Raw genomic sequence first — 55,726 nt, forward strand, 5'->3', positions numbered from 1 at the left:
TCGCATCGAGAAACGCAGCGCGGACCTCTTGCGAGTCGTGAGGCGGCAACCTATTGTCTGAGCACGCGTTTTTATCAGCCCCGGCCTCCCCGCCGGGGTTTTGCATTTTGTCCATGATGCGGTGCACTCACGCGGCTTCGGAGGTGTTCATGCGAGCGCGCTTCGCCACCCAGGCATCGAGGTCTGCGATATCGTAGACCACTCGCCGCGCGAGCTTCGCGTAGCGAGGGCCGCCGCCGTACACACGCAATTTGCAGATCAGGCTGTAGCTCAATCCGAGGTAAGCGGCAGCGTCTCTCGCGTTCAGGCGCTTCGGTTGCAGTTGCATTTTGCAGCATCTCCGTGAGATCGGGAACAACTCGCAAAATTTCGCTGCACTTCGGGGAAACTGCTATTGCCGAAACAAGACTACGAGTCGACATTGAGACCAGCCGAAGACTACGACGGTTTCATTCGACTCGAGCGAGCCGACAACCCGAAAGTTCTAATCAGCCTGAGCGCTATAATGCACGGGAAAGCTACGACGCTCATGGTTTCGCCAAGTAGCGCATTCTGGACCTGTCGCCTTGGAGTGCTGCCATGAGCCGTTCGGATGACTTCGCCCTCTTCATGCTTCTTCTCTTCGGCGGTGTTCTGCTGTTCGCCTACATCATCAGTCGCGTGCATGAGCCAAAGCCGACGCCGCCAACGAAGGGCCTCGAAGACCTCATCGAACTGGAGCCGGGTGTTTGGGTTCATCCCAACTCGCCCGAGATGGAAGAAGCGGGGCGCCCGATCATGGGGCCTTACTGGTGGCTGAAGCTGATGATCTTCGCCGCTATGGTGGTTTCGTTCTACCACCTGAATTCGGGCGCCCGCACCTTTCTGGAAGGCGTTTTCGGCAGTCACCGATAGGACGGAAGCCGCCGCTCAACATCGGCGCCCAGCACCCCGATCTGCCGCATCCTGGGCGACGAGGATCTGATCTCCCGAATCGCGGCAAGATATTCCTGTCGCTCCGCCCGCGTGCGTGCCGATGCCGACATCTGAAGCAGGTTGCGCAGCACCGTCCCGGGATCGGTTTCCGTCAGCATGCGTAGACGTTCACGGGCCTGCGCGCCGCCGATCTGACGGCTGATACGCTCCGCAAGGTTGTCGAGGATTGCCCGCACATTGCCCGTTGCCATGCCCGCCGCAGCTTTCGCCCCGGTCAGCGCCTCACCGACATCGAATGTCGTCTGTGCCGTGTTCGAGTTGCCGAACACCGTCTGTGTAGTTCGCGTCGTCGCCCTCTCGCGGCTCATGTTGCGGATGATGCGCGCGGCGTCGCCAGCCGGGTAAATCTCGCGAATGAAATCGCGCCACGCTGGCGTCATGAACTGGTTCGCCGCGCCCGTGTCATCAATCACGCTGCGGATTTGCCCGACCAGGTTGCGTTCGAAGGCCAACCGGAAAAGTTCCTGCTGGGGCGCGTTCATGTTCTGGAACTCCGCCAGCGCCTCGCGGATCTGGTTCGTCGTGCGCTTCGGATTCGCCATGTTGGCGGCGAGTTCGCCCGCCCCTTGCGTGGTCATCGCGTCCGCGTATTGCCGCCGGATCTGCGGCCACGTGTTCGGATAGGTGCGATCCATCTCGTCGAGAAACACGCTGCGCAAATTCTGCGCATGCCGCGCTTCGAGCGGGTTTGTCCGACTTTCGGCTGCCGCTCGCAGAGCACGCTGCGTGTAGTCGATCACCTGCGGTGTCAACTCCATGCGGTTCGATGGAACAGGCATTGGGTTGCCAGGGTTGCGAGCATTGTGCGCCCGCGCTTCCATGACGGCCTGCTGGCGAGCGTTCTCAACGGCACGACGGAAGAAGCGGTCGCCGTTCAGTGTAGCGAGCACCTGGCTTGCGTTCTGTCCAAGATCAAGCGGCTGCTGCGCATAGAAGGCGTCGTAAGCCGTTCGCATGTCACTTCTGAGCTGCTGCTGTGCCGCCGCCTCCGCTGCGTCGTAATCGCCGCCACGAAACATGCGCGTCATGCGCTCGGGTTGCTCCGCCTGGCGCTGAAAAAGCCGGTTCGCACCCACTTCGTCGCGTGACAGAATGAAATCAGCGCGGGCGTCTCGCGCCAGCGATTGACCCGCCGCGCGCCCGGCGATCTCGTCCGCAAATTCGATGAGATTCAGCGGCGTCGGGTTGGCTTCCTGGTAAACACCCCAGTACCGCGCCACCGTGTCCGGGTGCAGGTTGTTCGCCTGCGCAATCTGCGCATTCGTCTGCCCCTGTAGCCGCCCCATGATTATATTGGTCATCTGATCTGGGTCGAACCCACGCGCCACAAGCTGTGGCGAGAGACGCGGGATAATCGCATCGCGCACTCTGTCGGCCGTGATGCCGTGCTGGTTGAGTCGATCCGCCAGCGTGTCGACCGTGGTCGTGAACACAATCTCATCGGAGCCTTCATCGGCCCAGGCTCGCGCCTTGACCACGCGAGCCGCCATGGCATCGCCAAGGGGATCGAGCAGCGCGACTGCGGACGAGTGCAAATCGACGGTGTGCTCCTTGCCGTTCTTGCAACGCTCCTTCGCGATGGTCCATGACGCGGCATCGAGGTCGAGTTCGGCCCAGCGCATGGCGGCCACTTCTTCGCGGCGCTGTGCCGTCAGCAGCAAGAGCTTGAAGATGTTCTCGAAGGGCCAGTCTTCATCGCTGGCGGCCTTCCAGAAGGCCCGCAACTCCTCATCGCTCAGCACGCGGTCGCGGGCTTCGGACGTGGCAGGGCCGCGCATGCCTTCCATGGGGTTCGCTTCGATCATGGCGCGGTCGAGCGCCCAGGCGAAGATGGGCGAATGTCGGAGAACAACGCGCGCGCGGCTGAAACTGATCGCTTCTCCACCTCGTCGATGGCGGCCGCGATATGCCCCCGCGTGATGAGCGCGATCGGTCGCGTGCGAAACGCCTTCGTGTCGGATGAGCCGAGTCTTGTCGCCTTCTGCCGCCAGTATCGCGTCGGCCTTGCGTGAAGCGAAAGGTAGCGGTCAACCGCTTCCGCGAAGGTGAGGCCAGTCAGCTTCGCTCTTTCATCCTTCTTGGCCTGGGCGACATCGGTTCCCCGCGCGACCTTGCCGAGTTCCTCCTTTGCGATGCCGCGCGCTTGCTCCGGTGTGAGCACGCCATGCTTGCCGAGCGTGACACGCTTCTGCGTCGTGCCGCGTCCGCCAAGGCGGTACTCCACGAAGTAAGAGCATGCGCCGGTCTTTGTGGCGACGGCCCCGAAACCGGTTGTCTCCGTGTCTCTGAGATACAGCGTCCTCGCGCGGACTTGCGCATCGCTTCGCAAAGCATCAATCGAGCGCTTGGTTATGCGCTCCTTGCGCCCGGTGTCTTTCCCCTTGGAATCCGTCATTGCTTGATCCCCCGTCGTGACGATTCTTGGCGTTGAGTCGTCACCAAATCGTCACCGTGGAGAATATGTAAGGAAATCAGGTGCAACTCAAGGGTACACATGATGCTGTTTTATCGAACTTATTGCCATCAAGGGAAACATCATGAAACTGGAGATTATCGTTACCCGCATACTCTTAATCAGCGGGTCCAAGGTTCGAATCCTTGTGCGCCCACCATTAAAATCAAGGGGTTAGACCCTTGATGTCGGGCAATCTAAAGTATCTGGGTAACAGCGAGGGTAACAATCGCCTCGTTTATTCGGTAACTCTTGCGACACCCTCCATCGCCCTTTTGTCGGTTACACCCAAAAATCGGCAATGTCTAAACCGATGTCCAGCCCCGTCTCTACGTAAAGCATCGAGATTACATCCCCATATTCGCCATTTGATGAGGGTGAGGATCGCCCGCAAAGCTACTCCCCCTCTTTTCTCGTCTCTACGACAGGGGAAACGAGCCGACGCTGCCCCGCGCCCTAAACCGTCACCCGCGCCAGCCGATAAGCTGTAGCGCGACAATTTGGGTGAGAACGGCGCGTCAATCAGGATGAGACGAGACGAGGCAGCCGAGCGATATGATGATTGTCGCTCGGCGCGTTCCTGGCAAGGCCTTTGATTGACGGGGAGCGTCAATCAGCCTTCGGATGTTCCGGTTTTCTTGATTGTCGCGTTGGCGGCCGGGCGTCCGCGTCCGCGCTTTCGCTCGAGGGCTTCGCGCCGCCGGTAGCTTTCGACGTTCATTTCCAGGATCGTTGCATGATGGACGAGGCGGTCGATGGCCGCGAGCGTCATGGCCTGATCGGGGAAGATCTTGCCCCACTCGCCGAACGGCTGGTTGGCCGTGATCAGCAGGGATCGCCGCTCATAGCGTGCAGCGATCAACTCGAACAGGACGCTGGTCTCGGCCTGATCCTTGGTGACGTAGGCGATGTCGTCGAGGATAAGGAGGTCGTAGCGGTCGAGTTTGGCGATCGCGCTTTCAAGAGCCAGTTCGCGGCGGGCGACCTGAAGGCGTTGCACAAGATCGGTGGTGCGCGTGAACAGCACCCGCCAGCCGTTTTCGACCAGCGCCAGGCCGAGCGCTGCCGCCAGATGGCTTTTGCCCACGCCCGGAGGGCCGAACAACAAGATGTTGGCGCCTTTGCCGAGCCATGCGTCGCCAGAGGCCAGCGCCATCACCTGGGCCTTTGAGACCATCGGCACGGTTTCGAAGTCGAAGGCGGCAAGCGTCTTTCCTGCCGGCAGACGCGCCTCGGCCATATGGCGTTCGATGCGCCGGCGACCTCGGTCGGCGAGTTCGTGCTCGGCAAGGGCTGCCAGGAAGCGGGCCGCCGGCCAGCCCTCCTTGTCGGATTGCTCGGCAAGCCTGTCCCATATCGGCTTGATGCCCGGCAGGCGGAGTTCGGTCAGCAAAAGCTCGAGGCGAGCGGCGTCGATAGTCGCGGTTGTCATGCTGCTGCCTCCAGGCTGAAGGCCGGCCCGACAGGGTGAACGGCGGCAAGCTCATCGTAAGCATGGAGCGGCGCGAGGTTCACCTCGACAACGGGCGCCGAGGCCTGGGGCGCTCCGAAGCGTTCGCGCAATCTGGCAAGGTCCAGCGTCTGGCCGGAATGAAGCGCGGCGTCGATAGCCTGGTGGAGTGAATTTTACATTTGTTTCACACCCGCTGGTGGCACCCTCATCAAATGTAAAATTCGAAACTGCACTAGAATCAATTGGTTGCTAGTGCTCTTTGAGGCGCATACGTTTGCTGGGGAGCGAGCAGCAACGTGGACCAAACGTATGCGCCAGAGCACTGGGCCAGTTCAGCCTCGCAGCCGCGATCGTGCGCCAGCGCCAGCAGTTCGACCGTCACCTTGCACGCTCGCTTTTCGCCGCCGCGCAACGCCTCGAAGGCTTTTCGATAAGCCGCATGCGGGAACAGCTGGTCGCGATAGGCAAGATTATTGAGCGCCATCGGCTTCTTGCGGAGCGCGTGAATGACATGGCGGTAATCGACCACGTGCCCGCCCTTCTTGTCCGAGACCGGCTGCCCGCGTTTGAGTGTCATCACAAGCGTCGAGCCGAGAAAGCATTCAAGGCGGCCGTCGTAGATCCGAACGCGCAGGCGATGACCGATCAGCCGCGACGGCGTGGTGTAGAACACCCGGCGCAGAAGCCGCCGCTCGACGTGACCGTGACGGGCTTCTCCTCGTAATCGGCGGTGCGCCGCTTCGGCAGCGGGGTAAGGGTTGCCCGCTCCAGTTCGATGCGCTTGCGGTTATGAGCATTGCGCCGGCCGACGATCTCGTCGACGAAGCCGCGGTAGCTGTCGAGGTCTTCGAAGTCGCTGCTGCCGCGGAGCAGAAGCGCGTCCTTGAGCGCCCTCTTCAGATGACCATGGGCGCTTTCAATAGACCCGTTCTCATGCGCGATGCCGCGATTGTTGCGCGTCGGCGCCATCCCGTAGTGACGCATGAGGCTCTCGTAACGCTGGGTCAGGTCGTCCTTTGCTGTCTTGTCCAGATTGCGGTACGCCGCCGACAGGCTGTCGCTGCGATGTTCCTTCGGCACGCCGCCGAGCGCCCAGAGCGCGTTCTGCAGACCCTCGGCCAGCGTGTGCGAAGCCCGAGAACGCCAGCCGGAAGTGATAGAGCCGATGATCGAGCGCGACGCCCGCAATCGTAATGCAAAGCTCGCTCGTGTCCGTGAAGTCCCTGGCGGAAGATGACATCGCGCTCTGGCCCTTCGACGGCGCGCCAGGTTCGCATCCGTCGTTCCAGCGTGCGCCGTATATTGGGATTAAGGCCGGGATGCCGCCGCCGGATCTCGTCGAACACGGCGATCGACCAGATGCCCGGCGCCGCTTTCAGGATCGGAACGACCTCGGCGTCCCATATCTCAGCGAGCGGATCGGGCCGCCGGCGTCCGCGCGGCGCCTTCTTTTGGGAGGGCAGACGCGGATCGTTCTCGATCCGGTAGCCGCTCGCGGGTGCTGAAGCTAACCTTGGCGGCGGCAACAGCGGTGTCGTGGGTCTGTCGGAAACTCATATACAGCCTGATGGTCGGTGATGTGGAGGCCGGGCAAGCGATGATCCCTCGAGATTGAGACGAATCAGTAGCTTGACGCCGTCCCGCTCGACCGCCAGACGGGTTCGAAAAAACGCCGCCGCGGATAACCGCCGTCAGTCGGGCTGCGCCCTCCTTCCGTCAGTTAACCCCGGCAGTCTCATCCTGATTGACGCTGCCCTCTCATCTTGTTTGTCGCGGCGCAGATAAGCGATGGAGCGCTCATAATACCTATGAATAGGTTTATTTCTGGCTATATGGAAGTGGTTTTAAATCAGGCGGATTAGTCCACCACATTGCATCCCTTCCATATCATTGTATTTAGATGCTATGGCATCGGAAAGATTATCGATCGCAACTTTTGCGTCGGGTGCTTTTTTGTCGACTTCGTCGAACAGATCGTCGCTACTATCTATTGATCGCTTTTAAGTTTTTTTGTAAAATTTCTATTGCTTTCGGGGTATGCCACGATGTTTGCTGGAAAAATATCTCCATTGGTTCGCCGTTGAGCAAGCCTTGGGGATTTTTAAGCATCGGCCCGAAACGATACCGTATTGGTGCATTCTTCCGCCACTTCTGTTAAGTCGAAAGAAACGAGCCAAAGACGATGGCGTTTTCGTTCCCATGTCCAGTGTTTTAAATATTCTAATTCAGCTTTTGAAACGATATACTCTAACACTACGCCAGAATTATCATCCCCTGCTCGTGCCGCCACCTTGGCTGCTCGTTCAAGTGATTGCGCACTGTCAATCGTTGTATAATAGCCATTTGCAAAATCAGTGTTTATGCGAGACTCAGATAGATTTATACATTTTTTTATTATGGAATCGGCTCCGGCTTCGGTAGTTGCATGATAGAAAGTAACGCTGTCGGCTGCCTGTTTCAGCTTTGCTTCCAGTGTCAGTACAGGTGACGGCAAAGCGAGGAACTCGCCGGGCTTCGCCTCAGTGGGAACGGGATAGGAGATGCCATCTGGCGTGACCAGCTTGTAGCCGTTCTCGACTGCGGTGACGACGCTGCCTTTGGCCATTTGCGTGCCGTCGGTGAGCGCCACATCATCGGTCAGCTGCACCGTGGTGCCGAAGACGGGCTTCGGGCTTTGGGCAAAGCTCGGCTCGCCGACCGACCTTGCGAGATCGTCGGCGATGGTGCCACCGCCGTTGATCGCCTTCGCCGCGGTCTTGGCCGGCCGCAGCGCAGCGCCTCGGATCGAAGGACTGCCCGCCGACATTGTCATGGCCGACACGGTTTACGACAGCGATCGTCTGCGCGACGCCATCGCCGAAAAAGGCGCCGTGGCGGTCATCCCCAACAATCCCTCGCGCGCAAGCTGGACAAACATCTCTATGCCCAGCTGAATGGCTGCTGAGCAGAGCGACACGTCTTGTATGAACCCGATCCTTAGGTGAATCTCAAGCTTTTGCACTTGTAACCGCCGTGTAACCACGGCGCGCGTCGCCCTTCGACGCACCGCCTCGACACCGTTCGCCGTTTACTCCCGATTGCACCGGAGTGCGCTCGGGAACGGCGTTTTGCAATTCGGAATTGGCAGGGAAGTGGTGCCGCTTGCGTGACTCGAACACGCGACCCCCTCATTACGAATGAGGTGCTCTACCGGCTGAGCTAAAGCGGCGATGCGGGGAATCCCGCGTGACATGCATAGCAACGGACTTCTCGCGGTGCAAGCCCGCTTTGAACAAATTTTGGCGGACCATCGGATGGAATGCTTCGCATGCACGGCGCTTGCTCGGAGGGGTCGCGGTCACCGGTTTACGCAAAGCCCTGTCTAGCGTCGTCTCTTAATTCAGGCGCGGCACCACGCTGCAAGGTCTGGTGGTCGACGCAACAGCACGGTGAGCACGCGAGCGCCCGTCCGACCTTCTCGCAAAGGCCATCGGTGCCTCTGCTCCCTGCGGAGAGATCACGACCGCACGATCCAGAAGTCCGTGTCACCGACGCGACGTGCGCGCCAGCAACGATCACTCACCTGTTAGCGACGACGGAACCGGTCGACCGACGTCGTAACCTCTTCGGCTTCCACGGTCGTTTCTGGAGTTGTAACCAGAGCATTCGATGTCGCCGTGTCATTAGCGGGCGTGGGCGGCGTCTTCGCGTCGGAACCGTCCTTGCCGACCGGAGATGCGACCACGTCGACCGGCTCGTTCGAACGGCCGGACAAGCCCTTGGCCTTTGTATAGGTGTCGGGCAACGATTCGCCTTCTAGCGACACCACGTCGAGGGCAGAGATCTCGGCGGCGAAGTCGTCGGGGCTCGCTGTGGCGTTGGCAGGTGGCGTCTTCCACTCGAAACTGCCAAGCGCGCCGGTGGTCGGGGAAATCGGCTGCCATTCGGCCGAAACGGTTCCGTCCGGCGCAACCCAGACCGGGTCCGGAGCGCCACGCGCCGCCTTCGCGAGCCATTCGCGCGCACGACCCGAATCGCGATTCTGCCCGGCCTCAATGCGCGCCATCAGGCGGCAAACGCGCGCAGGCGGATTGTTGGCGAGATAGGGTTCGAGCGCAAGCCGCGCCGTCTTCCATTCCTGCGCGTCGATGGCGGATACCGCAACCGCAACCGCGCCTTCGAGCGTCTGCGACCCAGCCGCGACGAGCGACTTCACGCGGGCGAGGCGATCACGAGGCGAGTCGCCGCGCCGTGCGTGGGCAAAGGTCAGCGCGATTTCCGGATGCTGCGTCGAGCGCCATGCCTGCGTGAGTATTTTCGTCGCGCGCGATGTCTGGCCCTGCGTGGTCAGGATGCGCCCTGCAACCACAGCGGCGGGGATCAGAGTCGGCGACAGGTCGAAAGCTTCCGTCGCGTAGGCGAGCGCCTTGCTTGGCTGCGAGTCTTCCAACTCGATGGCGAGCTGCGTCAGAAGCAGCGAACGGCGCCGGTCGGCTTCGGGCTTGGCGAGATGACGATGTTCCTTCGCGATCTGAAGGGTTTTCAGCGCGGCCCGCCAGTCACCCTCGCGGGACTGGATCTCGAACAGCGCACTCGAAGACCACGCCAGCGCGGGATTCGCGGCCAGCGCGCGTTCCGCAAACTGCTTGGCGGCCTCGTTCTGGTTCGCCTTCTTCGCTTCCATGTAAAGTCCGCGAAGGCCAAGCTCTGCCATTTCCGGCTTTTCGAGCATGCGCTCGAACGCCTGCCGCGATGCAATCGAATCCTCGTTCAACTGCGCCGACTGCGCCTGGAGCAGAAGGGCGAGCGGCTCGTTTGGAACGGTGCGCCTCGCGATCGCGTCCGCCTTGAGCGCGGCGGACTTATCGCCCGCGCCTGCTGCGAAAATGCCGCGACGCACGGCTTCCTGACCGACGCGCTGGCGGCGGCGCTGGACCCTGCCGCGAAACTTCTTCGGGCCCGTCCATGTGAGGAGGCCGAGCCATCCCAAAAGGAACACGATGACAAAGGCCAGCAGCAGAGCTACCGAACCGATGAAGACGCTCGTCTGGATGTCATAGCCGAGCCACTGGATGGTGACGTTACCCGGCCGGTCCGCGATCCAGGCAAACCCGACGGCGACAAGGACGATGATCACGAAATAGCCGATGAGGCGGGTCATGACTTAGATTCCAAAGTTAGCGAGTTCGCGCTTGGTTGCCGGTTGTTCAGTTCTGGGCGGCCTGGGGCTTCGTCAGGGACGCGATAATCTGCTGATCGGTGTTCTTTACGGCTTCGTCGGCAGCGACGCGGGCTTTCACCTGCTCAAGCCACGCGCCGATTTCGTCCTTCGCCGTAGCGGGAAGCGTTTCCGCCGCCGCAAGGGCACCTGCGGCATTTCCGGCCTTCAGCGCGGACGAAACTCGCCCGAGGATGGCCTCGACCGTATCGCCGCCATCGCCGGACGGCTTGACCTGCACTGCGGAGCGTGCGCGCGCCATCACCTGGCCCACAACGCTGTCGGGCGACTGCTTCTGATAATGCCGCTGGATCGCCACGCGCGCCGCATCCTCGAAACTCGTCCGCAGCGCGGCGATGGAGGGCACGCCCTTGTCCTTGTAGGCGGCGAGTTCAGACACCGGAAGCTTTTCCGGCGACAGGTTTTCGATGGCCGTCAGTTCTTCTGCGAAGGGCCGCCCATCGGCGACCGCGCGCTTGAAATTGGCAAGTGCGAGCGAAAGCGCGGCGTTGCGGGCGTCGGCGCGCCGTTCGCCAAGGCCGCGTTCAAGGCCCGTGATACGGTCCCCGATGGGCGCGATCTGCTCCGCGACAGCCGCCGCCACGACTTCCTTGCTCGGCTCGATGCCGGGCTTCTGCTCGACGGCTTCGATGCGCTGCGTTACCGATTGCAGCGAGGCGGCCGTATCTTTGCCGGTCTTCTCAAGCGCGTCGAGACGATTGTTGACCTCGGTCAGATCGACGGCTGGAGCTGCCGGAGCCGGGCTCGCTTCTGCCGCTGCGACGGGCCGCGCGCGCACGGCTTCACCGAGTTGCGCCGCCGCTTGTGTCGGTGGGCACCGTGAAATACACCACGCCAGCGCCGACAAGGCCGCCAATGACGCCCGCCGTCAGCGCCTTCAGAACGCCGCCTCCGCTAGAGGGCTGCGGCGCCGGCTCGATGATCTGCGGTTTCGGCCGGGGCGAGGTGTCTGCGCCCGCCGCCGCTGGCTGAGCCTTTTCGCCATCGATGATAGTCGGTCTCGGTTTCTTGTCTTCGGGCATTGTCGGACCAGCCTATTTATCTTTTTTGCAAGCGCCATCTTCCACAGGATCGTGGTCGCGGAAGGGCAGGGTTGCGCCTAACGTACAAGGTCAAGAAGAGCCTTGCGATTCGGCCTTTCGGATATGTAAACGCCACGCGGTTCGAGCGTTCGAAGTTGCTGCGCTACTGTTTCCGATATGCAAAAATATGACAGTTTTTTAGCGCATTCAGCCAATCGATGCCTGTGACATAATGAAACGTATATTTCGGCCGTGCGTGGCGAGAGCAACGTCACCCCGTCGAGCGTGCCCTGTTCGATCATGTCGGCGATATCGGGTCTGAACGCCTCGGCGGCTTGCATGACGTAAACCGCGAGCGACCGCGACGGCATGCCGTGGCTGGTCAATTCTCCGACGATGTCGAACGAAAGATGTTCGCCCGCAACGTGGACGAAGCGTGTGCCGGGCGCGGCCATGGCAATGATCGCGGCGGCGAGTTGTTCGCCTGTGTCAGCGACCGCGAGCGGCTTTTGAAGACCGCAATGTCGGGCGCGCCGCGCTGTAGCGTCACCCACGCAATAGATAGGGAAACGCGCCAGGCCACCGATTGCGCCCGCCTGTTCCAGCGCGCGCAACGTGTTGCCGCTCGTGACGATGAGCGCGTCCGTATCCTCAAGCTCCGCCGCATCGAAATCGAGCGCGCGCAGTTCGATGAGCGGCTGGAGCACAGGCTCATGCCCAAGTTCCCGCAATTCGCCCGCAAACGGCGCGGCGTCCTGCTCCGCTCTCGTTACCAGCAAACGCATTCCGCCTCCGCTGTCGAAAAATTCCGGACGAGGTGCGGAAGCCGCGAGGCGGCATTCCGCTGATGCGCGATCATGTCAGGCAGCCGGGGGGAACACATCCTTGCCGCCCCGTGCGTAAAGCTCCTGCGCGGCGTCCTTGCCCATCGCGGCTGCGTCGTTCGCGCTGCCCTCGCGGGTCGTTTCGTAGATGCGTGCGCCATCGGGCGTGAGGATTGCGCCCTTGAACGACACCCTGCCGTGACCGTCGTAGCGGGCGAGCGCGGCAATCGGCGTGCGACACGAGCCGTCGAGTTCACTGAGGAAGGCGCGCTCGGCGTCGATGGCGTAGCCGGTCGCTTCGTCATGCAGCGCCATGATGAGTTCGCGCGTCACCTGATCGTTCGAACGGATCTCGATGCCGATGGCGCCCTGCGCAGGCGCGGGCAGCATCTCTTCCACAGGAATATGTTGGGTGATGCGGTCGGAAAGGCCAAGCCTGTTCAAGCCGGCGGAGGCCAGCAGCGTCGCGTCCGCCACGCCGTCTTCGAGCTTCTTGAGGCGCGACTGCACGTTGCCGCGGAAGAGCACCGTCTTCAGATCCGGGCGCTTGTTCTTGATGAAGGCTTCGCGGCGAATGGAGGCCGTGCCGATGACGGCGCCCTCCGGCATGTCTGCAAGCGATTTCGCCTTCATGGAGATGAACGCGTCGCGCACATCCTCGCGGGGGAGGTTGCAGACGATCTCAAGCCCATCCGGCAGGAAAGCCTGCACGTCCTTCATCGAATGGACGGCGATATCGATCTGGTCAGCGAACAGCGCCTCTTCAAGTTCCTTGGTGAAAAGCCCCTTGCCGCCAACCAAAGACAAGGCCTTGTCGAGGATTTTATCGCCAGTCGTCTTGATGACGACGCGCTCGAATTTGACCTCGTCGCCATAGATCGCGGCCAGGCGGTTCTGTACTTCCGTAGCTTGCGCCAAAGCCAGCGCACTGCCACGGGTACCGATGCGAATTTGCCTTGCGTCTGAGTGATTTTTCATGGTTGTGTTGACTTAGGTTGTAGGGGTGCGTCCGACTTCTTGAGGGATGCAGAGGATTGGGACACTAAGCATATCGCAGCCGCAAGGTACAGCACTAAAGCAAGACGGAATTAGACACTGATCATGCAGCAACGCGCGAGCACCGGAGCAACTAAGGAGCCGGGGGCGACAAAAGACCGCGAGTTGACAGTGCTGGGAATCGAGACGAGTTGCGATGAAACCGCTGCTGCTATAGTCCGGCGCGACCCTTTCGGCAACGGCACACTTCTCTCGTCTATCATACGGTCGCAATTCAAAGATCACGAAGCCTATGGCGGCGTCGTTCCGGAAATTGCCGCGCGCGCTCATGTCCAGGTGGTCGACAAGATCGTGGAGGCCGCGCTGAATGAGGCGCAGCTTGACTTCGGCGACCTCGACGGCGTGGCCGCGACCGCCGGGCCCGGTCTGATCGGCGGCGTCCTCGTGGGCCTCGTCACGGCGAAGGCCATCGCGCTCGTCCACGACATTCCGCTCGCGGCGGTGAACCATCTTGAAGGCCATGCGCTGACGGTCGGTCTCACGGAAGGGCTTCGGCCGCCATACCTGCTTTTGCTGGTGTCGGGTGGTCATACGGAATTTCTGAAAGTCGGCGGTGCGTTCCAGTACGAGAAGCTCGGCGGCACCATCGACGATGCGCTGGGCGAGGCGTTCGACAAGGTCGCCAAGATGCTCGGCCTCGGCTTCCCCGGCGGCCCCGCCGTGGAGCGCACGGCCGCCAGCGGCGATCCGTATCGCTTCGATCTGCCGCGCCCGCTCGCGGGACGCACCCGCCCCGACTTCTCCTTTTCCGGCCTCAAAACCGCCGTGCGGCAGGTCGCGCTTACGCATGCGCCTGTGTCGCGCCAGGTCGCGGCCGATCTCTGCGCCTCGTTCCAGAAGGCAGCGGGCGACGTGGTGCGCGACAGGCTGCGCGCCGCCATGACAATCTATGAAGCGTCCGGCTTGGCACGGCGGCTCGTCGTGGCGGGCGGCGTCGCCTCCAACCGAGCGCTGCGAACCGCGCTGCTGAAGGAGTGCGAGGCGTCCGAATACACCTTCCACGCACCGCCGTCGGGGCTTTGCACCGACAATGCGGCGATGATCGCCTGGGCCGGAGCGAACCGCATCGCGGCCGGGCTTGTGGACGGGCTCGACGTTGCGGCCCGCGCGCGCTGGCCGATTTCCGAAGTTTCGGTCCCGGTCGAGACGGTGAAGGAGCTTTCCGCGGCGGAATGACCCTGACGGGGCAAGCGGGTTGCGCGGTCTTCGCCGCCCCGCTACCACAGCCGCCGGAATCGGCATCGCCCGCAGCCGCATGTCGCGGGGTATTTATAGAGAGGCGGCTCGGCCATGGCCACGAACACCCCCGGCGAGGCAACGCGATTGCAGCACATAGGGGTCATTGGCGGCGGCGCCTGGGGAACGGCGCTTGCGCAATCCGCCTGCCGCGCTGGGCGCAAGGTCACGCTCTGGGCCTATGAGTTCGAAACGGTCGCCGAAATCAACGATCACCGCACGAACCGCGTCTATCTGCCGGGTGTCGCCCTCGATCCAGGCATTCGCGCGACCGCAAAGGCGAAGGATATCGCGGCGGCCGACGCTCTTCTTTTTGTTGCGCCCTCGCAGTTCTCGCGCGCCGTAGCCAGCGAAATCGCGCCGCATCTTCCAAGCGGCACGCCCGTTGTGATCTGCACCAAGGGCGTGGAGCAGGGCACGAACGCGTTCATGAGCGAGGTGGTGCACGAGGTGTTGCCCGGCGCGAAAATCGCCGTCCTCTCCGGCCCGAGCTTCGCGGGTGAGGTGGCTCGCAGCCTGCCCACCGCGCTGACGCTCGCCTGCCCGGACGAGGCGCTCGGCGCGGAACTGACCGCAGCCCTGGCGCATCGCACCTTCCGCGTTTACTGGACCGACGACGTTACGGCAGCACAGGTCGGCGGAGCGGTGAAGAACGTGCTGGCGATTGCGGCGGGGATCGTGGAAGGCCGGAAATTCGGCGCGAACGCTCACGCGGCTATGGTCACGCGCGGTTTCGCGGAACTGGTGCGGCTCGGGCGTGCGCTCGGCGGGCGCTTTGAAACGCTGACCGGGCTTTCCGGCCTCGGCGATCTCATCCTCACCGCATCGAGCGTTCAGTCGCGCAACATGTCGCTTGGCTTGGCGCTTGGGCAGGGCCGCTTGTTGTCCGAAATTCTCGGCCAGCGGAAATCAGTCTCCGAGGGCGTGCATTCGGCGGGCGCGGTTGTCGCGCTGGCGGCGAAGCACGGGGTGGAGATGCCGATCTGCGAGGCCGTGCACAGCGTCGTCAAGGGCGAGACGAGTGTCGATGATGCCATCGATGCGCTGCTGTCGCGCCCGTTGCGCGCCGAGGTGGATTTTCCGCCCGCGCAGTAAACCGCGCGCCGCTTCCCGAACGCGGCGTCACTTCGCCTGCAACTAATCCGAGACACGCCCAACAAAAAAGGAGGCCGAAGCCTCCTTCCTTGCAAATTGTAAACCCGCGTTACTGAACCTTCGGAGTTTCGGCAGACTTGTTCTCGTTGATCTTCTCGTTGACCTTGTCCTTCGCCTGATCGTAGGCTTGACCGGCCTTCTCCTTCGCCTGCTTCCAGCTTTCGGCCGCCTTCTGGCGCCACTCGGTTACACGCTGATTGAACGCCTGATCGTTCAGCGTCTTGTAAGCCGGAGCGGCCTTCAACTGCTCCTTCGTGGCGTCGACCGTGAAGACGTGCTTGTTGTCTTTCACTTCGGATTTGATCGCGTCGAAGGGAACGGCGACTTCCTTCTCGCCGATGCCGAGCACACCGCCGACGCCGATCACCGCAATCGCAATACGGCCGTCCTTGTCGAACACGAGGTTCGCAATCTTGCCGATCTGCTGGTTGTCCTTCGCGAGGACGGGCGAGCCGACGAAGTCGGTGCCGAGCACTTCTTCATTCGTCTGCTGCTCGATGAAGGTGACAGGAGCCGTAGCGGCCGGAGCCGTCGTCTGCGCTGCGAGGGGGCTGATAGCAATCATCAAAGCGGCGACCGCCGTGAGTGTGGTTTTCATTCGGGAAACTCCATGTTCGCCGTGCCAAGAAACACGGATGGTAAGACACACGCATATAGGAAAGGTTCCGGTTGGCGGAATGACGCGAGTTCATGAATATTTCGAAAGACTCGGGCTTCCAGGTCGACCGGAGCTAAACAAAGCTGCAAAAAACGCCGGGCCTTACTCAACCTCTGCGGGTTGATTCGTCCTTACGGTGATGAGTTGCACCGCAACAAGGCCGTTTTCGGGCCGGATCGCGTGCGATTCAGACCGTCCACCGCGCTAGTGCTCTGGCGCATACGTTTGGTCCGCCTTGCTGCACGCTCTCAAGCAAACGCATGCGCCTCAAGAGCACTAGCAACCGATTGATTATAGTGTAGTTTCGAATTTTACATTTGATGACGGTGCCACCAGCGGGCGCGAATCAAATGTAAAATTCACTGCACGAGGCGGTCGAAAACGATGTCGTGATGAGGAGAGCCGCCAAGCTCATATCCAGCGGCGCACACGCTTTCGATAATCGTAGAACTGCGGGCCGAACCGCGCGGCGAGATAGGCTTCTTCGCGTTTGACGACGCGTTCCTGCATGTAGAGGAGAAGCGCGGGCGCAAGCAGGATCAACCAGAGGTTCCCGAGCGCAAGGCCGAGCCCGACCATGAAGAAAATGAATGTCAGGTAGATCGGATTGCGCGATAGGGAGAAGATGCCGCTTTGCACGAGCGCGGCGGCCTTCTCGCCGGGGAGTATGGCGGTTCTGGCGCGGAACATCTCGCGCGCGGCGAGCACGGCGATGACGAACCCCGCCACCATGATCGCATTGCCCGCGACGATGCTCGCAACATCCGGTTCTCCTGCGAGCAGCGGAAAGAAATGCTGAAGCGCGAAGCCCGCCGCGAGGAACAGCAGAAGCACCACTGGCGGCTTCGGAAAGATTGGTGCATTGACCGGCTCACCGCCCATGTGATCTTTAGTGCTCATCGCTCGCCTCTTATAACAGTGATCCCATGCATAAAGCTGAACGGTTTCCCTCTGTCACGCCGCTTTCGCGCGACCTTGAACCCACTCTTCGCGCGGCCATCGACCAGAAGGCGAAGCCGATCGGCTCGCTCGGCCGCATCGAAACGCTCGCCATCCACGCCGGTCTTATAACGCAATCCTTAAAACCAGATCTGGGTCGCGCGGCGCTTGCGATCTTCGCAGCCGATCATGGCATCGTCGCGGAGGGCGTGACGGCGTACCCGGCCGAAATCTCGACCCTCGTCACCGGCATGGCCTGCGACGGCAAGGCGGGCGGCAATATCGCCGCGAAGGGCGCGGACGTCGAGGTTTTCGTGATCGACGCCGGGCTTCGCCAGCCGCATCCGCCACACCCGCGGCTTACGTCGCGGCGTATCGGCCCCGGCACCCGCGACTTCCTGCTTGAAGCCGCGATGACCGACGACGAACTGGGCGCGGCGCTGCGCATCGGCTTCGAGATCGCGCATGATCTGAAGGCGCAGGGCTTCGGCATGCTCGCGCTCGGCGAGATCGGCATCGGCAACACGAGTTCGGCGGCGCTCGTTGCGCATTGCGTGACGAAGCTGCCGCTCGATATCGTCGTCGGACCAGGCGCGGGCGCGCCACCAGCGGGCCTGCAACACAAGCGCGACGTGCTCGCGCGCTCCTTCACCCGCGCGCCCGTCGAAACGGGCCTCGACGCGCTGCGCGAGTTCGGCGGCTACGAGATCGCCATGATGGCGGGCGCGATGTTCGGCGCGGCGCATGCGCGGCAGGTCGTGATCGTCGACGGTTTCATCGCCACCGCCGCCGCCTGCGCCGCTGTCGCCATCGACCCGAACTTGCGCGATTATCTGCTGTTCTCGCACCAGTCGGCCGAGCCGGGCCACGTCGCGCTTATGCAATGGCTGAACGCGGAGCCGTTCTTCAGCTTCGGCATGCGGCTTGGAGAGGGCACGGGCGCGGTGCTTGTCGTGCCGATGCTACGCATGGCGCAGGCGATGCTCGACACCATGGCCGATCTGCCGGGGCCGCACCCGACGCCCTCCAGATGAGGCCGCGCACGAAATGATCGCCTTCGTCCGCACGGAGTTTTGCCTGTTCCTGAGCGCCGTGCAATTTCTCACGCGGTTGCCGGTGCCGGGGCTGTTCGCCTTCGACCACGCGTGGCTCGACCGCAGCGTGAAATATTTTCCACTGGCGGGCGTGGTGGTTGGCGGCATTTCGGCGGCGGTATTGCTGGCCGCGTCGCTCGTGTGGAGCGGGCCGCTGCCTGCGCTGCTGGCGGTCGCTGCGGGCGTCGCGGCGACGGGCGCATTCCATGAGGACGGCTTCGCCGACTTCTTCGACGCGATGGGCGGCTCGACGAAGGAAAAGCGCCTCGCGATCATGACCGACAGCCGCCTCGGCACGTTCGGCGTGGTGGCGACAGTGTTGAACCTTGGCGTTAAGGTGTTCGCGCTGGCCGCGCTGCCGGTGCCGGTGGCCGCTGCCGCGCTCGTGGCGATTCACGCGGGCGGGCGGCTCGCGGTGATTGCGGCGATGCCGGTGCTGCCCTACGCGAAGCCGGTGGAGGCGGGGAAGATGAAGCCTGCCGGGCATAGCGTCACCGCGCGCGGGCTCACCGTCGCCGCCATATTCGGGCTCGCGCCGCTAGCGCTGCTGCCGCTGCCGCTCGCGCTCGCGGGGCTGGCGGCGGGTGTCGCCGCCGTGCTGTTCATGGGCTGGCGCGCGAAGCGGCTGATCGGCGGCTACACGGGCGATGTGCTCGGCGCGTTCGAGCAGAGTTTCGAACTGGCGTTCCTGCTGGCGCTGGCCGCATGCGTCTGATCCTCGCGCGGCATCCGAAGCCCGTCGTCGAGGCAGGCGTGTGTTATGGGCGGCTCGATCTCGATTGCGATGTACGCGAGGTGGACGCTGCGTTGGCGTGCCTTATGCCGTATGCCAGCGGCGCGGTGGTCTACACAAGCCCCGCGAGGCGCTGTCGCGATCTCGCGCTACGGCTCGATCCGGCGGCGCGTATCGAGCCGCGCCTTCAGGAACTCGACTTCGGCGCATGGGAGGGCGTGCGCTGGGACGCCATCGCGCAATCCGACTTCAACGCATGGGCGAACGGCCTGCCCTATACCACCCCGCCCGGCGGCGAGGCTCTGGCTGCCATGGCCGCGCGGCTGTCGGATTGGCTCGCCGATGTGTCGCGCGATTACGCCGCCGCCGAGCGCGAAGCCTCAGACGAAAGCGGCGGACGCCCGGCGCCCGCAGTTCTGGCCATCACCCACGCTGGGCCGATCCGCGTCCTGCGCGCGCTCGCCGAAGGCATGCCGCTGCTGACGCATTTCGCGCAGCCGGTCCCTTATGGTGAGGCGATTGCGCTGGATATGGCAAAGCTTGGGTTGTAGCGGGAGGCGGCTTTCCTCAAGGCGAGCGGCCTCATAGCCGCTCGCGTCACCGCGGGCCAGCCCTAGCCCTTGATGAAGGCGAGAAGATCGGCGTTGACGGTTTCAGCCTCGGTCGTGGGCATGCCGTGCGGGAAGCCTTTATAGGTTTTCAGCGTGCCGTTCCTGAGCAGTTTCGCGGAGAGCGGACCAGCGTCGGCATAGGGCACAATCTGGTCGTCCTCGCTGTGCATCACCAGAACCGGCACCGTGATCTTTTTCAGATCCTCGGTGAAATCGGTCTGCGAAAACGCGACGACTCCGTCAGAATGCGCCTTCGAGCCGCCCATCATGCCTTGCCGCCACCAGTTCCAGATCACACCCTGCGACGGCTTTGCGCCCGGTCGATTGTAGCCATAGAACGGTCCCGCCGGGACATCATGATAAAACTGCGCGCGATTGGCGGCGATCTGCGCCTGAAAGCCGTCGAAAACCTCCTTCGGCAGGCCGCCCGGATTGGCTTCCGTCTTCACCATGAGCGGCGGCACGGCGCTGATGAGCGCGGCTTTCGACGCCCGGCTTTCGCCGTGGCGCGCGAGGTAGCGAACCACCTCGCCGCCGCCGGTGGAGTGCCCGACATGAATGGCATCCTTCAGATCGAGGTGCTCGGTCAGCGTCGCGAGATCGTCGGCGTAATGATCCATGTCGTGCCCCTCACTCGTCTGAGTGGATCGGCCGTGGCCGCGCCGGTCATGAGCGACCACGCGGAAGCCCTTGCCCAGAAAGAAGAGCAACTGCGCCTCCCAGTCGTCGGCCGAAAGCGGCCAGCCGTGGCTGAAAACGATGGGCTGACCGGAACCCTGATCCTTGTAAAAAATCTCGATGCCGTCTTTGGTTGTGATTACAGGCATGCGCTTGATCCCGATTGTGGACTGTTCACGGAACATCACGCGGACCGACATTCGGTTCCCCGCGCGGCTGAGGCGATGGGATGCGGCGCTCCGATGACCGGAATTGGCAAAACGCGGCGCACTTTCGTCGGAGATGAAGCGAAAACCAGAGCGAGATGCGGAGAAGAGCGAGTATGCGAGGCGCGCCTGCTCAGTCAACGCATGCGGGCAAAGTACAACTTTTTTCTATTCCTGGTTGACGCGACATTAATTTCGGGCTTCCCTAGGCCTTGGTTGGGAAGGCACGAGACATGGACTTCATAGAAGAGTGCAAACGGCGTCAGGCCGCGCTGCTCGACGCGCTGGCGGAAATGAATCAGAGCGAGCTATATGGCGGCGATGAGTTGCAGGCTGCGCGTTTCAGGCAAAATGCGCGCAAAACGATCTCCCTTTACGAGAAGATCATCCACTTGGCCAAAGGCGACACGGTTGGTCACGCCTGACGACTTGCTGGGCGCAGGCTTTGCGCGCCATCGTAAAGCTCACCATAGCTGGCATTAGGCCTCCTCGCCCCAGGGAAGGGCCTTGAACATCTCGATGGAATTTAACAGGCCTAGCGGAGCCCGATGTCGCGGCGATAGAACCCCTCCGGCCAGTTGATGGCCGCCGCCGCCGCATAGGCGCGCGCGCGTGCCTCCGTCGCATCGCGGCCCAGCGCGCTCACATTCAGCACGCGCCCGCCATTGGCCAGAACCGCCCCGTCCTCGCTGCGCTTCGTTCCGGCGTGGAACACGGTAACGCCCGGAAGCGCACCCGCTGCGTCCAGCCCGCGAATGACGCTGCCCTTCTCGTAATCGCCGGGATAGCCTTCCGCCGCCAGCACCACAGTGATCGCGGTTTCGTCGCTCCACTCGGGCGCCACGCCAGAAAGATCGCCTTTGGCTGCCGCGTATAGGATCGGCAGAAGGTCGGACTTCAGGCGAAGCATCAGCACCTGACATTCAGGGTCGCCGAAGCGCACATTGTATTCGATGAGTTTCGGACCATCGGCGGTAATCATCAGCCCCGCATAGAGCACGCCCTGAAACGGCGTTCCGCGCGCGGCCATGGCGTCGAGCGTCGGCGTCACGATTTCGCGCATGACGCGATCGGCAAGCGCGGGCGTCATCTGCGGCGCGGGCGAAATGACGCCCATGCCGCCGGTATTCGGGCCCTCGTCGCCATCGAACGCGCGCTTGTGGTCCTTGCCGCTGCCGAACGGCACGGCTCGCGTACCGTCGCAGATGGCAAAGAAGCTCGCTTCCTCGCCGATGAGCTTTTCCTCGATCACGACGGAGGAACCGCCCTCGCCGAACGCGCCATCGAAACAGGACGCGACGGCGGCTTCAGCCTCGGCAAGCGTCTCGCACACGGTCACGCCCTTGCCGGCCGCCAACCCGTCGGCTTTCACGACGAGCGGCGCACCCTTCTCGCGCGCGTAGGCCATCGCTTCCTCGCGGCTCACGAAATGGCCGTAGGCGGCGGTGGGAATGACGCGCTCGTCGCAGACGGCCTTCGTGAAGGACTTCGACGCCTCAAGTTGCGCGGCGGCGGCCGATGGCCCGAAAACCGCAAACCCGGCGGCGCGGAGATAATCCGCGAGGCCTGCCACGAGAGGCGCTTCCGGGCCGACAACCACGAGGTCGATTGCCGCCTCGCGGCAGAATTCGGCCACCTGCGCGAAATCGTCAGGGCTGGTCGGGCCGGGGGCCGCAATTTGCGCGATCCCTGCATTGCCGGGCGAGCAATAAAAGGTGCCAAGCGCCGGGCTCTGCGTGAGCTTCCAGGCGAGCGCATGTTCGCGGCCACCGCCGCCGATGAGAAGAACGTTCATGCACGCTTCTTAGCAAGAAATCACCGCGCGTTGACACCGAAAAACCACTTTATCAAAGGGATTGAGCGCGAATGCGTCCGAGTTCCTATGCAAATATAGATAAAAACGTCGAAAGCATAAGGCCACGCTCAAGAAGCTTAAAGCCAGCCGAAGATATAGCCAAGTATGATAAGCGGAATCGGCATCCCTATTGCCCAAAGCATAACTCCCTTCATTGTCTTTCTCCTGTTGTTGGAAACGCGAGTAGAACACAGAGCAGGAGGCCCCGTTCCTGTTTCGGACACAGGAACTTCACGGCCTCTTGAGCGTTTGTGAGGGACCATCACATCAAAACGGAGAACCCGACCATGAAGTGTATTTCCACGGCGGCGGCAGTGCTGTTGCTCGCGACGGCGGCTCAGGCTCAGCAGGCTACCCCGCAAGTGCAGCAATCTTCGCCCCCCGGCAACGCGGGGTCCAGCCTCGGAACGCGCGGTCCCGGCGATCCCGGCGCGATGCGAGCGGAGGAATCGAACCGCGCCAGCCGCGATCGAACGGCTCAGACGACGCAGGGCCAGATGGGGACACAGGGCACACAGAGCCAGATGGGCACAGAGGGCCAGATGCGAGATAGCGCTCGCATGGGCTCGTCCGAGCGCTTCCGTCAGACGCAAGGCCCCGATCAATGGCTTGTCGCCAATCTGTGGAACAAGAATGTCTATAATTCCAGTGGCGAGTCCATCGGCAACTTGAACGACCTCGTGATCGACAAGGACGGTCGCATTGCCGCCGTCGTGGTTGGCGTCGGGGGCTTCCTCGGCCTCGGCGAGAAGAACGTTGCGGTGGACTACAATCATCTCAAGCGGGACGGCGGCATCACACCCGACCGCGTCACCATCAACATGACCAAGGACGACCTCAGCAATGCGCCGAGCTTCCAGCGCCATGGCTCGGGCAGCGGAGGCATGATGGGCGGCAGCACCAACCGCTAACATCGACTTTGGGAGAGGGCCTTGCGCCCTCTCTTCTACGGCGTAGCCCACGAGCAAAAGGAAGGAAACCCGTCATGCCAACTGCAAAAAATCTCAACGAATTGTTCTATGCAACGCTCCAGGACATCTATCACGGCGAAAAGCAAATCCTGAAAGCGCTTCCCAAAATGGCAAAACACGCCACCACGCCCGAACTCAAGAAGGCTTTCCAGCTTCACGTCGATCAGACGGAAGGCCAGGTCGAGCGCCTGCAACAGGTGTTCGAAATGCTCGACAAGTCGGCCCGCGGCAGGACCTGCGAGGCCATTGAAGGGCTTGTCGAAGAAGGCAAGGAAGTCATGAGCGAAACGGAGCCGGGCGAAGTAATGGATGCCGGGCTGATTGCCGCCGCGCAGGCTGTCGAGCATTACGAGATCGCGCGATACGGCACCTTGTGTGCGTGGGCCACGCAGCTCGGCATGCCCGAGGCCGCGAAGCTTCTCCAGCAGACGCTGAAAGAGGAGAAGGAAACGGATGCTCTTCTGAACAAGATGGCGATGGGCGGGATCAACAGAAGCGCAGCCTGAAGCCAAGTTCGAGCTAAATTTTGTCGCAAGGCGGGTTCTGCCATGGACCCGCCTTACTTTTTGTGGAGGTGGCGCGTAGCGGGCGGAAGGCCCGTTCGGCGGCGGAGACGGCAGTGTACGGATTTCGGACAGACGTAGGGGCGGCGGCGTGCGCGGCGTTTGCAATCCGGGGGGCCGCATGACCGAAGCTCCGCGACAAGGCACAAACTGGCCCGATCTCTCAGGCCGCGTCGGCGAAGCCGGTCACGTTCTGCCGGTGCGCGTCTATTTCGAGGACACCGATTTCTCCGGCAGCTGCTACCACGCGACTTATCTGCGCTGGTGCGAACGTGGGCGCTCCGACTTCCTGCGCCTTCTCGGCGTGCACCATAACAAGCTGGCGGATGGATCGCTGACGGGCGAGCCCTCGGTGTTCGCCGTGCGTCGCCTCAAGGCCGAATTTCTGCGCGCCGCCCGCATCGACGAGGAGCTTGAGGTTCACACGGACTATGGCACGTTCACCAAGGCGACGATCACCCTCACGCAGCATATCCTGCGCGGCGGCGAGCGCGTGTTCGAGCTTGAGGTGCAATGCGTGCTGCTGTCGCTGTCGGGGCGCGTGCTACGGCTTCCGCCCGCGCTGGTGGCGCGGCTGACGCGTTAAATCACTTACTGAGATTGCGAAAAAAAGCCCCGCGATGCGGGGCTTTTCAGTGGCATGAGGCGGAGCGCCGTCAGGCCGCCGCGTCCGCGAATTCCGGGATCTGGTCGAAATTCATGTAGCGGTATACGTCGCCCGAGGCTTTGTTCACGGCTTCGACGTGCTCCATATATTCCGCCATGGTCGGGATGCGGCCGAGCAGCGCCCCGACTGCCGCCAGTTCGGCCGACGAGAGATAAACGCGCGTGTCGATGCCGAGCCGGTTCGGGAAGTTGCGCGTCGAGGTCGAAAGCGCCGTCGAGCCTTTGCGGATCTGCGCCTGATTGCCCATGCAGAGCGAGCAGCCGGGCATTTCCATCCGCGCGCCCGACTTGCCGAGCACCGAGTAATAGCCCTCTTCCGTCAGGATGCGCGCGTCCATCTTGGTCGGCGGCGCGATCCACAGCCGCGTCGGGATGTCGGACTTGCCCGCGAGGATCTTGCCCGCCGCGCGGAAGTGGCCGATGTTCGTCATGCAAGAGCCGATGAACACCTCGTCGATCTTGTCGCCCGCCACTTCGGACAGGGTCTTCACGTCGTCCGGGTCGTTCGGGCAGGCGAGGATCGGCTCCTTGATGTCGGCGAGGTCGATCTCGAACACGGCGGCATAGTCGGCGTCGGCGTCCGGCTCGATCAGGCTCGGCGCGGCGATCCACGCTTCCATCGCGCCGATGCGGCGAGCGAGGCTGCGCGCGTCCTCATAGCCGTTCGCGATCATCCACCGCATGAGCGCGATGTTCGAGCGCATATATTCGATGATCGGCTCCTTGCTGAGCCGCACGGTACACGCCGCCGCCGAGCGCTCAGCCGATGCGTCGGAGAGTTCGAACGCCTGCTCCACCTTGAGGTCCGGCAGCCCCTCGATTTCGAGGATGCGGCCGTTGAAGACGTTCTTCTTGCCCTTTTTCTCGACGGTGAGAGCGCCGGCTTTGATCGCCGCCAGCGGGATCGCGTTCACGAGGTCGCGCAGGGTGATGCCGGGCTGCAACTCGCCCTTGAAGCGCACGAGCACGCTTTCCGGCATGTCGAGCGGCATGACGCCGGTCGCCGCCGCAAAGGCGACGAGGCCCGAGCCCGCCGGGAACGAGATGCCGATGGGGAAGCGCGTGTGGCTATCGCCGCCAGTGCCGACCGTGTCAGGCAGCAGCAGGCGGTTCAGCCACGAATGGATGACGCCGTCGCCGGGGCGCAAGGACACGCCGCCGCGCGTGGCGATGAAGCCCGGCAGGTCGCGATGCGTCGTCACATCGACCGGCTTCGGATAGGCCGCCGTGTGGCAGAAGGACTGCATCACGAGATCGGCGGAGAAGCCGAGGCAGGCGAGATCCTTCAACTCGTCGCGCGTCATCGGGCCGGTGGTGTCCTGGCTGCCGACGGTTGTCATCTTCGGCTCGCAATAGGTGCCGGGACGAATGCCGGTGCCTTCCGGCAAACCGCAGGCGCGGCCGACGATCTTCTGCGCGAGCGTGTAGCCCTTGCCGGTGTCGTGCGGCACGGCGGGCAGGCGGAACAGCGTCGAGGCCGGAAGCCCCAGCGCTTCGCGCGCCTTCGCGGTCAGCCCGCGCCCGATGATGAGCGGGATGCGGCCGCCCGCGCGCACCTCGTCGAAGATCACCTCGGACTTCACCTTGAATTCCGCGATGACTTCGCCGTTCTTCAGTGCCTTGCCTTCATACGGGCGAAGCTCGACTACGTCGCCCATGTCCATCTTCGAGGCGTCGAGTTCGATCGGCAGCGCGCCCGCGTCTTCCATCGTGTTGTAGAAGATCGGCGCGATCTTGGAGCCGAGGCAGACGCCGCCAAAGCGCTTGTTCGGCACGTAGGGGATGTCCTCGCCCGTGAACCAGAGAACCGAGTTCGTCGCCGATTTGCGCGAGGAGCCGGTGCCGACCACATCGCCGACATACGCGACGGGGTAACCCTTCGCGACCAGCGCTTCGAGCTGCTTTACCGGGCCGCGCGCGCCGGGTTCGTCCGGCTCGATGCCGGGACGCGGGTTCTTCAGCATGGCGAGCGCATGCAGCGGGATGTCGGGGCGCGTCGATGCGTCAGGCGCGGGCGAAAGGTCGTCCGTGTTGGTTTCGCCGTTCACCTTGAACACGGTGACGGTGAGCGAGGCGGGCACTTCGGGACGCGAAGTGAACCACTCCGCGTCGGCCCAGCTTTGCATGATGGCCTTCGCGTTGGCGTTGCCGCGCTCGGCCCGCTCCTTCACGTCGTGGAAATAGTCGAACACGAGAAGCGTTTTTTTCAGCGCGTCGGCGGCGACCGCGCCGACTTCGGCATCGTCGAGAAGTTCGATCAGCGGCTTGACGTTGAAGCCGCCGAGCATGGTTCCGAGAAGCTCCGTGGCCCGCGCCCGCGAAATGAGCGCGTTCGCTTCGTCGCCCGTCGCGACGGCGGAGAGAAACGCCGCCTTCACCTTCGCCGCGTCGTCCACGCCCGCCGGGACGCGGTACGTGATGAGATCGAGGAGAAACACCTCCTCGCCCGTAGGCGGGTTGCGCAACAGCGCGACGAGGTCTTCCGTCTGCTGGCGACTGAGCGGCAGCGCGGGAATGCCGAGCGCGGCGCGTTCGGCGGCGTGGGCACGGTAAGCTTCAAGCATGGTGTAGTCCTTGGAGGTCGGCGGCGGCGCATTGTCTTTGTGAGCCAAGCGGCGTCACGAGGCAAGCAACACTGGAATTGTTTCAGGGAAGCCGAACCTCGCCTTCCCTGAAACTCGCGTGAAAACAGACGGACTGCGCAGTTTCGTGGTGCCGCTTCTTAACGGAGACTCTCCAGCGCTGCGTTGAGTGTCGCGCTTGGCCGCATGGCGGCGGAGGCCTTCGCGAAGTCCGGTCGGTAATAGCCGCCGATTTCCACGGGGTGTCCCTGCGCCGCGGCGAGTTCGGCCACGATCTGCGCTTCGTTCTCTGTCAGCGTCTTCGCCAGCGGCGCGAACAGCACTTGCAGCGCCGCGTCTTTCGTCTGCGCAGCCAGCGCCTGCGCCCAATACATCGCGAGGTAGAAGTGGCTGCCGCGATTGTCGATGCCGCCGATCCTGCGCGCCGGGCCCTTGTCGTTCTCAAGCACCTTCGCGGTGGCCTGATCGAGCGTTTCCGCCAGCACCTCCGCCTTTTCGTTTCTATATGTCTGGCCGAGATGTTCGAGCGAGACGCCGAGCGCGAGATATTCGCCGAGCGAATCCCAGCGCAGATAGCCGTCTTCCTGGAACTGCTGGATGTGGCGCGGAGCCGAGCCGCCCGCGCCGGTCTCGAACAGGCCGCCGCCGTCCATCAGCGGCACGATGGAGAGCATCTTCGCGCTCGTGCCGAGTTCGAGGATCGGGAACAGGTCTGTGAGGTAGTCGCGCAGCACGTTGCCGGTGACGGAAATCGTGTCCTCGCCCTTGCGGATGCGGGCGAGCGTGAAGCGCATCGCGTCGTCGGGCGACAGGATACGGATGTCGAGGCCGCCCGTGTTGTGGTCCTTGAGGTAATGCTGCACCTTCGCGATGACCTCCGCATCATGGCCGCGCTTCGGGTCGAGCCAGAAAATTGCGGGCAGGCCGCTCGCGCGGGCGCGGTTTACGGCGAGCTTCACCCAGTCCTGGATGGGCGCGTCCTTCGCCTGACACATGCGGAAGATGTCGCCGTGCTGCACTTCCTGTTCGAGGATGACGTTGCCGTCCTCGTCGATGGCGCGCACCTTGCCGTGGCCTTCCACGATCTCGAACGTCTTGTCGTGGCTGCCGTATTCCTCGGCCTGCTGCGCCATGAGGCCGATATTCGACACGCTGCCCATGGTCTTCGGATCGAACTGGCCGTGCTCTTTACAGTCGTCGATCATCACCTGATAGATCGTCGCGTAACAGCGATCGGGGATCATCGCGAGCGTGTCGGCGGTCTTGCCTTCCACGTCCCACATCTTGCCGCCTTCACGGATCATCGCGGGCATGGACGCGTCCACGATAACGTCACTCGGCACATGCAGATTGGTGATGCCCTTGTCTGAGTTCACCATCGCAAGGGGCGGGCGCTTCGCATAGACGGCCTTGATGTCGGCCTCGATCTGGGCGCGCTTGTCTTCGGGGAGCTTGCCAAGCTTGGCGTAAAGGTCGCCGAGGCCGTTGTTCGGGTTGACGCCGATGTCCTTGAAGGTTTCGGCATGCTTCTCGAACACGTCCTTGAAATAGACCGACACCGCGTGGCCGAACATGATCGGATCGGACACCTTCATCATCGTCGCCTTGAGGTGCAGCGAGAGCAGCACGCCCTCGGCCTTCGCGGCCTCGATTGCATCCGCGTAGAACGCGCGCAACGCGTCGCGGCTGATGAAGGCGGCGTCGATGATCTCACCCGCCTTGTAGCGCACCTTCTTCTTCAAGACATGCGTGTGCCCGTCCTCGCCGAAGAACTCGATCATGAAGGAGCCATCGGCGGTCATGGTGATGGACTTCTCGCTGCCGTAGAAGTCGCCGCCCGCCATATGCGCGACGTTCGTCTTCGAGCTGGCCTTCCACGCGCCCATCTTGTGCGGATGGTTCTTCGCGTATTGCTTCACCGACGGAGCGGAGCGGCGATCCGAATTGCCTTCGCGCAGCACCGGGTTCACGGCCGAGCCGAGCACCTTCGCGTAACGCGCCTTGATTTCCCGCTCGGCGTCGGTCTGCGGCTCTTCGGGGTAATCGGGCAGATCGTAGCCCTGCCCCTGAAGCTCCTTGATCGCGGCCTTGAGCTGCGGCAGCGAGGCCGAGATGTTCGGCAGCTTGATGATGTTCGCCTCGGGCCTCTTGGCGAGCGCGCCGAGCTCGGCGAGCGCGTCCGGCTGGCGCTGTTCCGGCGTGAGCGTATCCGCGAAGGTCGCGATAATGCGGCCGGCAAGCGAGATGTCCTTCTCGACGACCGAAACACCGGCTGTCTTCGTGAACGCCTGAACGATGGGCAGGAGCGAATAGCTCGCTAGCGCCGGGGATTCATCGGTCTTGGTCCAGACGATGCTCGGTGCTTCTTTGGTCATGCTGTCAACCTCAGTCAATGGTTCCGGCCAAGCTTAGCCGCTCCGCAGCCGAATATCACGGAACAAACCCGTGGGGCTGGGGCGGAAAAGCCGAAAAGTCATCTCGCCGCATGGACGTTTCCGAAAGACGATGGCGGTTCGCCGCCATTCTTCTTGTGGCATTCGGTAGCGCGGCCGCTCATTCCGGGGGCAATGAATCGCCGCGTTTCGACCGAATGTAACATGATGTTGTCGCCTGCGACGATGTGAAATCGCGCATGGAAAACACGCCCGGCGAGGCGCATTCTTGGCCTCAAGCGCTGGCACACGGAAGACAAATGCTTGTGAGGCTCGCGCGCAGCATGCGACGTTGCGTGCGACCTCGCTCTATCGACGCCCGTGCGAGGCAACCTGTTGAACCGCACCCTCCGTTCCGCTTCCGACGTGTCGGAAATGCGACAAAAGGGATCTTCGATCCATTCCAGATTTGACATTTATCAAGGATCGCAGGCACTTGCCGCATTGGCACGAGCGTTGCTTTGCCTTGAGCGAATGCAGGTTACAGCAGAAAGGCTCCGCCGCATGATCTACCTAACGGAAGCCGCAGCAAACGCCGTTCGCACCGCCATAAAGGGCGCGGACACGCCCATCGAAGGGTTGCGCCTCGCCGTGGACGCGGGGGGATGCGCGGGCTTCAAATACCTGATGGGTCTCGTAGCCGACCCGAACCCCGAAGACATCGTCGTCGAAGAGCGCGGCGTTAAAGTCTTTGTGGATCGCGACAGCGTCCAGATGCTCGAAGGCACCACCGTGGATTTCGTGATCGGCCTGCAAAGCTCGGGCTTCACCTTCGATAATCCGCAAGCGACGGCGAGCTGTTCTTGCGGTAAATCGTTCGGCTGACAAAAGGAATTAATCAATGTTCGAAGTCATGGAACGCGCCGAAACTATTGCATGCGGCGCTCCGGTCGAAACGGCCGAAGAAACGAAACTGCGCCTCATTCGCGAAACCATCGAAGAACTGCGTCCGCATCTGAAGCGCGACGGCGGCGATTGCGAACTGCTTGAGGTCGAGGGCAACATCGTGAAGGTCCGGATGACGGGCGCTTGCGTCGGCTGTCAGCTTGCGTCGGTCACTGTGCACGGCATTCAGGCCAAGATCATCGCGAAGCTCGGCTATCCTGTGCGGCTCATCCCCGCGATGGGCGGCCACTAGCTTTAGAAAGAAGGGGCAAATGCATCCGGTCTATCTGGACAACAACGCCACCACGCGGCTCGATCCGGCCGTGCTGGCGGAGATGCTTCCTTTCTTCACCCAGCATTTCGGCAACGCTTCGTCGATCCACGGCTTCGGCAAGGAAGTGGGTGCGGCCATCCATCGGGCGCGCGATCAGGTGCGGGCGCTGATCGGTGCGGCGCAAAGCCACGAGATCGTCTTCACCTCGGGCGGCACCGAGTCGGACAACACGGCGCTTCTGTCGGCGCTCGAAATTCAGACCGGCCGCAACGAGATCGTGACATCCGCCGTGGAGCACCCGGCGATCCTCGCGCTCGTGCAGCATCTCCAGCGCCATCGCGGCGTCACGGTGCATGTCATCGGCGTTGACGGCAAGGGGCGTCTCGACATCGACGCCTATCGCGCCGCGCTCGGACCGAAGACCGCCATCGCCTCGATCATGTGGGCAAACAACGAAACCGGCACGATCTTCCCCGTGGCGGAGCTTGCGCGACTTGCGCATGAGGCAGGCGCGCTGTTCCACACCGACGCGGTTCAGGCTGTCGGGCGCATCCCGATCGACGTCAAGGCCGCCGATGTCGACATGCTGTCGCTTTCGTCGCACAAGTTTCACGGCCCGAAAGGGATCGGCGCGCTTTATATAAAGAAGGGCGTGGCCTTCCATCAACTCGTTCGCGGCGGCAAACAGGAGCGCGGACGGCGCGCGGGCACCGAGAATGCGCCCGGCATCGTCGGGCTCGGCAAGGCCGCCGAACTCGCGCTGAAGCGCCTGCAAGGCGGCGGCTGCGAGCGCGTGCGACAGATTCGCGACGCTTTCGAGATTGCGACACTTGGTCGCATAGATGATGCGTTCGTTGCCGGCGACATCGAGAACCGGCTTCCGAATACATCGAATATCGTGTTTGACCGCGCCGAGGGTGAAGTGATCCTGCTGGAACTGGATAAGGCTGGTATTGCAGCGTCCTCCGGTTCCGCTTGTGCTGCGGGTTCAACAGAGCCATCTCATGTTCTGCGGGCCATGAAGGTGCCTTACGCCGCCGCTTTGGGGGCGATCCGCTTCTCGTTCGCGCATACCAGCACGGACGAGGATTTGGGGCGTGTTCTTGCCAAACTGCCCGCGATAGTGGAAAAAGCGCGTGAAGCCTCTGGCTTCGCTGCGACGATGGGCGAGATGGCGCAAGCTGGGCTTGGCGCCGGGGTTCGATAGGGGAGGGTGCTGTGTATCTGCCGGAAGAAGTTCGGGTTACGGACAGCAGGGAAGCGACATGCCGGGTCGAAGCGAAGCTTCGCGATGCGGGCCTGCGCCCGACGCGGCAGCGGATCGATCTCGCCAAGCTCCTGTTCAAGGAAAAAGACCGCCACGTAACGGCGGAGGAACTTCACGCCGAAGCCGTCTCCAACAAGATGGCCGTGTCGCTCGCCACCGTCTACAACACGCTGAAGCAACTCACCGAATGTGGGCTGCTGCGTGAAGTCGCGATCGAGGGCTCGAAAAACTACTTCCACACCAAGATCTCGGATCATCAGCACTTCTATTTTGAGGAAGAAGGCCGCCTTGTCGACCTTGAGCCCGAGAACGAAGTGACGGTGACGGTGCCGAAGTTGCCGGAAGGCATGAAAGTCGCTCGTATCGACGTGCTGATCCGGCTGGTGAAGGCGCGGTAAATTTGTGCGGCTAAGGCGTGGGCGCGTTCGCCAGGACGCGCGACACTCCTGTTGTCGCGGCTGCGAGCGCTCGTTGCCAAGGTTGGCGGTGCCGGTACATCGCGAAAAGGCGTGGCGGGGTGGATGTCATTTGATCCGCATCCGCAGGGGGCTCATCATGCCCCGGTGCCGACGCTGTCGGGCATAGACCGAACAGGTTTGCGCGCAACCTGTTCGAATCCGATTCCAAGTCCTGACCCGCCAAAGCAGACGACGCTGTGGCATGTTCAACGAGGAAGGGCGCGCTTTTATTCCATCAGCGACGGACGCTCCAGCACGCGCTCTTGACGGTTCCCGTTACGAGAACCGCCGCGCGTAGGAATACCTTACACCGAAAGCTTCGCCACATACCCCGGAAGCGCAAACGCCGCCTTGTGAACGTCGGGCGTGTAGTATCGCGTGGGGATCCCCGAAGCCGCGTGCCGCTTCGCGATCTCGTCCAGCGGCGTGTCGCGCAGGCTCGTGTCGTTCGAAGCCCAGGCCAGCGCGAACGGCCCGCCGAAATAGGTCGGCTGGTCCACGAGATAGGTCGCACGGTCGGCGAAGATCGTGCTGAACAGTTCCATCGTGCCGCGCAGATGGTCCGGGTGCATGAATGGCAGGCCGTTCTGCGTGATGAGCACGCCCGGCTTGTTCAGCGCCCGCGCACAGCCCTCGAAAAACCCGCGCGTGAACAGCACGGCCGCAGGGCCGACCGGCTCGGTCGAGTCGACGATGATGGCGTCGAAGCGCTCGTCCGTTTCCGCCACATACTTCACGCCGTCGGCGATGATCACCTCCGCGCGCGGATCGTCGAACGCGCCTTGCGACACTTCGGGCAGGTGCTCCTTCGACAGGTCGACCACAGTGCGGTCGATGTCGACCAGCACGCAGCGCTCCACGCTCTTGTGCTTCAGCACCTCGCGCATGACGCCGCCGTCGCCGCCGCCAATGATGAGCACGCGCTTCGCACGCTCCGCGCCGAGCGAGAACAGCGGCACATGGGACATCATCTCGTGATAAATGAACTCATCCGTCGTGCTGAGTTGCACCACGCCGTCGAGCATCATGACGCGCCCGAAGGTCTCGTTGTCGAAGATGATGAGATGCTGGTGCTCTGTCTGGTTCTCGTACAGCACGCGATCCGCCTTGAGCGCACAGCGAAAATTCGGATGCAGCGTTTCTTCGACCCAGCGCGTCATGTCTTGTCTCCCGGCGCGTACCCGCGCTTGAAAGCCAGGTTCTTGGTCGTCAGAACCTGAACGGTTTCACTTTTCTGGTTTGTCGTTTCCATGCGGAAGGTGATGATCGCCTGGTTCGGCTTCGAAGCCGAGGGCGTGACGTCGATCACCTCGCATTCAACGGACAGTTCGTCGCCCGGGCGCACCGGCCTCGTCCACGAAACCTCCGCGCCGAAGCCGACCCAGCCGCCCGCCATCGCCGGACCATTCTCGACCAGCAGGCGCATGGTCAGGCCGAGCGTATGCCATCCGCTGGCGGCCAGACCCTTGAAAATGCTATGCTTCGCCGCTTCCGGGTCCGTGTGGAACGGCTGCGGATCGAATTCTTTCGCGAAGGCGATGATCGCCTCCTCGGACACCGGGATTGGCCCTGCGGCGAACCGCCTTCCGATGTGGAAGTCTTCCAGATAAAGCAAAGTCTCAGGCATCGACGATCGCTCCCGCCCCTCATTTGCTCTGGAAAATAGACTGGCGATGCGCGCGCTACAACTGGCGCGACGCATCGACTTGTGGACCGCGCCGGAAAAGCGCGGTCACAGATGTGTGGCAACGGTTCGTTGCGAAAAAAGGAAACGCCCCGTCGTGCGGGGCGCCTGGAAGCGGAATTGCCTCGCACGAGGCGAGGCTCCGCGGCCGCGCTTACGCGGCGAGTTTCATCTGCGTGGCAGCTTCCTGGCCGCGCAGGATCTCCTTGACGATGATCTCGTCCGGTTCGAACGCTTCCCGAAGCACTTCGATCGCCAGATGGGGCTTGGCATGGCCGCACATGAAAAGATCAAGTGCCGCATAGCCGTATTCCGGCCAGCTGTGGATCGAAATATGCGATTCGGACAGCACCGCCACCCCAGACACGCCACCATTGGGCGTGAAATGATGCAGGTGGATATGCAGGAGCGTAGCTCCCGACACCTCGATGCACCGCCTGAAGGTTTGTTCGATGTGGTCGATATCGTCCAGCCGAGTGCCATTCAGCACGTCGACCAAGAGGTGCGTTCCGGCGAATCTCACGCCGTTGCGCTCACAGAAATAGTCTTTACGATCCTCGCCGTCCGTATGCGTGACGACAAGGGCATGCTTTTCTTCCGTTTGGGCGGTGCTTGAACCTCGATCCAAGTCCATCCCCAATTGGAAGAGGGCGTCATGGAATGCCATGATGGCGTCCTCCCCAACCAGTAGATGTCCAGATGTGAACAGGGGGGGTATTTGCATCGCATTGCCCCCCAATTCAAGAGAAAAATTGCATTCGGCCCCAAAATATTTGCCGCAGATGTTTTTGGGGGATGGCTCGGAGGGCATTTCGTCCGGTCGTTTTCGCTAACACTTTAATATCGCTAGAGCTTTTTTAGGGCCTCTTTTGGGGCGGCCTTGAGCGGAGGCGACAGGTTCTTTTGAGAGGCGACACCCCCAACTTCCAAAAAATATTTCTCAATAGCCCCGTTATCGGATGACGATATTCTAATCACCCGGCCTGGTTGTGGGTTTAGGGGCGGCGGCGCGCCGAAGACGATCGTTGATCGCCTCTCCTAGCCCCGCTTCGGGGATCGGCATGACTGCGATGCGCCCGGGCTTCTCGGCGTCGAGTGCGCGCAGGCAGGCGAAAAGGTTCGCGGCAGCTTCACGGAGATCGCCCGCGCGGCTGAGGTTCAGCGCGTTCTCCGGCGCGGCGGGGCCAAACCCCAGGAGGGTTTCCCCGGGCCGCGCCTCGCGCGCATCGAGGCGCACGCTCGCATTCGGCGCGTAATGGCTCGCGAGCTGCCCCGGCGCGGTGACGCCGTCCCCCTCGCCCCGATCCGCGAGCCGCAAACCGAGCGCGGCTTCCACGTCCTCCCGCGCGACGGCGCCGGGCCGCAGCAGCGTCGGGCGCGGCTTCAGCGCAACGATGGTCGATTCGAGGCCCGCGTCCGCCGCACCCCCGTCGAGGATCATGTCCACGCGCCCGCCGAGATCTTCGGCGACGTGAGCCGCGCGCGTCGGGCTGATGCGTCCGGAGATGTTTGCGCTCGGCGCGGCGACGGGCACGCCCGCCGCTTCGATGAGCGCGCGCGCCACGGGATGACGCGGCACGCGAATCGCCACCGTATCGAGCCCCGCCGTCACAAGATCGCTCAGCGGCGGCTCGGCGTCGGGCCTCAACGGCAGCACCAGCGTCAACGGTCCCGGCCAGAAACGCGCGGCCAGCGCGTCGGTTTCAGCGTCGAACATCGCGAAGCGCCGCGCGGCGGCCGCGTCCGGGACATGCACGATCAGCGGATTGAAGCGCGGGCGGCCCTTCGCCTCGAAGATACGCGCGACCGCCACGCCGTTCGTCGCGTCCGCGCCGAGGCCGTAAACCGTCTCCGTGGGGAAGGCCACGAGGCCGCCCGAACGCAGGATGTGCGCGGCCTTCTCGATCGCCGTTCCATCGGCGTTCTCGATCATCAGTGTTACCTTGTTCTGGAGCAATTCTGTTTAACGGGAGTGCGTTTCAGATTAAGGTATTCATCTTGCGCCCCGTGGAAAACAGCAAAAACGAATGGGCGTGCCGACCCCGACTTTCCAGCCTGGAGGAGCCATGACCTATCGCGTCCCCGTCGCGGACATCGCATTCACGCTCGACCACATCGCGGGCTTCTCCCGGCTGATCGATGGCGGCCTTTTCGAAGACCTCGACATGGACACGGCGCGGGCCATTCTCGAAGAGGCTGCGCGGTTCGCGAACGAGGAACTTGCGCCGATCAACCGCGCGGGCGACACGCAGGGCGCGCGACTCGTCGATGGCAAGGTGGTGCTGCCCGAAGGTTTCACTGAAGCCTACGCGAAGTGGGTCGAGGCGGGCTGGGGCAGCTTTACCGCGCCGAAGGAGCACGGCGGCCAAGGCTTGCCCGTCTCGCTCGGCATGGCCGTCGCGGAGATGTGGCACGGCGCGAACATGGCATTCGGCCTCAACCCGCTTCTGACGCAGGCGGGCGTTCACGCGCTCATCGCCCACGGCGCGCACGCCCTTCAGACGCAATATTTGCCGAAGCTTATCTCGGGCGAATGGACCGGGTCGATGCAGCTCACGGAGCCGCAGGCTGGCTCAGATCTGCGCTCTCTCAAGACGCGCGCCACACCCGTCGGCGACGGCACCTACAAACTCACCGGCACGAAGATCTTCATCACCTATGGTGAGCATCCGATGACGGATAATATTATCCATCTCGTGCTCGCGCGGCTGCCCGACGCACCTTTCGGCACCAGGGGTATCTCGCTATTCGTCGTTCCGAAGTTCATCCCGAACGCGGACGGCTCGCTTGGCGAGCGCAACGATGTCGTGGCAGCGAAACTCGAACACAAGCTCGGTATTCACGGCAGCCCCACCTGCGTCATGAATTTCGGCGATCGGGGCGGCGCTACGGGCTGGCTCGTCGGCGAGCCGAATGGCGGCCTCAAGGCCATGTTCACGATGATGAACGAGGCGCGGCTCGGCGTGGGCATCCAGGGTGTCGGCATCGGCGAGCGCGCGTTCCAGCAGGCGCTCGATTATGCACGCGACCGCAGGCAGGGCGCGGCCGAAGGCAGCGCCGCGGATGCGTCCGTCGCCATCATCGAGCACCCGGACGTTGCGCGCATGCTGCTTAACATGAAGTCGAAAACCTCCGCAGCCCGCGCCATCGCCTACACGACCTCGGTCGCCATCGACATCAGCCACCGTGCGGCGGACGCGAGCGAGAGGAAGCGCGCGGCGAACGAAGCGGCGCTGCTGACGCCCATCGCGAAAGCCGTCTCGACGGATTTCGGTGTCGAAACGGCGTCCGAAGGCATTCAGGTGCATGGCGGCATGGGCTTCATCGAGGAGACCGGCGCAGCGCAGCACTATCGCGACGCCCGTATCGCGCCGATCTACGAAGGCACGAACGGCATTCAGGCCATCGACCTCGTCACGCGCAAGCTGCCGCTCGCGGGTGGTGAAACCTTCCGCGACTTCCTCGCCGGATTGAAAGAAACCGCGCGCGAGGTTGCCTCATCTAACGACGACGGGCTGGGCCACACGGGCGAATGTCTCTGGGAGAGCATCACCGCGCTCGAAGAAACGGGCGGCTGGCTGACGCGGCAACTCGCAGAGAACCGGGCCGCCGCGCTTGCCGGCGCGACGCCGTTCCAGCGGCTGTTCGGCTTCGCAGCGGGCGGCGCGCTGCTCGCCAAGGGCGCGCTTGCGGCGACGCGCGGCGGCGAGAGCCATGGCCGCAACGCGGAGGCTGTCGTCCTCGAAGCGCGGCACTTCGCCGAAAGTCTGATGGGCGAAACAAGTGGATTGAAACATGCTGTCACCCACGCACATGAAACGGTAGCGCGCGGCGGCGCAGTGCTTGGGGAGCGCTAGGCCGATGGCAGAGCATGTGACTGTCGCACGCGAAGGCGCGGTGCAGATCGTCCGCTTAAACCGTCCGGAAAAGAAAAATGCGCTCACGGCGGCGATGTATGCCGCGCTCGGTGATGCCCTCAGGGCGGCGCGTGAGGACGCGGACATCGGCGCGACGCTCGTGCTCGGCCACCCCGGCATCTTCTGCGCCGGCAACGACATGGCCGACTTCCTCGCCGCATCGCAGGGCGGCGGCATGCTGGCTGCCTATGCGCTGATCGAGGCGCTCGCCGAACACGACAAGCCGCTCCTCGCAGCCGTGGATGGCCCGGCCATCGGCATCGGAACGACGCTGATGTTCCATTGCGATCTCGTCTTTGCGAGCGGGCGCGCCACGTTCCACACGCCGTTCACCGATCTCGGCCTTCTGCCGGAGGCGGGGTCGAGCCTGCTCGGTCCGCGCACCATGGGACACGCGCGCGCATTTGAACTGCTCGTCGCGGGCGCGCCGTTCGGCTCGGAGCGGGCGAAGGAAGCGGGCATCGTCAATCACATCGTCGCATCGGAAGAGCTCGAAGCCGCTGCGCGTGCATCCGCCGAAGCAATCGCGAAGAAGCCGCGCGAGGCCGTGCGCATCGCGAAGCGCCTGCTCCGCGGCGATCCAGCTCCGCTCAAGGCACGTATGCAGGAGGAAGGTGCGCTATTTCTTGAGCGCGTGCGATCGGACGAGGCCCGACAGGCGTTTATGGCGTTTCTACAGAAAAGCGCGCGCTGACGGACGGAAGGCCAGCTAATCGTCATCGCGCAGGTACGGGAAACGCGGCGGACCAATAAAAAAGATGATACAAGAACGCTAAGCAGGGGCAGTGATTATGGGAACGCTCACCAGGAAAACCCTCTTCATCACCGGAGGCAGCCGCGGCATCGGGCTCGCGATTGCGCTTCGCGCGGCGAAGGACGGCGCGAACATCGTCATCGCGGCCAAGACTTCCGATCCGCATCCGAAGCTGCCCGGCACGATCTTCACCGCCGCCGCCGAGATCGAGCAGGCGGGCGGCAAGGCGCTGCCGATCCAGTGCGACATACGTCATGAAGATCAGGTGCAGGCTGCCATCGATCAGGCCGCGCAACATTTCGGCGGCATCGACATCGTCATCAACAACGCAAGCGCCATCAGCCTGACGCCCACCGAGCAGACGGACATGAAGCGCTACGACCTCATGCATCAGATCAACGGGCGCGGAACGTTTCTCGTTTCGAAGACCGCCCTTCCCTATCTGAAGCAGGCCGAGAACCCGCACATCCTGATGCTGTCGCCGCCGCTCGACCTGAACCCGCGCTGGTTCGGCGGCCACGTGGCCTACACCGTCGCCAAGTACAACATGAGCCTTTACGTGCTGGGTCTTGCCGAGGAACTGAAGCGCGACGGGATCGCCGTCAACGCGCTGTGGCCGCGAACCACCATCGCCACCGCCGCCGTAGCCAATCTTCTCGGCGGGGATAGCCTCATCCGCGCCAGCCGCAAGGCTGACATTCTCGCGGACGCGGCCTATCTCATCCTGACGAAGCCCTCACGCGAGTTCACCGGAAATTTCTGTATCGATGATACACTGCTGTGGGAGAACGGCAGGCGAGAATTCGATCATTATCGTATCGACCCAAGCGAAGACCTTGCGCCAGACTTCTTTATCCCCGAAGACAGCGTGCCACCTGTCTCGCTGAAGGCGCTGGTCGGCAAGAAACCCGGTTAAGCCGAAGCCCATGTCCACTCTTCTCGTCACGCATAGCTCGTTCCTCCATCACGACACGGGGGAGTGGCACCCGGAGCGACCCGATCGCATCCGCGCCATCGAGCGCGCGCTTTCGCATCCCTCCTTTCAGGATCTCTTGACGGTCGAGGCACCGCTTGCCACGCCCGAGCAGATCGTGCGTTGCCATCCGCGCGCCTATTTCGATTTCCTCGAAACGCATCAGCCGAAAACGGAACTCGTGCCGCTCGACGACGGCGACACGATGCTTTCGCCGGGAAGCTGGGAGGCGGCGCTTCGCTCGGCGGGCGCGGCTGTATATGCCGTGGACGAGGTGATGCAGAAGCGCGCCACGAACGCGTTTTGCCTCGCACGACCGCCTGGCCATCACGCTGAAATCGCCAAGGCGATGGGTTTCTGCCTGTTCAACAATGCGGCGGTGGCGGCTTTCCACGCGAAGGCCGTGCATGGAGCTGAGCGCGTCGCGGTGGTCGATTTCGACGTTCATCACGGCAACGGCACGCAGGCGATCTTCTGGAACCATGCCGACATGTTTTACGCGTCGACGCACCAGATGCCGCTGTTTCCGGGTACGGGCGGCATCACCGAGCGCGGCGAGGCGGAAAATATCTGCAACGCGCCGCTTCGCGCCGGCGACGGAAGCGATGAATTCCGCGAGGCGTTCGAGTCCGTCGTGTTGCCGTCGCTGCGCCGGTTCTCGCCCGACCTCGTCATCATTTCGGCGGGCTTCGATGCGCATCGAAGCGATCCGCTCGCGAACCTGAACCTCTCGGAGCCTGATTACGCCTGGGTAACGCGCAAACTTGTGGATGTGGCGCGGGAACGGTGCGGCGGACGGGTCGTTTCGGTTCTGGAAGGGGGATACGATCTCTCGGCGCTCGGCCAGTCGGCGGCGGCGCATGTCAAGATACTGCTGGAATCGTTTTGAGGAATGGCAATGCCCGGTGATCCGGCTTCGACTCAGACGGCGGCAACCCGCCCCGCCTTCGCAGACATCAAGGCGATGAGCTTCGAGGCGGCCTTGAAGGAACTTGAACAAATCGTGACCCGTCTTGAGCGCGGCGATGTCGAACTCGAGCAATCGATCGACATCTACGAACGCGGAGAGGCGCTGCGCGCTCACTGCGACCAGCTTCTGAGACGCGCCGAGATGAAGGTGGAGCGCATCACGCTTGGAGCGCAGGGCCAGCCCACCGGCACGACGCCTCTGGATTCCGAGGTTTAATGCCGCAGAGACATTAGACTGGTCTGAAAACAGCTTTTCGCTATGGTTCGCCTCAGCTGGCAAATTTTTCGCGTGAGCTGCCTTCATTTAAAGAAATGAGCAAAATGCACCCCGGCATAATGGATGCGCAATTCCGTTGCCCTGTTGCATCGGAGCAAATGTGGCGCCAGCTTCCATGATTGCGACGAAAAATTGCGTGGCTTTACGTCCCAAACGGCATACGTTACCGGCCGAGGACTCTGAAGGAAGTGTTTAAGTGACAATCAGCAACCGTACCCCGCTCCTTGACAAGATCAAGTTTCCCCAAGACCTTCGTCAACTGGAAGCCGATCAACTTCAGCAGGTCGCAGACGAACTTCGCACCGAACTGATTGACGCTGTTTCCGTGACGGGCGGACATCTGGGCGCTGGACTTGGCGTTGTCGAGCTTACGGTTGCTATTCATTATCTTTTCGATACGCCGCATGATCGCGTCATCTGGGACGTCGGTCATCAGGCCTATCCGCACAAGATCCTGACGGGCCGCCGCGACCGCATCCGCACGCTTCGCCAGCCGGGCGGCCTCTCGGGCTTCACCAAACGCTCCGAAAGCGAATACGATCCTTTCGGCGCCGGGCATTCCTCCACCTCCATCTCGGCCGGTCTCGGCATGGCGGTTGCGAGCGACCTGAAAGGCGAGGATGGCGGCCGCAACGTCATCGCCGTCATCGGCGACGGCTCGATGAGCGCGGGCATGGCCTATGAAGCCATGAACAACGCGGGCGCGATGGACGCGCGGCTCATCATCATTCTGAACGACAACGACATGTCGATTGCGCCGCCGGTCGGCGCGCTGTCGAACTACCTCGCGCGGATGCACTCGTCCGAAACCTTCCTCAAGGTGCGCGACATCGCCAAGAACATGGCCCAGCGTCTGCCGAAAATATGGGAGCGCCGCGCGGCCCGTGCCGAGGAATTCACGCGCCACCTGTTCACGGGCGGCTCGCTGTTCGAGGAACTCGGCATCTATTACGTCGGCCCGATCGACGGCCACGACCTCGACATCCTGCTGCCTGTACTGCGAAACGTCCGCGATTCCGCGCATAAGGGGCCCGTGCTGATCCATTGTGTGACGCAGAAGGGCAAGGGCTACGAGCCGGCCGAAAAGGCGCCCGACAAGTATCACGGCGTGACGAAGTTCAACGTCATCACGGGCGCTCAGGACAAGGTCAAGGCGAGCGCGCCGAGCTACACGAAGGTTTTCGCCCAGAGCCTGCTCGATGAGGCGCGCAAGGACGACACTATCGTGGCGATCTCCGCCGCCATGCCGTCCGGCACCGGCCTCGACCTGTTCGAGAGCGAGTTCCCCGAGCGCACCTTCGACGTCGGCATCGCCGAACAGCACGCGGTAACGTTCGCGGCGGGCATGGCGACCGAAGGAATGAAGCCGTTCTGCGCGATATACTCCACCTTCCTTCAGCGCGGTTACGACCAGCTTATCCACGACGTTTCCGTGCAGCATCTGCCGGTGCGCTTCGCGCTCGACCGCGCTGGCCTCGTCGGCGCCGATGGCGCGACGCATGCGGGCACGTTCGACCTCGCCTTCCTCTGCTGCCTGCCCGATTTCGTGGTGATGGCGCCATCGGATGAGGCGGAACTGAAGCACATGGTCACGACCTCCGTCGCGATTAACGACCGCCCGAGCGCGATCCGCTATCCACGCGGCGAAGGCTACGGCGTCGAAATGCCGGCGCAAGGCTCGGTGCTGCCGCTCGGCAAGGGCCGCGTGGTGCGGGAAGGCTCGACGGTTGCGATCCTCTCACTCGGCACGCGCCTGCACGAAAGCCTGAAGGCTGCGGACAAGCTCGCCGCGATGGGCCTGTCGACCACGGTTGCGGATGCGCGCTTCGCGAAGCCGCTCGACCTCGATCTCATCCGCCAGCTCGCGCGTCACCACGAGGTGCTCGTCACCGTCGAGGAAGGCTCGTGCGGCGGGTTCGGCTCGCAAGTGCTGGAGTTCCTCGCGCGCGACGGCCTGCTCGATCATGGCCTCAAGGTGCGCCCGCTGACACTCCCCGACACGTATATCGACCACGGCAAGCCCGAAGCGATGTACGAGGCGGCGGGGCTAAATGCCAGCGGCATCGTGGGCGCGGTCGTTGCGGCGCTCGGCACGTCCTCGGCGATCATCGTGGACGAGCGAGCTTAGGATCACACGCCTGTTTCGCCCCGCCGTCAGACTTCCACGTCTACCCGGCGGCTCCATCCGCAAGTTCGAACATCACCTCGTTGCGGCGCATGAAGGGCAGCGTCCATGGCGGATCGTAAAACGCCAGCACCGGCTCGCCCTTGATCGCGAGGCCATGCGTCTCCGCATAGCGGCGAAGTTCGTCGGTCTTCTCCCGGATGGCGTCGTCGCCCGCGAAGCCCGAAAACCGGATCGCGAGAAAACGTCGCGGCGGGATCGGCTCCAGCCGCACGCGCGAATCGGTCGGCGTGGGCAGCGTCTCCATCGTCCACGCTTTCGGCATGATGAAGCGCACGGTCCAGCTCTCGTCGCCGTCGCGCGCGCCGCCGCCCTGCTGCGTGACCGGCGCGGTCATGGCGATCTTCTGCTTCTGCTGCTCGACCGGGGCCGTCATTTCGATCTTCGCCTTGGGCTGGTTGGCGCCGAAAATGTAAGCCGCGATCAGGCGGAAGCCTTCGTTTATGGCTTCCCGGCGCTGGCCCTTGACCTCCGCTTCCGCTGCGATCAACGGGCCGTAGGCGCGCACTTCCACGTCGCCGTCCTGCTTTTCGATGCGAAAGTCCGGCTGCTCCACGCGGCTCATTGCCGGGCCGACGACAACGGCCGCGACCGCCACCGCGCCCAGGCCCAACGCCGCCAACAGGATCGCTCTGTGCATGACACCCTCTCGTGCTGGCGGTCACGGTTCTGCCGCCTCGATTGAGAATCCCGCACACCCCGATGTGTTCCGTAACGTTGCCTCGCACGTGCGCGCGGGCTAACATCCGTGCGCACCCGTCCCGCGAGGCTTCATGAAAATCCTGACGCACCGGATCGAACTTTCAACGATCGACCCGATCGAGTTTATCGACATCACCGACGAGATCCGCAAATGGGTCGCGGCCATCGGCGCAAGGAGCGGCCTCGTCTCGATCACCTCGCTGCACACGACCGCGCGCGTGAACGTGAACGAGAGCGAACCGCAGCTTCAGCTCGACATGATTACGTTCCTCAAGCGGTTCGTGGCGCGCGACGGCAACTACCGCCACAACGATGTCGCTGTCGACGGCCGCGACAACGCGCATTCGCACCTGCTTGGCTTGTTCATGACAGAGACGGAGACGGTGCCTGTGGCCGACGGCGCGCTTGTCTTCGGTCAGTGGCAGTCGATCTTCTTCATCGAACTCGACGGCCCGCGCGAGAAGCGCACGATCCACCTGCAATTCATGGGAGATGCGGCGTGACGCCGGACGACATTCAGGCGTTTTACGCGCGTCGCGGCGAGCTTGACGCGGAAGCCTATATCGAACTCGACTTCACCTTCGAATGTGCGGGGGACCCGCGCGAGGCGGCGGCACATCTGTGCTCCGAGCAATCGACGGCCCAATGGCGGCGCGTCGGCGTGGACGAGGACTTCCGCCCGCGCTTCGCCGCGAAGGTGCTGGAGCTGGACGCGACGCCGCGCCCCAGTGGCTTCTCCATCCGGATCGAGCATGCGCCGAAGGGCGACGTTTACGCCTGCCGCGCCACCATCGCGCACCCGCATGGAAATTTCGGGCCGAAGATCCCGAACCTCATCTCCGCCGTGCTCGGCGAGGGCGTGTTCTTCTCGCCTAGCATTCCGCTGATTCGGCTCGAAGACATCCGCTTTCCGGCGGGCTATCTCGCGGCGTTTCAGGGGCCGCAATTCGGCATCGCCGGGCTTCGCGAGAAATTGCATGCGTTCGGGCGGCCGATCTTCTTCGGCGTCATCAAACCGAACATTGGGCTGCCGCCCGAGCCATTCGCGGAACTCGCCTATCAGGCATGGCTTGGCGGCCTCGACATCGCGAAAGACGACGAGATGCTGGCCGATGTCGATTGGTGTCCGCTGGCTGACCGGGCGGCGCTGTTGGGTGCCGCGCGCGAAAAGGCCGAGCGCGAAACCGGCGTGCCGAAGATGTATCTCGCCAACATCACCGACGAGGTGGACCGGCTCATTGAGCTTCACGACCTCGCCGTTGCGCGCGGGGCGAACACGCTGCTCGTGAACGCGCTGCCGGTCGGCCTCTCCGGCGTCCGAATGCTGCGCAAACACGCGCGCGTGCCGTTGATCGCGCATTTCCCGTTCATCGCCGCCTTCGCGCGCCTGCCGCAATACGGCGTGCACAGCCGCGTCTTCACGCGCTTGCAACGGCTCGCGGGCTTCGACGTGGTCATCATGCCGGGTTTCGGCGCGCGCATGATGATGCCCGAAAGCGAGGTGCTCGACTGCGTGGCGGCCTGCCTCGAACCGATGGGATCGATCAAGCCCGCGCTTCCCGTGCCCGGCGGCAGCGACAGCGCGGCGACGCTCGAAGGCGTGTATCGCAAGCTCGGCACCGTGGATTTCGGCTTCGTACCGGGGCGCGGCGTGTTCGGCCACCCGATGGGGCCAAGGGGCGGGGCCGCTAGCCTGCGTCAGGCTTGGGATGCGATTGCGGCGGGCGTGCCCGTGGCGGATGCGGCGCGCGAGCAGGCGGAGTTGAAGGCGGCGCTTGCGGCTTTCGGTGGGAAGTAGCTGAGCCTCCTTAACTTGTTGATGCAAGCTGTGATCGAATGCCACGAGAAGACTCGGAAGAACGGCGAAAGGCCGGTATAGCTCGAAGCGACACCCCGCTTGACGCGCTTGGCGCTCATCCTTCGCGCTCGGACAGGATCCTTGCGCGGCGTTTTGCAATTGAGACGCAATTGGGGTAATTGTGATCGAGAGATAAAACGCGCTGGTCGGCCACCAAACGCCCCAAAGGTCGCACAGACCTCCGCCTCGGAATGCCGCAGCAAATCGAATGAAACGTGCCGCCGGATGGATATAATTTCGCTCTGCAAGGAGCACGGCCTGCGATTGACAGGACCTCGACGGATCATCATGCAGGTTCTGGCAGAATCGCGGGACCATCCCGATGCCGTGGAGCTTTTCCGCCGCGTGACGAAAATCGATCCCAGCATCGCTATCGCGACGGTCTATCGGACCCTGCATCTCCTGGAAGAAAAAGGTGTGCTTGAGAAGCATACCTTCGCCGATGGACCGGCTCGTTTCGAGAGCGCCGATCATCAGCATCACGATCACTTCATAAACGTGGAGAATGGCGACATCGTCGAGTTCCGATCCGACGAGATCGAACGCCTTCAGGAGGAGATTGCGCGCGCGCACGGGTTCGCTATCGTCAGTCACAGGCTGGATATCTATGTCAGGCCGCTCGAAAGCGAGCGAATCGCGAAAAGACGCGGGAAAGCCGGCGGAGGGTAGCGCACAGGCGAAATTGGCAGACATTGGCCGGTCGTTCGAATAGCGCTGGAAACGATAGGCGCTTCCTTTGCAAGTCCCACAGCGTGCGCTGCGTCAGGGGGCACGTCAAGACGCTTCGCCAGCCCCCTTCAATGCAGGCTTGCTCGTCGTATAAACGAGCGCGGCAATGAACACGGCGGCCAGAAAGAGAACGATCGTTGGCGCAGGAGCGCTGTCGATGAAAAACGACAGGTAGACGCCGATCAGGCTGCCAGCAATTGCGATTGCAACCGAGAGAAGCAGCATCGCGTGGAACCGCCGCGTGAGAAGAAACGCGATAGCTCCGGGTGCAATCAGCATGGCGATGGCAAGGACAAGACCGACCGCCTGGAGCGCGCCGACAATCGTGAGCGAGATCAGGGCGAGCAACCCGTAATGCAACAGACCGACCCGAAGCCCCACCGCGCGGGCTTGGGCCGGATCGAAAGCGTGCAACAGGAAGTCCCTCCATTTGAGGCCGATTATACCTGCCGTGACGCCGGCGATTATCGCGGATTCGCCAATGTCCCGCCAGGTGACGCCCATCATGTCGCCGAACAGGATGTGGTCGAGGTGCACGTCCGACTGGATCTTGATGTAAAGAACCAGCCCGAAGCCGAACATGCCGGAAAACACGACGCCCATCACTGTGTCCTGTTTTATGCGGCTGTTGTCCTTCAGGAAGCCGGATGCAACGGCGCAGAACATGCCTGCGATGAAGGCACCCACTGCATATGGGATGCCGACGATGTAGGCGATGACGACGCCGGGAAACACCGCATGACTGATCGCGTCTCCCATCAACGACCAGCCCTTGAGAACAACGAGCGGGGACAGGAGAGCCATCGGGATCGCCACCACGACCGATACGACCATGGCGTTGACCATGAAATCGAACTGGAACGGCGAAAGAAGCGTGCCGACCGTGCTCATCGCGTCGCCTCCACCGCTTCTGCCGCGCGCCTGCGCGAAGCCAGCATCCCATGTTTCGGCGCAAGGAAGAATGCGACGAGGAAGATCGTCGTCTGAAGCACGACGATGATGCCACCTGTCGCGCCATCGAGGAAATAACTCGCGTAAGCGCCGACGAAACTCGTCGTCGCGCCGATGGCGACTGCGATTGCGAGCAGGCGCGGGAAGCGATCCGTCAGAAGATACGCCGTCGCGCCTGGCGTCACCACCATGCAGATGACGAGGAACGCCCCAACCGTTTGCAGAGCTGCTACCGTGCAGGCCGAAAGCAGCGCGAAGAACAGGATCTTGAGCGCGGTCGTATCAAGGCCGATCGAACGGGCGTGGCCCTCGTCGAAGAAGGTCACCATCAGGTCTTTCCATTTGACGAAGAGGATGGCGAGCGACACGAAGCCAATGATGGCGAGTTGCCATATGTCTTCCGGTGTAATGGCAAGAATATTGCCGAGCACAATGGTCTGGATGTTCACCGAAGTTGGCGACAGCGAAACCATGAACAGGCCGAGCGCGAAAAAGGAAGAGAAGATCAGGCCGATGATGGCATCTTCCCGAAGCTTCGTGCGCTCGTTCAGGAAGAGCATGGCCGCCGCCGCAAGGCCGCCCGCGAAGAACGCGCCGACGGAAAAGGGCAGGCCCAGCATGTAGGCGCCTGCGACGCCGGGCACGATCGAATGCGAGAGCGCGTCGCCAATCAGCGACCAGCCTTTCAGCATGAGATAGCAGGACAGGAACGCGCAAACACCGCCGACGAGCGCGGAAACCCACATCGCGTTCAGCATGTATTCGTAAGCGAACGGTTCTAGAAGCGTTGCGGTCACATCTTGCCTCCGCAGCCTGAATCGGGTTCGCGTCCGGTCGCCTTGCCGCCCCGCATGATCAGCGGACGCTCGTCGTCGGAGAAGACGCCGACCGAGGCGCGGTCGCCATCCATCTCAGGTCTCAACACGAAATGCCGAAGCACGCCGCCGAATGTCCGTTCCAGATTTTCACGCGTGAAGGTCTCGACGGTCGGACCGTAGGCCAGCACCGTGCCCTTGATCAGGATAGTGCGGTCGCAGAATTCCGGCACCGAGCCGAGATTATGGGTCGAAACCAGCATAACGCGCCCCTCGTTGCGCAGTTCGCGGAGCAACGCAATGATCTGGTCTTCGGTGGTGACGTCGACGCCCGTGAACGGTTCGTCGAGCAGGATGACCTGGCCATCCTGGGCAAGTGCTCGGGCGAGAAACACCCGTTTTCTCTGGCCGCCGGACAATTCGCCGATCTGTCGTTTGCGAAAGTCGCTCATGGCGACGCGCTCAAGCGCGGCCGATACGGCTTCACGGTCGTCCGCGCTCGGGATACGCATTATCCCCATGCGTCCATAGCGTCCCATCATGACAACGTCTTCGACGAGCACGGGAAAGTTCCAGTCGACTTCTTCGGCTTGCGGCACGTAGGCTATAAGGTTCTTGCGCAAAGCCTCCGGCACCGTCTTGCCAAGCACGCGAATATCGCCCCTGGCAAGGCGAACGAACCCCATGATTGCCTTGAACAGCGTCGATTTGCCCGAGCCGTTGACCCCGACAAGCGCCGAAATCGTACCCTTGGGTATCTCGAAGCTGGCATCCCAAAGCGCTGTGTGACCGTTGCGGTAGGTGACCGTTGCTCCCCTCACCGCGATGCCAGACCCCGCGTCGAAAGATGTAGGGCAGGCGAGTGTCCTAATTGGCGCATTCACTGCGTCAGTCCTTCCGAAAGTCCCTTCACCAGGGTGTTCGTCGTCACGCGCAGAAGCTCGATATAATTGGGAACCGGCCCATCTGTTTCACTGAGCGAGTCGACATAAAGCACGGCGCCGTAATGCGTTCCCGTCTCGCGCGCCACCTGCCGGGCCGGCTTGTCGGAAACTGTGCTTTCGCTGAAAATGGCGGGGATCCTGTTCTTGCGAACGGCGTCGATCACCTTGCGCACCTGCTGCGGCGTGCCCTGCTGGTCGGCGTTGATCGGCCAGAGGTAAAGCTCCTTCATCCCGAAATCGCGCGCGAGATAGGAGAAGGCTCCTTCGCTTGAAACGAGCCAACGCTTGTCCGCAGGGATGGTGTCGAGCTTCTCGCGGATCGGCGCGATAGCCGCTTCGATCTTCGCTTTGTAAGCGTCAGCGTTAGCCTTGTAGGTCTCGGCGTTCCGAGGATCGTATTTAACGAACGCATCCCGAATATTGTCGACATAGACCAAAGCGTTTTTGGGCGACATCCATGCGTGCGGGTTCGGCTTATCGGCATATGGGCCTTCGGCGATCCCCATCGGCACGACGCCATCGGAGGTAACGACCTCCGGTACGCCCTTAAGGTGCTGATAGAACTTCTTGAACCAGAGTTCGAGGTTGAGGCCGTTCGAGAGGATGAGTTTGGCGCCCTGCGCCTTCTGAATGTCCCCAGGCGTCGGCTGATAGTTGTGTATCTCGGCGCCCGGTTTGGTGATCGACTCCACGATTGCCGCATCGCCAGCCACGTTCCTTGCCATATCGGCGATGACGGTGAATGTGGTCACCGCCTTGAACTTGTCCTGTGCCGCGGCCGGCATGACTGTCAACAGGGCTGCGAAGGCCGCCGCCATCATTCCTGCCGAAAGAGCCACTGATACGCGACGATGCATGAATCCCTCCTCAGCTATTAAGACCTAATTGCAATAAACGTTTGTTCGCTGATGCATCCCTCGCCACGAAACAGACCGAACGCGTCGCGAGAAGGTTATTTATAATATATGCAATTGCGAGTGAATTGCAATAAAAAGCCGGAGAGAAAAATCCAGACTCCTCGCCGGCGTCCCGACCGTCGCCACATTGCGATCCATTGTTGTTGCGATTCCAATAGCGAAAACAGCCGCAAGCGCGTCCGTGAGCGTCTCGTCAGCGCGGGATCGATCCGCCTTTCATCGCTTTTGATAGGTCAGCTACGCTCCAGGCGGCCAGATAATCATCCAAAAAGCTACGCGCAGCCGGCGCGCGATTCTGGCAGCGTATCTGTCAGTCCATATCGATCCGTGCCGCTGCCTGAAGGAGCGCGAGGTCGGCGCGGCGCGTGAAGGCGGCGAACGTTTCCGACGCGTTTTCCCGATTGGCAAGATAGTGCCTAAGCAGCTGCTCGATCACGCGCGGCAAGTCTTTGGGTATCACGTTCTTGACAATTTCGCGACCGATGCAGGCGTCCGGACCGAAAGCGCCGCCTGCGAAGAGGTGGTATGCCTCCACGGTATCTCCTTCGTCCGAAAGGGCCACGCGCACGCCGACCAGGCCGATGTCCCCAATGTAGTGCTGGGCGCATGAATTACGGCAGCCGGTGATATGAATGTTGATGGGCGTGTCCATGATCACGCGCGTCTCGGTCCATGCGGCGATGGCTTCCGCGTGCTCCTTGGTATCAGTCGCGGCAAAGCGGCAGCCTGTGCTTCCCGTACAAGTCACAAGCCCGGCGCGGATCGCGGTCGCGCGCGTCCTGAGGCCGATGGCTTCGATGGCCACCTCTACCTCCGCCGTCTTTGCCTCAGGTACGCCAGAAATGAGAAGGTTCTGCCAAACTGTAAGACGGATGTCCCCATCGCCCATTTCGCGAGCAATGCGCGCGATGCCGCGCATCTGAGCCGAAGTGAGCTTGCCGAGGGGGAGCAAGACGCCGATCCAGCAGAGGCCGCGTTGCTTCTGCGCGTGAACGCCGATGTGAGCTAGCCGGTCGAAGGCGGGCTGCGGATCAAGGGCATCCATCGGAGTTCTGACGAGCTTGGCACCGAGCTTATCTTCGATGGCCTCAAGGAATTTGTCGAAGCCCCAGGCATCGATCAGGTATTTGAGCCTCGCCCTCGAGCGGCTGGAGCGATCGCCGTGGTCGATAAAGACTCGCACGACGGCTTCTGCGACGGATGCCGCATCGCCGGGCTTCACGATCACGCCCGTATCGCGAGCGAAGTCCTTGTGGCCGGTTATGCCGCCAAGCGTGAGCCGGAACCAGATACCCGACTCCACGGCGGAACCACCGCGGACGCGGACCGCCTGGAAGCCGATGTCGTTCGTATCCTCAAGCGTCGGGATCGATCCCGCGCCGTCGAAGGCGACGTTGAATTTCCGCGGCAGTCCGTAAAGCGCGCGATTGTTGAGGATCTTGAAGTGCCACTCGCGCGCATAGGGGCGCGTGTCGATCAATTCCTTGGGATCGATCCCTGCCGTAGCGGACCCCGTCACATTGCGTATGTTGTCCGCTCCCGCTCCGCGAGAGCACAGCCCGCAATCCTGAATCGCCTCGATCGTGGCAATCGCATCTTTTGCCTCAATCTCGCGTATCTGGAGGTTGGCGCGTGACGTGACATGCGAATAGCCGCCGCCGAAACGGTCGGCGATATCAGCAAGCCTAGCCATCTGCCAATGGTCGAGGATGCCGTTCGGGATGCGCAGGCGGCACATATAGGCATTTTGCTTCTGGGCGACGTAGAACAGACCATAGTAACGCCAGCGGAAATTGTCCGGAGCCGTGGGAAACTCGTTGCGGCTCACTTGATCCTTGAGCTTGTTGTAGGCGTCCAGGGGATGTTCTTCCCGCTTCCACTTCTCCTGGGGAGTGAGTTTGCCGCCGCTCGCGAGCACGCGGTTCTGCGCGGCGATCATCGCTGCATCGGGCCCTTGTGGCTCCACCTTGCTGGCCGCGGCCGGATTTTTGGTTACCTGCTCCGCGAGCGCAGGTCCAGTGACGTCAGCATCAAGGGACTGTTTCCCGTCCATTGTGAAATCTGCGGTCATGGTCGTTATTTCCGTTTTCGAACGAGGAGCTATTCGGCTGGGATGGTCGAGGACCCAGGCGAGGGAACCTTGATGGTTTTTGCGCCACCGTTGACGAGCCAATACGCGACACCCATGAAAAGTGCGCCGGAAACAGCGTTGCCTAGCGTTACCCATGCGAGGTTGTGCGCCATGCCTGAAAGGCTCACGGTGGCGGGATAATTGCCGAGGAGCGCCACGGAGAAGATCGTCATATTCGCTACGCTATGCTCGAAACCGCAGGCGATGAAGGCGAACAGGCACCAGAAGATCAGAATGCACCTGGCCGCATCGCTCGTGGCGCGTGCGCTGGTCCAGAGTGCGAGACAGACGAGCCAATTACAGAGGATCCCGCGCGCCACCAGTTCTGTTGCGGGCGAATTCATCTTGTAGGCACTCACCTTGAAAATGAGATCAGCGCCTTCCTTCAGGATTTGGCCGCCGCCACCCGAATAGAAAAGCAGCGCGAGGAGCACGGAACCTATGAGATTGCCGATCCACGTGCAGAACCAGGAGGCCGCGAGACTGCTGAGGCCGACCTTTCCGTGCAGGAGCCCGATGGTCATGATCATGGTGTGGCCGGTGAAAAGCTCGGATCCGGCAAAGACGACAAGCGTCAGCGCGATGCCGAAAGATGTCCCCATCGCGAGGCTGCGCACCGAAGGATCGATGTTCTGGCCGATGGTGAAGATCAGGAGGATTCCCATACCGACGTATGCGCCCGCCATAGCTGACGAGAGCAAGAAGCCGACGGGGTTCGAGCGCAACATCTGAGCCTTGCTTGCGGCGAGATACGCAAATGTGTCCAGCGACTTTGAGTACATGCGATCTTTTCTCGTTCATTGGCATCGCGCAACCTCGGTCCGATTCCGACATTTGCTTCCTCTGCGGCACCTTGTGAGCAAATGGCGGAATCACAAAGGTCATGACCAACTCTATGATTTTATTAGAGCTTTTTATGCCAATGTCTGAGCGAGAGTTCGCGGCGATGAGGACGCAAAATGTCAATTCGCTCCACCGGCAACTGGCGTGCCGTTTTTTTGGCATGCGCGCTATTGCGTTAGAAACAAAGCAGCGGCGATGGCAACGGAGGCGCATATCGCCAGCCGCGCACCACCGCTTTGCAGCACGCCCATGTGAAAAAGCGCCATTGCGAAGCCGCTAATAATCAGCGTGACGACGAGAAGCCCGATCTGCGCTTCGCTCATGAAGATCACTCCTTCCGACGCTGTTCATTGTGCGGCGCAACGTCGGCTTCTTCTTTGCGCCGACGCAAAGAGCGCAACATGGGCGCACGCTATTCGATATGCATGTCATTGATCGACGACACTTTGCGCGAAGCGGAGAAAGAAGAGGGGGAGTTGCTGCTCTGGATCCTCGTCTGGAGCGAGCTTGCCATTTTTGGCGCGCTTCTGACGGGATTCATGGTGATGTCGCTTCTTCGGCCCGAGGCGTTCGCTGCGGCGCGGCAGCATCTGAGCTCCGGTTTCGCAGCGCTGAATACCGTGATCCTGTTGAGCAGCGGCTGGCAGGCTGCACTCGCCGCCAGGCGCCGGACCACGCCACTTCTCGCCCGGAGGCCGCTCATCTGCGCGGCGCTGTTGGGAGTCGCCTTCGTGGGCGTGAAGATTGTCGAGTATTCGGGCGAAATCGGCTTCACTGGAACCGAAGTCGCGTTGGCTTTATTTGAGCTTTATTTCCTCATCACCGGCTTCCACCTGCTCCATGTTTTGTTCGGCGCATTTATTCTGCTGCTGATCGCATGGCGACCTTCGCAAGACAACATCCATCTGATGACCACGCTGTGGCACGCGATCGATCTCATCTGGCTCGTTATGTTTCCTATCATCTATCTGGCATGAACCCCACGCCCCGACGCGAAATGCTCTTTCGCACATTCTTCGCCCTGATAGCCCTCGCCATCTGCGGCGCGGCAGTTGCAACCTTCGCCGCGAACATCCCGGGCGCCATCGCGTCGGTGCTCGTTCTTGCATTCTTGAAGGCGCGACTTCTAGTGCTCGATTTCATGGCAATGCGCGACCGGCCGGGCGTCCTGTCCTTCACGCTGTTTCTCTGGGCCGGGCTTCTGCTGACCATGGCGCTCGCGCGTTCGCTGATTCTCCCCGCGTTCACTTGAACCAAACGCGGTTTTGTTTGCAGAAACGCAAAGAAGCCTTCAGCCCCCTCGCTAAAACCAGTTTCACCCGGAAAGCTGGCGAAGACGTCGCCACACCTCCGCGAAGTGATCGGGCCGGATTCGCATATCGGTCCGGCAATCGAAAGGGACGATGGATGGCAGAACGCCTTACCAAGACTGGTGCCCGCAATGTCTTCTACGGCGGCTCCATTTTCTTCTTTGTCATATTCGTGGGATTGACGGCGCATAGCCACTACTACATCAAAACGACGTCCACGAACGAAGCAAAACTTACGGATAGCGTCGCCCGCGGCAAGCATATCTGGGAGCGCAATGCCTGCATTAACTGCCACACGCTGCTTGGGGAGGGAGCCTATTTTGCGCCCGAACTGGGCAATGTCTGGAGGCGATGGGGTGGCGATACTGATCCAGACACCGCCCGTGAAATGCTGCGCTCATGGATGGCCGCGCAGCCATCGGGCGTCGAAGGGCGCAGGCAGATGCCGCAGTTCCACCTGACCGACCAGGAAATCAGGAATCTCGCGGATTTCCTTGAGTGGACGAGCACGATCAAGACCCAGAACTGGCCGCCGAAGGATGCGGGCTAGGGAGGCGAAGGGAGAATTTACGATGAAATATCAGACACAGAAGATCGCGGCGCTTTATTTCTACGGCGCTCTCGGCCTGTTCCTCGCCCAGGTCGCCTTCGGCGTACTTGCGGGCACGATCTATGTCTTTCCCAACACGTTCTCCGAAACTTTGCCCTTCAACCTCGTCAGGATGATCCATACCAACGCGCTGATTGTCTGGCTGCTCATGGGCTTCATGGGCGCGACCTACTACCTCTTGCCGGAGGAAACAGAGAACGAGCTTCACAGCCCTAAGCTGGCGATCGCCCAGTTCTGGGTTTTCCTCGTCGCGGCGGCGGTGGCGGTCGTCGGCTATATGTTCCGCATCCACGAGGGGCGCGAATTTCTCGAACAGCCTTTCGCGATCAAGGTTGGCATCGTGATCGTCTGCCTGATGTTTCTCTACAACGTCACCATGACGACGCTGAAGGGTCGGAAGACGGTTATCACAAACATCCTGATTTTCGGTCTGTGGGGTGTCGCTATCTTCTTCCTCTTTGCGTTCTACAACCCCTCAAACCTGGCGCTCGACAAGATGTATTGGTGGTATGTCGTGCATCTGTGGGTCGAAGGCGTGTGGGAACTGATCATGGCGTCAGTCCTCGCGTTCCTCATGATCAAACTGAACGGCATCGACCGCGAGGTCGTCGAAAAGTGGCTCTATGTCATCGTCGGCCTTGCACTGTTCTCCGGCATCCTCGGCACCGGGCACCACTTCTACTGGATCGGCGCGCCCGGCTACTGGCAGTGGATCGGGTCGCTCTTCTCGGCGCTTGAAGTCGCGCCGTTCTTCACGATGGTCCTCTTCACCTTCGTCATGACCTGGAAGGCGGGTCGCAAACATCCGAACCGCGCGGCGCTACTGTGGTCTATCGGCTGCTCCGTCATGGCTTTCTTCGGCGCGGGCGTGTGGGGGTTCCTGCATACGCTGTC

56 protein-coding genes, 1 tRNA gene and 2 pseudogenes (1 of these 59 cut by a window edge) are annotated in these 55,726 nt (G+C 62.3%); 29 read left to right on the forward strand and 30 right to left on the reverse strand.

Going from position 1 to position 55,726, the window contains the following annotated elements:
* Positions 1-127 precede the first annotated feature (127 nt).
* Positions 128-328, reverse strand: a complete 201-nt coding sequence (locus T281_RS01530; RefSeq protein ID WP_052036906.1) for a helix-turn-helix transcriptional regulator — start codon at positions 326-328, stop codon at positions 128-130.
* 251 nt (positions 329-579) lie between these two features.
* Between T281_RS01530 and T281_RS01535 the strand changes: the two genes are divergently transcribed.
* The gene (locus T281_RS01535) at positions 580-894 is read left to right on the forward strand and encodes a hypothetical protein (RefSeq protein WP_037233067.1); all 315 of its coding nucleotides are present in this window, start codon (positions 580-582) and stop codon (positions 892-894) included.
* Here T281_RS01535 and T281_RS01540 read toward each other — a convergent pair.
* The 3 genes from T281_RS01540 to istB all read right to left on the reverse strand — a co-directional run bounded on the left by T281_RS01540 (position 885) and on the right by istB (position 4,859).
* Positions 885-2,780 carry a tyrosine-type recombinase/integrase gene (locus T281_RS01540; protein WP_037233070.1) on the reverse strand — a complete coding sequence of 632 codons (1,896 nt, stop codon included), beginning with the start codon at positions 2,778-2,780 and terminating at the stop codon, positions 885-887. The genes T281_RS01535 and T281_RS01540 overlap by 10 nt on opposite strands.
* Positions 2,777-3,370, reverse strand: coding sequence for an Arm DNA-binding domain-containing protein (locus T281_RS01545; protein WP_037233072.1), 594 nt, complete (start codon positions 3,368-3,370; stop codon positions 2,777-2,779). Before T281_RS01545 ends, T281_RS01540 begins: the two co-directional genes overlap by 4 nt.
* Before the next feature lie 670 nt (positions 3,371-4,040).
* Positions 4,041-4,859, reverse strand: a complete 819-nt coding sequence (gene istB / locus T281_RS01550; RefSeq protein ID WP_037233075.1) for an IS21-like element helper ATPase IstB — start codon at positions 4,857-4,859, stop codon at positions 4,041-4,043.
* A gap of 35 nt (positions 4,860-4,894) precedes the next feature.
* Between istB and T281_RS18595 the strand changes: the two genes are divergently transcribed.
* Positions 4,895-5,050, forward strand: a complete 156-nt coding sequence (locus T281_RS18595; protein WP_155954984.1) for a hypothetical protein — start codon at positions 4,895-4,897, stop codon at positions 5,048-5,050.
* A 155-nt stretch (positions 5,051-5,205) separates the two neighbouring features.
* On the opposite strand, the pseudogene T281_RS19455 reads toward T281_RS18595, so the two are convergent.
* Together T281_RS19455 and T281_RS01560 are read right to left on the reverse strand one after the other, a co-directional pair.
* Positions 5,206-6,474, reverse strand: a pseudogene (locus T281_RS19455) (IS21 family transposase); the annotation flags it as partial.
* A gap of 507 nt (positions 6,475-6,981) precedes the next feature.
* Positions 6,982-7,692, reverse strand: a complete 711-nt coding sequence (locus T281_RS01560) for a DUF3990 domain-containing protein (protein ID WP_155954986.1) — start codon at positions 7,690-7,692, stop codon at positions 6,982-6,984.
* Here T281_RS01560 and T281_RS01565 point away from each other — a divergent pair.
* Positions 7,664-7,809, forward strand: a pseudogene (locus T281_RS01565) (IS5/IS1182 family transposase); the annotation flags it as partial. The gene T281_RS01560 and the pseudogene T281_RS01565 overlap by 29 nt on opposite strands.
* 203 nt (positions 7,810-8,012) lie before the next feature.
* On the opposite strand, the gene T281_RS01570 reads toward T281_RS01565, so the two are convergent.
* The 6 genes from T281_RS01570 to hemC all read right to left on the reverse strand — a co-directional run bounded on the left by T281_RS01570 (position 8,013) and on the right by hemC (position 12,922).
* Positions 8,013-8,088 (reverse strand) — tRNA-Thr (locus tag T281_RS01570).
* Positions 8,089-8,445: 357 nt separating this feature from the next.
* On the reverse strand, positions 8,446-10,020 hold the full coding sequence (locus T281_RS01575; protein WP_052036910.1) for a heme biosynthesis protein HemY: 1,575 nt from the start codon (positions 10,018-10,020) through the stop codon (positions 8,446-8,448).
* Positions 10,021-10,066: 46 nt separating this feature from the next.
* The gene (locus T281_RS01580) at positions 10,067-10,876 is read right to left on the reverse strand and encodes a COG4223 family protein (protein WP_037233082.1); all 810 of its coding nucleotides are present in this window, start codon (positions 10,874-10,876) and stop codon (positions 10,067-10,069) included.
* 4 nt (positions 10,877-10,880) lie between these two features.
* Positions 10,881-11,120, reverse strand: coding sequence for a hypothetical protein (locus tag T281_RS01585; RefSeq protein WP_037233085.1), 240 nt, complete (start codon positions 11,118-11,120; stop codon positions 10,881-10,883).
* A 77-nt stretch (positions 11,121-11,197) separates the two neighbouring features.
* A complete protein-coding gene (locus tag T281_RS01590) occupies positions 11,198-11,905 on the reverse strand; it encodes a uroporphyrinogen-III synthase (RefSeq protein ID WP_037233087.1) in 708 nt (235 codons plus the stop codon).
* A 75-nt stretch (positions 11,906-11,980) separates the two neighbouring features.
* Complete coding sequence (gene hemC, locus T281_RS01595; RefSeq protein ID WP_037233090.1) at positions 11,981-12,922, reverse strand: hydroxymethylbilane synthase; 942 nt, start codon at positions 12,920-12,922, stop codon at positions 11,981-11,983.
* Between the two features lie 183 nt (positions 12,923-13,105).
* Between hemC and tsaD the strand changes: the two genes are divergently transcribed.
* Both tsaD and T281_RS01605 read left to right on the forward strand, forming a co-directional pair.
* The gene (tsaD, locus tag T281_RS01600) at positions 13,106-14,176 is read left to right on the forward strand and encodes a tRNA (adenosine(37)-N6)-threonylcarbamoyltransferase complex transferase subunit TsaD (RefSeq protein WP_037233206.1); all 1,071 of its coding nucleotides are present in this window, start codon (positions 13,106-13,108) and stop codon (positions 14,174-14,176) included.
* Positions 14,177-14,290: 114 nt separating this feature from the next.
* On the forward strand, positions 14,291-15,331 hold the full coding sequence (locus T281_RS01605) for an NAD(P)H-dependent glycerol-3-phosphate dehydrogenase (protein WP_037233093.1): 1,041 nt from the start codon (positions 14,291-14,293) through the stop codon (positions 15,329-15,331).
* A gap of 109 nt (positions 15,332-15,440) precedes the next feature.
* Here T281_RS01605 and T281_RS17310 read toward each other — a convergent pair whose 3' ends face one another.
* The gene (locus tag T281_RS17310; protein WP_052036911.1) at positions 15,441-15,989 is read right to left on the reverse strand and encodes a PRC-barrel domain-containing protein; all 549 of its coding nucleotides are present in this window, start codon (positions 15,987-15,989) and stop codon (positions 15,441-15,443) included.
* 471 nt (positions 15,990-16,460) lie between these two features.
* A complete protein-coding gene (locus T281_RS01615; protein WP_081796525.1) occupies positions 16,461-16,949 on the reverse strand; it encodes a methyltransferase family protein in 489 nt (162 codons plus the stop codon).
* A gap of 26 nt (positions 16,950-16,975) precedes the next feature.
* On the opposite strand from T281_RS01615, the gene cobT reads away from it, so the two are divergent.
* From cobT to T281_RS01630, 3 genes are read left to right on the forward strand one after another with little or no spacing between them, the layout of a single operon-like run.
* Positions 16,976-18,022 carry a nicotinate-nucleotide--dimethylbenzimidazole phosphoribosyltransferase gene (gene cobT, locus T281_RS01620; RefSeq protein WP_037233099.1) on the forward strand — a complete coding sequence of 349 codons (1,047 nt, stop codon included), beginning with the start codon at positions 16,976-16,978 and terminating at the stop codon, positions 18,020-18,022.
* Between the two features lie 13 nt (positions 18,023-18,035).
* Positions 18,036-18,797, forward strand: a complete 762-nt coding sequence (gene cobS, locus T281_RS01625) for an adenosylcobinamide-GDP ribazoletransferase (RefSeq protein WP_037233102.1) — start codon at positions 18,036-18,038, stop codon at positions 18,795-18,797.
* The gene (locus tag T281_RS01630; protein WP_052036913.1) at positions 18,788-19,366 is read left to right on the forward strand and encodes a histidine phosphatase family protein; all 579 of its coding nucleotides are present in this window, start codon (positions 18,788-18,790) and stop codon (positions 19,364-19,366) included. Before cobS ends, T281_RS01630 begins: the two co-directional genes overlap by 10 nt.
* A 62-nt stretch (positions 19,367-19,428) precedes the next feature.
* Here the strand turns inward: T281_RS01630 and T281_RS01635 are convergent, their stop codons facing one another.
* Entirely contained in the window at positions 19,429-20,253 is an 825-nt protein-coding gene (locus T281_RS01635) for an alpha/beta fold hydrolase (protein WP_037233215.1), read from the reverse strand.
* Positions 20,254-20,543: 290 nt separating this feature from the next.
* Here T281_RS01635 and T281_RS01640 point away from each other — a divergent pair, with 290 nt between their 5' ends.
* Positions 20,544-20,735: a hypothetical protein gene (locus tag T281_RS01640; RefSeq protein WP_037233105.1), complete on the forward strand. Its 192-nt coding sequence runs from the start codon at positions 20,544-20,546 to the stop codon at positions 20,733-20,735.
* Positions 20,736-20,845: 110 nt separating this feature from the next.
* On the opposite strand, the gene purD is transcribed toward T281_RS01640, so the two are convergent.
* A complete protein-coding gene (purD, locus tag T281_RS01645) occupies positions 20,846-22,105 on the reverse strand; it encodes a phosphoribosylamine--glycine ligase (protein WP_037233107.1) in 1,260 nt (419 codons plus the stop codon).
* Between the two features lie 347 nt (positions 22,106-22,452).
* Between purD and T281_RS17315 the strand changes: the two genes are divergently transcribed.
* From T281_RS17315 to T281_RS01660, 3 genes are all read left to right on the forward strand, one after another.
* Positions 22,453-23,076: a PRC-barrel domain-containing protein gene (locus T281_RS17315; RefSeq protein ID WP_245269124.1), complete on the forward strand. Its 624-nt coding sequence runs from the start codon at positions 22,453-22,455 to the stop codon at positions 23,074-23,076.
* Between the two features lie 74 nt (positions 23,077-23,150).
* On the forward strand, positions 23,151-23,642 hold the full coding sequence (locus T281_RS01655) for a YciE/YciF ferroxidase family protein (RefSeq protein WP_037233110.1): 492 nt from the start codon (positions 23,151-23,153) through the stop codon (positions 23,640-23,642).
* 178 nt (positions 23,643-23,820) lie between these two features.
* Positions 23,821-24,285 carry a YbgC/FadM family acyl-CoA thioesterase gene (locus T281_RS01660; RefSeq protein WP_037233221.1) on the forward strand — a complete coding sequence of 155 codons (465 nt, stop codon included), beginning with the start codon at positions 23,821-23,823 and terminating at the stop codon, positions 24,283-24,285.
* Between the two features lie 70 nt (positions 24,286-24,355).
* Here the strand turns inward: T281_RS01660 and acnB are convergent, their stop codons facing one another.
* A complete protein-coding gene (gene acnB / locus T281_RS01665) occupies positions 24,356-26,977 on the reverse strand; it encodes a bifunctional aconitate hydratase 2/2-methylisocitrate dehydratase (RefSeq protein ID WP_245269125.1) in 2,622 nt (873 codons plus the stop codon).
* 110 nt (positions 26,978-27,087) lie between these two features.
* Complete coding sequence (locus T281_RS01670) at positions 27,088-29,322, reverse strand: NADP-dependent isocitrate dehydrogenase (protein WP_037233113.1); 2,235 nt, start codon at positions 29,320-29,322, stop codon at positions 27,088-27,090.
* Between the two features lie 561 nt (positions 29,323-29,883).
* Between T281_RS01670 and T281_RS01680 the strand changes: the two genes are divergently transcribed.
* From T281_RS01680 to irrA, 4 genes are read left to right on the forward strand one after another with little or no spacing between them, the layout of a single operon-like run.
* The gene (locus T281_RS01680; RefSeq protein WP_037233240.1) at positions 29,884-30,204 is read left to right on the forward strand and encodes a HesB/IscA family protein; all 321 of its coding nucleotides are present in this window, start codon (positions 29,884-29,886) and stop codon (positions 30,202-30,204) included.
* 16 nt (positions 30,205-30,220) lie between these two features.
* Positions 30,221-30,517 (forward strand): NifU family protein, encoded by a 297-nt coding sequence (locus tag T281_RS01685; RefSeq protein ID WP_037233117.1) that lies wholly within the window; start codon positions 30,221-30,223, stop codon positions 30,515-30,517.
* Between the two features lie 19 nt (positions 30,518-30,536).
* Positions 30,537-31,745, forward strand: a complete 1,209-nt coding sequence (gene nifS / locus T281_RS01690) for a cysteine desulfurase NifS (RefSeq protein WP_037233118.1) — start codon at positions 30,537-30,539, stop codon at positions 31,743-31,745.
* A gap of 11 nt (positions 31,746-31,756) precedes the next feature.
* Positions 31,757-32,203 carry an iron response transcriptional regulator IrrA gene (irrA, locus tag T281_RS01695; protein ID WP_037233119.1) on the forward strand — a complete coding sequence of 149 codons (447 nt, stop codon included), beginning with the start codon at positions 31,757-31,759 and terminating at the stop codon, positions 32,201-32,203.
* 365 nt (positions 32,204-32,568) lie between these two features.
* On the opposite strand, the gene speE is transcribed toward irrA, so the two are convergent.
* From speE to T281_RS01715, 4 genes are all read right to left on the reverse strand, one after another.
* Complete coding sequence (gene speE / locus T281_RS01700; protein ID WP_037233121.1) at positions 32,569-33,423, reverse strand: polyamine aminopropyltransferase; 855 nt, start codon at positions 33,421-33,423, stop codon at positions 32,569-32,571.
* Positions 33,420-33,890 carry a MaoC family dehydratase gene (locus T281_RS01705; RefSeq protein ID WP_013419602.1) on the reverse strand — a complete coding sequence of 157 codons (471 nt, stop codon included), beginning with the start codon at positions 33,888-33,890 and terminating at the stop codon, positions 33,420-33,422. Before T281_RS01705 ends, speE begins: the two co-directional genes overlap by 4 nt.
* Before the next feature lie 211 nt (positions 33,891-34,101).
* Positions 34,102-34,614 carry an adenosylmethionine decarboxylase gene (gene speD / locus T281_RS01710; protein ID WP_037233124.1) on the reverse strand — a complete coding sequence of 171 codons (513 nt, stop codon included), beginning with the start codon at positions 34,612-34,614 and terminating at the stop codon, positions 34,102-34,104.
* A 303-nt stretch (positions 34,615-34,917) separates the two neighbouring features.
* Positions 34,918-35,880, reverse strand: a complete 963-nt coding sequence (locus T281_RS01715; protein ID WP_037233126.1) for an L-threonylcarbamoyladenylate synthase — start codon at positions 35,878-35,880, stop codon at positions 34,918-34,920.
* Positions 35,881-36,013: 133 nt separating this feature from the next.
* Here T281_RS01715 and T281_RS01720 point away from each other — a divergent pair, with 133 nt between their 5' ends.
* The 6 genes from T281_RS01720 to dxs all read left to right on the forward strand — a co-directional run bounded on the left by T281_RS01720 (position 36,014) and on the right by dxs (position 42,965).
* A complete protein-coding gene (locus tag T281_RS01720; protein ID WP_037233129.1) occupies positions 36,014-37,804 on the forward strand; it encodes an acyl-CoA dehydrogenase family protein in 1,791 nt (596 codons plus the stop codon).
* 4 nt (positions 37,805-37,808) lie between these two features.
* Positions 37,809-38,558, forward strand: coding sequence for a crotonase/enoyl-CoA hydratase family protein (locus T281_RS01725; protein WP_037233132.1), 750 nt, complete (start codon positions 37,809-37,811; stop codon positions 38,556-38,558).
* 97 nt (positions 38,559-38,655) lie between these two features.
* Positions 38,656-39,534 carry an SDR family oxidoreductase gene (locus T281_RS01730; RefSeq protein WP_037233135.1) on the forward strand — a complete coding sequence of 293 codons (879 nt, stop codon included), beginning with the start codon at positions 38,656-38,658 and terminating at the stop codon, positions 39,532-39,534.
* A gap of 10 nt (positions 39,535-39,544) precedes the next feature.
* On the forward strand, positions 39,545-40,480 hold the full coding sequence (locus tag T281_RS01735; RefSeq protein WP_013419596.1) for a histone deacetylase family protein: 936 nt from the start codon (positions 39,545-39,547) through the stop codon (positions 40,478-40,480).
* A gap of 9 nt (positions 40,481-40,489) precedes the next feature.
* Complete coding sequence (locus T281_RS01740) at positions 40,490-40,777, forward strand: exodeoxyribonuclease VII small subunit (protein ID WP_052036916.1); 288 nt, start codon at positions 40,490-40,492, stop codon at positions 40,775-40,777.
* A 256-nt stretch (positions 40,778-41,033) separates the two neighbouring features.
* Entirely contained in the window at positions 41,034-42,965 is a 1,932-nt protein-coding gene (dxs, locus tag T281_RS01745; protein ID WP_081796527.1) for a 1-deoxy-D-xylulose-5-phosphate synthase, read from the forward strand.
* A gap of 40 nt (positions 42,966-43,005) precedes the next feature.
* Here the strand turns inward: dxs and T281_RS01750 are convergent, their stop codons facing one another.
* Entirely contained in the window at positions 43,006-43,662 is a 657-nt protein-coding gene (locus T281_RS01750; RefSeq protein WP_037233137.1) for an SOUL family heme-binding protein, read from the reverse strand.
* 133 nt (positions 43,663-43,795) lie between these two features.
* Here T281_RS01750 and T281_RS01755 point away from each other — a divergent pair, with 133 nt between their 5' ends.
* From T281_RS01755 to T281_RS01765, 3 genes are all read left to right on the forward strand, one after another.
* A complete protein-coding gene (locus tag T281_RS01755; protein WP_037233140.1) occupies positions 43,796-44,227 on the forward strand; it encodes a secondary thiamine-phosphate synthase enzyme YjbQ in 432 nt (143 codons plus the stop codon).
* On the forward strand, positions 44,224-45,522 hold the full coding sequence (locus T281_RS01760) for a RuBisCO large subunit C-terminal-like domain-containing protein (RefSeq protein ID WP_037233142.1): 1,299 nt from the start codon (positions 44,224-44,226) through the stop codon (positions 45,520-45,522). Before T281_RS01755 ends, T281_RS01760 begins: the two co-directional genes overlap by 4 nt.
* Positions 45,523-45,807: 285 nt before the next feature.
* Positions 45,808-46,251, forward strand: a complete 444-nt coding sequence (locus T281_RS01765) for a Fur family transcriptional regulator (protein WP_037233145.1) — start codon at positions 45,808-45,810, stop codon at positions 46,249-46,251.
* Positions 46,252-46,356: 105 nt separating this feature from the next.
* Here the strand turns inward: T281_RS01765 and T281_RS01770 are convergent, their stop codons facing one another.
* The 7 genes from T281_RS01770 to T281_RS19265 all read right to left on the reverse strand — a co-directional run bounded on the left by T281_RS01770 (position 46,357) and on the right by T281_RS19265 (position 53,235).
* Positions 46,357-47,202, reverse strand: a complete 846-nt coding sequence (locus tag T281_RS01770; protein WP_037233148.1) for a metal ABC transporter permease — start codon at positions 47,200-47,202, stop codon at positions 46,357-46,359.
* Entirely contained in the window at positions 47,199-48,059 is an 861-nt protein-coding gene (locus T281_RS01775) for a metal ABC transporter permease (protein WP_037233151.1), read from the reverse strand. The genes T281_RS01770 and T281_RS01775 overlap by 4 nt, the downstream gene beginning before the upstream one ends.
* Complete coding sequence (locus T281_RS01780) at positions 48,056-48,961, reverse strand: manganese/iron ABC transporter ATP-binding protein (RefSeq protein WP_037233155.1); 906 nt, start codon at positions 48,959-48,961, stop codon at positions 48,056-48,058. The genes T281_RS01775 and T281_RS01780 overlap by 4 nt, the downstream gene beginning before the upstream one ends.
* Positions 48,958-49,878, reverse strand: a complete 921-nt coding sequence (locus tag T281_RS01785) for a metal ABC transporter substrate-binding protein (protein ID WP_037233158.1) — start codon at positions 49,876-49,878, stop codon at positions 48,958-48,960. The genes T281_RS01780 and T281_RS01785 overlap by 4 nt, the downstream gene beginning before the upstream one ends.
* Positions 49,879-50,248: 370 nt before the next feature.
* A complete protein-coding gene (locus tag T281_RS01790; RefSeq protein ID WP_037233160.1) occupies positions 50,249-52,009 on the reverse strand; it encodes a NirA family protein in 1,761 nt (586 codons plus the stop codon).
* A gap of 29 nt (positions 52,010-52,038) precedes the next feature.
* Positions 52,039-52,851: a nitrite transporter NirC gene (gene nirC, locus T281_RS01795; RefSeq protein ID WP_037233171.1), complete on the reverse strand. Its 813-nt coding sequence runs from the start codon at positions 52,849-52,851 to the stop codon at positions 52,039-52,041.
* A gap of 228 nt (positions 52,852-53,079) precedes the next feature.
* On the reverse strand, positions 53,080-53,235 hold the full coding sequence (locus T281_RS19265) for a hypothetical protein (protein ID WP_199502460.1): 156 nt from the start codon (positions 53,233-53,235) through the stop codon (positions 53,080-53,082).
* Positions 53,236-53,337: 102 nt separating this feature from the next.
* On the opposite strand from T281_RS19265, the gene T281_RS01800 reads away from it, so the two are divergent.
* From T281_RS01800 to T281_RS01815, 4 genes are all read left to right on the forward strand, one after another.
* On the forward strand, positions 53,338-53,889 hold the full coding sequence (locus tag T281_RS01800; RefSeq protein WP_037233250.1) for a cytochrome c oxidase subunit 3: 552 nt from the start codon (positions 53,338-53,340) through the stop codon (positions 53,887-53,889).
* 20 nt (positions 53,890-53,909) lie between these two features.
* Positions 53,910-54,164 carry a cytochrome C oxidase subunit IV family protein gene (locus T281_RS01805; protein ID WP_162173089.1) on the forward strand — a complete coding sequence of 85 codons (255 nt, stop codon included), beginning with the start codon at positions 53,910-53,912 and terminating at the stop codon, positions 54,162-54,164.
* Between the two features lie 155 nt (positions 54,165-54,319).
* Entirely contained in the window at positions 54,320-54,772 is a 453-nt protein-coding gene (locus tag T281_RS01810; protein ID WP_037233178.1) for a c-type cytochrome, read from the forward strand.
* Positions 54,773-54,794: 22 nt separating this feature from the next.
* On the forward strand, positions 54,795-55,726 hold the 5' portion of the coding sequence (locus tag T281_RS01815; RefSeq protein ID WP_037233181.1) for a cbb3-type cytochrome c oxidase subunit I. 415 nt of this gene lie beyond the right edge of the window; 932 of the gene's 1,347 nt are visible here — the first part of the coding sequence; the start codon lies at positions 54,795-54,797; its stop codon lies beyond the right edge, outside the window.

The sequence above is a fragment of the Rhodomicrobium udaipurense JA643 genome (assembly GCF_000636015.1).
Lineage (GTDB): Bacteria > Pseudomonadota > Alphaproteobacteria > Rhizobiales > Rhodomicrobiaceae > Rhodomicrobium > Rhodomicrobium udaipurense.

Coding starts and splice junctions, on each gene's coding strand:
- T281_RS01530 (WP_052036906.1), bottom strand. CDS start 328: ATGCAACTGCAACCGAAGCGCCTGAACGCGAGAGACGCTGCCGCTTAC.
- T281_RS01535 (WP_037233067.1), top strand. CDS start 580: ATGAGCCGTTCGGATGACTTCGCCCTCTTCATGCTTCTTCTCTTCGGC.
- T281_RS01540 (WP_037233070.1), bottom strand. CDS start 2,780: ATGATCGAAGCGAACCCCATGGAAGGCATGCGCGGCCCTGCCACGTCC.
- T281_RS01545 (WP_037233072.1), bottom strand. CDS start 3,370: ATGACGGATTCCAAGGGGAAAGACACCGGGCGCAAGGAGCGCATAACC.
- istB (WP_037233075.1), bottom strand. CDS start 4,859: ATGACAACCGCGACTATCGACGCCGCTCGCCTCGAGCTTTTGCTGACC.
- T281_RS01560 (WP_155954986.1), bottom strand. CDS start 7,692: ATGACAATGTCGGCGGGCAGTCCTTCGATCCGAGGCGCTGCGCTGCGG.
- T281_RS01575 (WP_052036910.1), bottom strand. CDS start 10,020: ATGACCCGCCTCATCGGCTATTTCGTGATCATCGTCCTTGTCGCCGTC.
- T281_RS01585 (WP_037233085.1), bottom strand. CDS start 11,120: ATGCCCGAAGACAAGAAACCGAGACCGACTATCATCGATGGCGAAAAG.
- T281_RS01590 (WP_037233087.1), bottom strand. CDS start 11,905: ATGCGTTTGCTGGTAACGAGAGCGGAGCAGGACGCCGCGCCGTTTGCG.
- hemC (WP_037233090.1), bottom strand. CDS start 12,922: ATGAAAAATCACTCAGACGCAAGGCAAATTCGCATCGGTACCCGTGGC.
- T281_RS01605 (WP_037233093.1), top strand. CDS start 14,291: ATGGCCACGAACACCCCCGGCGAGGCAACGCGATTGCAGCACATAGGG.
- T281_RS17310 (WP_052036911.1), bottom strand. CDS start 15,989: ATGAAAACCACACTCACGGCGGTCGCCGCTTTGATGATTGCTATCAGC.
- T281_RS01615 (WP_081796525.1), bottom strand. CDS start 16,949: ATGAGCACTAAAGATCACATGGGCGGTGAGCCGGTCAATGCACCAATC.
- cobT (WP_037233099.1), top strand. CDS start 16,976: ATGCATAAAGCTGAACGGTTTCCCTCTGTCACGCCGCTTTCGCGCGAC.
- cobS (WP_037233102.1), top strand. CDS start 18,036: ATGATCGCCTTCGTCCGCACGGAGTTTTGCCTGTTCCTGAGCGCCGTG.
- T281_RS01630 (WP_052036913.1), top strand. CDS start 18,788: ATGCGTCTGATCCTCGCGCGGCATCCGAAGCCCGTCGTCGAGGCAGGC.
- T281_RS01635 (WP_037233215.1), bottom strand. CDS start 20,253: ATGCCTGTAATCACAACCAAAGACGGCATCGAGATTTTTTACAAGGAT.
- T281_RS01640 (WP_037233105.1), top strand. CDS start 20,544: ATGGACTTCATAGAAGAGTGCAAACGGCGTCAGGCCGCGCTGCTCGAC.
- purD (WP_037233107.1), bottom strand. CDS start 22,105: ATGAACGTTCTTCTCATCGGCGGCGGTGGCCGCGAACATGCGCTCGCC.
- T281_RS17315 (WP_245269124.1), top strand. CDS start 22,453: ATGAAGTGTATTTCCACGGCGGCGGCAGTGCTGTTGCTCGCGACGGCG.
- T281_RS01655 (WP_037233110.1), top strand. CDS start 23,151: ATGCCAACTGCAAAAAATCTCAACGAATTGTTCTATGCAACGCTCCAG.
- T281_RS01660 (WP_037233221.1), top strand. CDS start 23,821: ATGACCGAAGCTCCGCGACAAGGCACAAACTGGCCCGATCTCTCAGGC.
- T281_RS01670 (WP_037233113.1), bottom strand. CDS start 29,322: ATGACCAAAGAAGCACCGAGCATCGTCTGGACCAAGACCGATGAATCC.
- T281_RS01680 (WP_037233240.1), top strand. CDS start 29,884: ATGATCTACCTAACGGAAGCCGCAGCAAACGCCGTTCGCACCGCCATA.
- T281_RS01685 (WP_037233117.1), top strand. CDS start 30,221: ATGTTCGAAGTCATGGAACGCGCCGAAACTATTGCATGCGGCGCTCCG.
- nifS (WP_037233118.1), top strand. CDS start 30,537: ATGCATCCGGTCTATCTGGACAACAACGCCACCACGCGGCTCGATCCG.
- speE (WP_037233121.1), bottom strand. CDS start 33,423: ATGACGCGCTGGGTCGAAGAAACGCTGCATCCGAATTTTCGCTGTGCG.
- T281_RS01705 (WP_013419602.1), bottom strand. CDS start 33,890: ATGCCTGAGACTTTGCTTTATCTGGAAGACTTCCACATCGGAAGGCGG.
- speD (WP_037233124.1), bottom strand. CDS start 34,614: ATGGCATTCCATGACGCCCTCTTCCAATTGGGGATGGACTTGGATCGA.
- T281_RS01715 (WP_037233126.1), bottom strand. CDS start 35,880: ATGATCGAGAACGCCGATGGAACGGCGATCGAGAAGGCCGCGCACATC.
- T281_RS01720 (WP_037233129.1), top strand. CDS start 36,014: ATGACCTATCGCGTCCCCGTCGCGGACATCGCATTCACGCTCGACCAC.
- T281_RS01725 (WP_037233132.1), top strand. CDS start 37,809: ATGGCAGAGCATGTGACTGTCGCACGCGAAGGCGCGGTGCAGATCGTC.
- T281_RS01730 (WP_037233135.1), top strand. CDS start 38,656: ATGGGAACGCTCACCAGGAAAACCCTCTTCATCACCGGAGGCAGCCGC.
- T281_RS01735 (WP_013419596.1), top strand. CDS start 39,545: ATGTCCACTCTTCTCGTCACGCATAGCTCGTTCCTCCATCACGACACG.
- T281_RS01740 (WP_052036916.1), top strand. CDS start 40,490: ATGCCCGGTGATCCGGCTTCGACTCAGACGGCGGCAACCCGCCCCGCC.
- T281_RS01750 (WP_037233137.1), bottom strand. CDS start 43,662: ATGCACAGAGCGATCCTGTTGGCGGCGTTGGGCCTGGGCGCGGTGGCG.
- T281_RS01755 (WP_037233140.1), top strand. CDS start 43,796: ATGAAAATCCTGACGCACCGGATCGAACTTTCAACGATCGACCCGATC.
- T281_RS01765 (WP_037233145.1), top strand. CDS start 45,808: ATGGATATAATTTCGCTCTGCAAGGAGCACGGCCTGCGATTGACAGGA.
- T281_RS01770 (WP_037233148.1), bottom strand. CDS start 47,202: ATGAGCACGGTCGGCACGCTTCTTTCGCCGTTCCAGTTCGATTTCATG.
- T281_RS01785 (WP_037233158.1), bottom strand. CDS start 49,878: ATGCATCGTCGCGTATCAGTGGCTCTTTCGGCAGGAATGATGGCGGCG.
- T281_RS01790 (WP_037233160.1), bottom strand. CDS start 52,009: ATGACCGCAGATTTCACAATGGACGGGAAACAGTCCCTTGATGCTGAC.
- nirC (WP_037233171.1), bottom strand. CDS start 52,851: ATGTACTCAAAGTCGCTGGACACATTTGCGTATCTCGCCGCAAGCAAG.
- T281_RS19265 (WP_199502460.1), bottom strand. CDS start 53,235: ATGAGCGAAGCGCAGATCGGGCTTCTCGTCGTCACGCTGATTATTAGC.
- T281_RS01800 (WP_037233250.1), top strand. CDS start 53,338: ATGTCATTGATCGACGACACTTTGCGCGAAGCGGAGAAAGAAGAGGGG.
- T281_RS01805 (WP_162173089.1), top strand. CDS start 53,910: ATGCTCTTTCGCACATTCTTCGCCCTGATAGCCCTCGCCATCTGCGGC.
- T281_RS01810 (WP_037233178.1), top strand. CDS start 54,320: ATGGCAGAACGCCTTACCAAGACTGGTGCCCGCAATGTCTTCTACGGC.